Below are 57,671 nucleotides of genomic sequence, written 5' to 3'. Positions count from 1 at the left end.
GCCGGTTAAGTTTCCTGAGCCGAAAAGGGCGAATGATTCGGATTCTTTTTTTGCTATGGCGATGTAGACCTTAGCGTGGATGAACTGATTATAGCGAATCTCTATCCACGGGCTATTGAGAAGGACCTCCATAGCCGTGGAATGGTAATCCTCAACCGGGGTTCGAGTAATTAAATAAGTAGGTATTTGACTATATTCAATTTTAGTTCGCAAATCTGCCAGAGAAAAGCGGTTTTCCTGCATCGCCGCTATAAATGGCGAAACTATATAGAGGCATCTTAACGGGGCATTGCGAATAAACAGCCTTTCGAGAAATCTTTCCACCGCCCGTTCAGTAATGAGTTCGACATGCCTCTTTATTAATATATTCTTAGCGATAGCCATCGCAGAGAGAAAACAGCCCCGTTTTAGGTACCCAATTTATCACAATATTCAGATCAGGGTTGGCCAGTAATCAAAGTTTACCTGTTCTTAAAATTTATATATACCCTAAATCGCTTAAAAAGCTAAGATGAAACGGGTTGGCCGGATTGAGGTAAGAAATTCCCGAAACCGCAATTTTGCCGAGCCCAATATATTACCGGATAAAGGATTGCAATACCGCTATCATGCATTTTCTAAATCAATGATGATCTGGTGCAGTAAGGCGCAACATTTCTCATGGCTTCTCTCAGCTAGGGCAGAACCCAATGAGGTCAGGAATGTTAGATAATAAATTCCTATATTACTTATGCCATGAACGAGTTATCTTGGTCAATGAATATAAACCTGAGCCTTGAGTACCTAAGGAATTGACTGGTGTGATCTTGGAATACCTAAATGCTCTTCTTGAAACCCAAAATTATTTTAAAAGTTTCCTCTGCAACCTATACCTCAATCGATAATCCCCATCATATACCTTATCACCATCCGTTCGAAATTTTAACCGGTAATCCCGGTCATAAACTTTCCCATCATCAACTCGGTATTGCAGTTTATAATCCCGGTCGTAAATTTTCTTGCCATCAATGCTATATTGCTGACGGTAATCCCGATCATAGACTTTATCTCCCCGGATACGGTATTGGAGCCGGTAATTGTCGTCATAGACGTCTATATCTTCGGCCCAAGCCGCAGGGCAACTCAAAGACATAAGAACCAGCATAATCAAAATCAATCTGGTCATATGAGCAATCATATTTAATTGGTTATCAATCAAGCCAAACATTTTTACCACCTTACCCGTCATCTCAAAATAGAATTGCGTCTCCCGGAAGCCCGGCGCATTGGCCTTTCATTATTGCCGGTTCTCCGACCATTCTCTTTCTTGAAAAGGCTCAATTGTAAAATATCCTGCTCGAACTCCAGACCGGCCCCAACCATAGTTTCGGATTCAAGGCGAATATCCCAACCCAGGGAAACAGATTTTCTTTTGTCCATATTAGCCCCAGCCGCGCCTGCCAGAAATTCCGTGATTGAATTGGGAGAAAGAGGAGGATACTCCTTTGATATATCATCGGCTGTCTCCAGAGCATCCATGACATAACTGGTGACTAATTTATGGTAGAGGAGTTGGAATTTATCATGTTGCCCCAAAAATTCGACCCCTGCTATATTGCCGTCAATAAACACCGCCAGGCCCAATTGCTTGTCCACAGGAGAAAAGTTTTTCAGATAATCTTTGTTAGTATCTTTTTTGGCTTCAAAGAGGTCGGATAAGGCTCCAGTGGGAGAAGGTGGCACATGACTTCTTTCAAATTTGAGACTGATTTCCTCCCAAATCTCTCCCTGGTCGGAAGCGAAAGAACCAGACTCACGCACCCGGTTATGTACCGACTGAGTTTTTTTCTTCCGCAAATCAGCACTCATAGTCCTGTTAGCGCTGCTGAATTCCCGGCTTTTATACGACCACCGACCCTGTTCAATACAAGATACCGGGATTAAAGTCTCTGAGTTAGGAGCCAATAAAATCGTCACGTTCAAGACCCGGTTCTGTTTAGCACCTACCAGTTCCTCACCATCCAGTAATAAAATTTTCTGGCTGGAATTATTGACTACTTTTAATTCGGGAACCTGGCCAGTTTCATCGATTTCAGTGATGACCAAGTTTCTCTGGGCCAGAGCTTCATCCAGGGTGATAAATTCCAAATTAGCCGACTGGTCAGCCAACAAGGGGAATACCGCCATATTTTTATAGAACTGCTCCGGGCCTACTGATATATCGGCTAAAAATGTCGCCAAATTATTTTCCATGTCTCGATACCTCCTAATCTTTTCAAGATAACAAAGTCTCAATAATTAGCCCTAATCTCCAATTCAGTTCCCTGATAGAACTCTCCATAGTGTTTTAAGGCGCATTCTGGGCAGAAGGCATGGGTAAAGAGCACGTCTTGATAATCCTCCTGATATTCGCTTCTCTCATGCCAATTGCCTTTTTCATCCCTGATTTTATGGCAGAAACAGCAAGTGGGGAGGATGACCGTGGATTTTTCTGACCGCAGACAATCTGTTGAATATGTGATTATCGTTTCCTTTTCCGATGTCGATGAATAGATATCTAGTAGCCAACATACTAATATTGCTAATGCGCCAATTATGCCATATATGACAATCTCCATATCCTTTAGCCTTTCTCCTATCTATGTCTTCTTGTTTTTAATCCGCAGTCAGCCAATAGCCCTTGAATTTTTCAGACTATCAACCCCTTTCTCATTGTCGATGAATAGATTATACTTAATGGAAAAGTCAACCGTTGACTTTATGCTGGGGTATGCTAAAAAATAATTATGAATGAGAAGAGAAAACCAACCTATCCGGCAGCATTGAATATGGCCAAGTTGATATATACCCTGGCTACTCAAGGTCGTTCCCTCAACCTGGAAGACATCCTGAGAATTCTTGACATCTCCGAAAGGACGGTCAGGCGGTATCTAAAGGCCATTAATGAATTTCTCACTAACCGTCAGGGGGAGCCTCTGATTAAGGTCATTAAGACAGGCGGTATTGAACGCTGGCGCTTAAATGAAACCATGCCTTTGGAAGCCACACCCTATCAATTGATGTCCCTCTACCTGGGCTCAATTCTCATGTCCTCTTTAGACCAAACAGTGGTTCGGGATGGATTGATGGATATGTTTTCTGACCTTGAAGGGACAATTCCTCTGGCGCAACGGGCTCTTTTGAAAAATTATCAGAAGAAATTTTACACCACTGGGTTTGGCAGCAGGCGTTATGAAGACATGGATGACCATATTGATATGGTTCTTCGGGGTCTGTTAAACCAGTATAAATTGGAATTACATTACCGGTCGCAAAAAGGCGAAAGGGACTATCTGGTGCAACCCTATACCCTGGTGATGCACCGGGATGCCCTTTATCTCAATGCCTGGGTGGATAGCTATGGGGAGATCCGGACATTTAGAGTTGATAATATTTTACAGGCCAAATTGACCAAAGATTATTTTGATTATCCAATTGATTATTCGCCTGAATTATTCTATGAAAAATCCTTTGGGGTGTATAAGGGGGATGATGGAAGTAGGATTACCGTGGTGATTGAATTCCCCGAAACCCTCTATGATTATGTGGCTAATCGCTCATGGATCGCCAATCAGGAAATTAGCCCCGTCCAGAATGGTAAATTTCAAATGAAGGTCGTGGTCAGCAATCTCTTTGAAATCTTTCATTGGGTCATGGGTATTGGCAGTGAAGCGAAAGTTATTGGTCCGGAAGAATTAATTGAGATGGTCAAGGGAGAGGCGCAGAAAATTCTTGGAAGTTATAATAAGATGGTCTATGAATCCATATAGAGAATTGTGTTCCTGACTCTGATGAAATTTTATCAGATATTCCAACTGGGAAAATTAGGATATTAAAAACCGTACCGAGTATGTTTTTGGGACCCTCCCCAGGGCCTTTCCTGTGTGAGACTCTGTGTGAGACTTTACCTCCAAAATCTGCCAAACAGTGAAAAACCTGCTAAAGTATGGAAAATATAGAATGAGCAATTTCAGTAAGTTGCCAATAATTGAGGAGTTTGTGAAGCTCAAGGGTTCGTATTCCTAATCCGTGTGCCGCCCGTTCGAGTCGGGCCGGGGGCACCAAGAATATCAAGGGGTTAGCAACTTATCGTTGCAAACCCCTTGACCATTTTTAGCAAAGTTTCCCAAAAGTTTCCCATCGATTTTCAGGCAGGATTGGCAGCCAGATTGTTTGGCAGGTTGACTGATTCCTGGAGGTGACCGGGAGAGAGATGGGCATAGCGCATGGTCGTCTTGATGTTGAGTGGCCCAGGAGCTCTTGGATCCTTTTGCTCCGGCTAAATTCTAAAAAATATTTTTAGGTTATTGTATAAAAAAGAAGTCAAGGTAGGATTTTAAAAAGAGAACATTAAATTACAAAACAGAGGAAGCTCTCTCCCAAAGAGCTTTTGCAGCCGCCCTTATATCTTTTGCTGCGTAAATACCTCTGCCGACGATTGCGGAACAACTATAAGGTGAAGCAGCTTTAAATGCTTCTGAGATATCTCCTCCCTGGCCTTTCCCTATCCCAGGAAACATAATTCGTGGATTTGGAACCACTTCTCCGATAAGCCCAGCATATTCTTTTATTTTGTCTATTTTTGTACCAGGCACCACAAAGGTATCCACTCCAAGGTGTGCTGCATCCCGATAAATCTTCTCGGGAGCATTATCAGCGATATAGCCTCCTTCTGAAGCCAGAAAACCGGGGTGGGTCATTTCTCCCCCGACAATTGGAAGAAGATTGGCCCTTCTACACCCTGCAACAGTAGCTTGTAAGGTCTTGATGCCGGCAAAGGGAAATATAATTAACCCATTTATCCCTGACTTCTTAAAACTTTCGAGAATATCCCCTCCAGAAAGCTCTGGGATGTCAGTTCCATATTTCTGGTGATCATATATTATGGGTAAATCGGTTAAGCGGCGTATTTCCTGGATAACCTTCTTAGCCCCTTCCAAGGCAAGCATTTTCACGCCTATCTTGTATGCTTGGATGAAATCTAACGAGCACGTTTCTTTAACTAGAGTTATTAATTCCCTTAAATCGCTCACGTCGCAGGCAGGAATAATCCCGTATTTATTTTGTAAGATATCCATCTTGTCCCTCAAATAACGGACAAAAGCCAATGTAATACTTTATAAGAAACATAAGCACTTATTAAATACCAAAAAGGGTTCAGTGCATGCACATAGGAAAAATCAACAGATGTTTCGAATGCTCCACCAGATATATTGAATTTTAAAATGTGACGAGGACCAGACTCTAAAACTTCCCATCTTTGAACTTTAGCTCCAGATGCTGCTGTGATTTTATATATTCCTACAACATCTTCAAAGCCTTTCCTGCCACAAAATTTGCCTACATCAAGAAATGATAGTATTTTCAATAAGATATTGTCGATGTAAAACCTTAATACCGAAATCTCTGGCAATGCTATAAACATATCTATAGAAGTGGATTTTAAGTCTTGAACATTATGATATAAAGCGACGACAGCAAAATCATCATAAGTTGAAGTAAATTCTTCTGTATCAAACTTGCAATGAACAATTAGTGGATTGGGGAGAGGGTCTTGATAGCATTTGGCGATTTGTGAAATTTCAATAGTTTTAGTTTGGTCACCTGCCCATAACAGTGCTGAATTATTAGCTTCTGATCGAAAATTAGAAATATAAAGTTGGGGAGGAAGGGCTATAATTTCGTCAAAAGTTGTATCTGATGACTTGTAGTCAAATATCTTAATTTTTAATTCATGCTCTCCTTGCCTTTTATCACTTAACGTTATATTCCATTGGACCTGGGTATACAAAGCTATGCCTTTTATGATTTAAAAGTTAACAGCCATCGCAATAATTCCCAAATTTTTAGACTCCTTAGGAATCATTTCGTAAGATGGAGGCAATTCAAAAGCGTAGCTGAGACTAATTTTTGAGTTCAGAAATTTATCCTTTGCAAGTTCATCGGATCGAATGGTATAAGCAACCGCGTGATTTACCGAGGCGCCGTTTTGTTTCAAGGCATTAGCAGCAAGCAAAACTTCATTGCCAGTCGTGCAATGATCTGAAACGATGATGGCCCGAAGGCCTCTTAGTCCCTTTTCAGGGAATCTGGCCTTGATCTTCTCGAAAGCGATTTCCTTGCGAAGCCTCACTGATAAATTGGGGAGTCTCGTTTTGATCGATAGTGCCACCGATAAGCGAATTGCCCCTACAGTCCCTCCTGATGCTTTTTCGATAAAGGCAAGAAAATCTATTGAGTTCTCTTCTTTAATCACGTTAATCATACCAGCATAGATGTCTAAAAGCATCTCAGCCTGATATGGTTCATTTAACAAATAATCCAAATCAAAATAATAATCGTCTTTCTTGCCACTACGTAAACCGTGACTGCTGGATTTAATCACCCCGGGCTTCAGGAAAAACTCGCGAGCAATCCATAATTTCTCCCGTTCAATGGCCCTTTGGGTCTTTGGGTTAATAGATCGCTTGCTCATTGGCTTTCTCCTTTCTTAACGCGGCCAGGGTTAAGGGAAATCTTGTGAAAATACTCATAAAGGCATCTTGTCAACTCGCCTAACTTGTTCGTGATTGTGTGGTTAGCTGGATCATCGGACAAAATTGTTTGAAGTGCCTCGCCCAAAGAAATAGTAAAAGTTTTTAATATATCCTCATTAAAATCGAATGAAGCATCCGTGGCCAGGTTCTCCCAAACGTCTCCAGTTATTCTCTTGGCCAAATATATAGCCAGGAAGAGCGCGTTATCAGGACTTAAAGACTGATTGGGAAGGTCCAAGTCCACAATTTCCCTGCGAAGGTCCCGAAGGGCTTCTACTTCCCCCTTAGCCATACGCCCAACAATATCCAAAAGGTCTTCCCGGCTTTTTTCCATCTTATTGGCTGTTAACCCGAGCTGGTCCTTAACTCAAATCGTTATTTAAATGATCTTTAAAATAATAATCAAAAAATTCGATGATAAGTATAGTTAAGCTCGATACCTTCATAATCGACATGATCATGGTATCATTTCGAGTAATAACTTGTTATTTTAATCACTAAGTGAAATCAAATGCAAGGTATTAATCTAGAAAATTAAAAAGCTGCCACTTTTTCCAGATACTGCCTATTTGCTATCTCCACCTCGCGTTCGGTTATCCCTCTGCGTCGTAATTCAGGTCGGATTTTTTGCAAAGTTTCTTGAATGACTGTCTGACCAGAAACCTCTAAGTAGTTCTCTCCCTTCTTAAATACGATCCTGTTGGCCAAGCAGGCGACTCTGAGTTGGGAAAGCGGATTTTGGACGCCGGAACCTTTGATCCTCTCTACACTATTTCTGATTTTCTGAAGACTCACGCCTCTATCCCTTAGTGCTTTAATAATAATTATACAAACCAAGTCCTGAAGAGTATAGCGACGCGTTTGCCCTGACTTGCGGACAGGAAGAGCGCCTGGCTTTACAAGCTTCTGCTTTTCCCACCAACGTAGTTGCCGAGCCGAGACTCCAGTCATGGCACTTACTTTATTTGTTGAAAACCCATTGTAATTAATTGTAATTTTCCATATTTGACATAATTTATTATATTATGTCAAATATTTTCACAAAAATAGTAATTTGTCAATGAAAAAAAAGTCTTATGAGAATTTATTTTTATAATAGGCAGGAGTTTAATATGAAGTAGCGATACTCTTACGGCAATAGGAGGTCAGGCCGGAGGCATCAAAGATATCAGGGGGTTGGCAACTATTTGGTTGCAGGCCCATAGATATCTTTGATAAAGTTTCCCAATAATTTTAGCCGGGATTTGTAGCCAGGTTGTTCAGCAAGTTGACGGATTCCTGGAGGTGGCCGGGGGAGAGGTGGGCATAGCGCATGTTCATCTTGATGTCGGAGTGGCCCAGGAGTTCCTGGACCGTCTTCAGGCCGGCGCCGCGCATGATCAGATGGGAGGCGAAGGTGTGGCGGAGGTCGTGGAAGCGGAAATTTTCAATCCCTGCCTTACGGCAGGCGGTGGCAAAGGATCTTTTCACGGAATTGAACCGGCGGCCTTCCCCGTCACAGAACACATAGGGAGATTTTAGTTGGTTCTGGTGCCGCAACTGTTGAAAAATTTCCACCAGCCGGCCGCTGATGGGAATATGCCGGGGATTGCCACTCTTGGTTCTGATAAGATGAATTAAACCATGGTTGATCTGCTCCCACTTGAGGCTGAGCAACTCTTCTTTGCGCATCCCGGTCAGCAGGGCGGTTTCCACAATGGGGCGCAGGTGGGGCGGGCAAACGGCCAGCAAGGCCTCGATCTCGGCCTCTGACAGAAAGCGGAGGCTGTGGTTGTTTTCTTTGAACATCAATTTCTGGCCTTTTTTAAACGGCGTGCCTTCCAGCATCCCCCACTCGACTGCCTTGTTCAGCATATGCTTCAGCACCGCCATTTCCCGGTTGACCCGGGCATCGGAGCGGGTCTCACCTCGCCAGGTGGGAGTGGCCTTGCGGGTGTTGCGGTGTTTTTCCAGATCCAGGTAGGTTATCTGGGAGAGACGCGTGGAGCCGAAGGCCTCAGTCAAGGTCTGGACAATCTGTTTCTTGAAATTGTGAAATGACTTTTGCTGGCGATAGATCTCCAGATAATGATCGGCCAACTCATTAAAGTTGAGCTGACTTCCCTTTTTCTTTTCGAAGATGTCCTCGTATTGATCAGCGTCAACTATTTTTTCCTGTCAACGACAATTATTTTTCCCGTTACCCCACCAGTGAAAAACTGCTAACCTCCTTGGTGTTTTTTAGATAATGGATAATGCCTGTTAGAGGGAGGAGGCGGTCCTGCAAGCCGCAGGCCGGACCAGAGCGGATTCGGCCTTTTTCTTAAAGCGTTTCTTGATCCGGCGCCCCTGGGGATCGTAGTAATCCACTTTCCAGGAGATTCCTTGTTCAGTGGTAACCTTGCGGACAGTGGCCATTGCTCTATCCTATTGAGGGAGCTTCTCTGAGGAACAATAGTTTCTTCCATGCCGGATGCTTACGTTCCTTGAGCCAGTCGTGGATCTCTCCAGGATCAAACCGGACCAGCCCCCCGAGTTTGACAAAAGGTATGTCGCCTCGCCTGACCCAAGAGTAAATGGTGGGCTTGGGAACACCCAGGTGATCCGATAACTCTGCTGGTCTCAGTAACTTTGGAAGAGTGACATTGCTATTCTCCATATTTAGTCCATCCTTTTCCAGAAATCTTTTTCCCAAGAATTTGGGTGCAGGACAATCCCTGAGAGGGATAATTCCTCTTTATCTGGGAAGGATGATACCCCTATGCGGCATAATAGTCAAGCTTAAATTACCGTATCAGTGTATTTTTTGAAAGTTTCTATGGGGAAAGATTAGAGATTCAGATATCTGCTAATTAAGATGAGAATCAGGGCCAAAAACAAGGTTATTGGCAAAAACTTGCCTTTGCCTTAAAAGAGAGATTCCTTGTGACTGAAAGAGCAAACTTTCCAATTTAAGCAAGTTCACTGGGCGCAGAATTACCTGGGCGCGATTCTGTCCTTTTATTGGGTCCAGTATTTTGATCCTGGCTTCCTTAGCGGCACTGTCTTCGGTGGGGTATAGGATGACGGCGCTTTTTACTCCGTTAAACCGGCTCAAAGCATAGATTGTTAACTGGTAAAGCATTTCCCGAGGCAGCGGCTTTTCCCATAAGTCCCGATATTTCGCATCTATAATAGCCACAAGCTGGTGGCGGTTGAAAATGAGATAGTCTGGCCTCAAGTCGGGGGGCCTGCGCCGGAGGGGATTGAATAAGGGGTCATACGCCATCATACCCTTGAGGCGGTATTCATCCACGACAGTCAGGCCATTAAGATTATCCCGTAAAAACTTGGACATTAGTTCCTGAAAGAAACGGTTCATATCAAACAAGAAGCCGGGTGCTTGCGTAGACGATGATGAGCCGTCCAAGGTTATCCCCAATCCATCCAAAAGAAGTTCGATGATCCCCCTGGCGGGTCGGTAAGCCTTAGTCATCCGGTCATCCATTCGTCGCACCAGTCGGACTGTTTCCCTGTCCAACTTAATTGGAATGATAGAGTCCTGCATGAAACTCACCAGACGTCGTAGCAAGGTTCTAAGAATACGATCTTCAGTGAGTTGAACACTGAGAAGCAGCCCCGACAGGATAAACCGATTCAAAAGTGTATTTTCCAATCTGGGATGGTGACGACAAGGTAGACGTGCCTGGCTCAATCCTCCTTGGCGCATGAGGGACTGGAAATCAATCTTTCCTCGAGGACTTTGTAAGTCGGTATGCACGGCCTCATAGCGACGGTGAAGACCACGGGAGAACAATTCCGCGACTTCGGCTGCAAGTTGATGAATCAGTAGGTCTTGGAAGGTTCGAGGGGCATAGCCGTGGGCCAATGGTAAGAACAGAGTGAGCCTTCGGAAATTATAGGCGTAACGAAGCAGGGTTAAAAGTGGCTTGACTGCCAGCTTTGGTAAGATGTTTAGGCTTATCTGGCCGAGTTTAAGGCTGCCAACGTAGGAAGTGGCACGAATAGAAAGTCCGTGCCGCAATTCCAAAATTTCTAGCTTGCCGGACTGTGTAAGCTCTGCAGCAATTCTTTTTGTAGTCGGCTCCTCAAACCCTATACCGGCTAAGGGGCTTCCGGGAATGGGCTCCAGAGTCTGCCATTCCTGGATAGAAACCGACAGCTCACTCACTCCGGGGTGCCCTCAACGGAATCATCCTCATCTCTGTCCCCGGTCTCCGTATCGCTCGGGGTCTCGGCAGCAGTAGCTTCCATGGATGTGACCACCTCTGGGCTTAGGAGTGCCTGAATAAGTTCATCCCTTCGGGTAGGTTCGAATAGTTCATGCCGGATGCGCTGTTGTTGCTCATCAACCAGTCCCGCACCCAGAATTTTGGCTAAAGTGGAGAAGTCCTCGTAACAGTATTCTTCTATTAGAGGAATTATGTCATCTTGCAAGATGCGGGTAAAGAGAGTGAAACTCGACACCGCTCGGCCTTGGTCCAAAAGATAGGAATGGCCGATTTGGAGATTACGTGCGTCCCGGCCTATATGCTCGCAAAGGCGCTGATTTAAGGCATTGAGCCAGGGTCCCAAAGGAATGTCCGCGACCAATGCCCCTTCCAAAACAGAGCTGTCGGGCATGAGTTCCACAAAGCCAAACCGCCGCCGTAGTGCCTTGTCCAGGAGAGCAATGGAGCGGTCAGCAGTGTTCATGGTGCCGATCACGAAAACATTATTCGGTACAGTAAAAGGCTGTCTCGAAAGTGGAAGAAAGATGGTTTTACCTCGTTTATCTTTTTCAAGAACAGTCAGGAGTTCCCCAAAAATTCGCGGAATATCGCCTCGGTTGATTTCATCGATGATTAAGTAAAACTTGCGATCCGATTGGTTACGAGCATCTTCACACAATTTCTTGAAAATGCCATCTTGGAGTTCAAAAGCTAAAGAACCATTTATCGCCTGAGGGCGATAGCCCTCCCAAAAGTCTTCATACCCATAAGCGGGATGAAAAGTACACATCCGGACAATGTCGTCATGGATCGATTTTCGCTGCCCATCGGTGAGTTGATCATAAGTGGCTCCAAAGCTAGCAAAAGACGCTAAGGTTAAGGTAGTTTTCACTGCCCAGTAGGTCTTGCCTGTGCCTGGGGGTCCGTAGAGGATTACCTGACCCTTCCGTTCGAGTATATCTTGGATGCGTCCGGGTATGCCTGCAAGAATTAATGGCGAAGGACGAGGGTAAGGCCTTGGAGGGGGAACCAACGGTCCAAGAAACCTGCTTTCAATTTCAATTAGATTTTCAGATTTTTTTAACTCATATACTGTGGTCCTGAGTCCCTCCTGAACGGGAGATGAATACTCACCATGCCAAAGCCATTCTACTGGGTGTCGATGGGGGGCATCCGTTTGGGATTCAAAAACGTAAGGCCCGGTGATCCGGCCCAAGCCCAAAACGCGCATTCCATCAGATGCTACCACTATGTCCCCTTCGCCAAGGCCTGCGACGAAATTGAAAATCTGCTGGGCATCACGTCCTTGAGCACGAGGGTCTCTGCCGGGGTAATGTGTGTTCAAAAGGGTACGTATCTTTTCTTTGGATGCTTGGTTGTACTCGATATCAGCAAGGGCGCCTATCTCCAACCACCCCACTGCAACACAGCTTTGGTCCTGCATTAGCTCCCAGATGCTCCCCTGGGGGTCGAGCCGTGTACCTATGCGCCAATAACGATAGGGGCGTCCGTTCCTGGCATTGAGAACCGAGGTTAAATGATTTATGGGAAAATTAAGTTCGCGAGCTATACGCTCGTATTGCCCTGCACAGGTGTATCTTCCCATGTCGGCTGCCGGCTTTTGTAGCAGTTTGATCAGGTGGAAGCGTTGATAGCTTGGCACATGGAAATCATCAAGTTTCTCGGGGAAGAGCAAACTAAAATATTTGTGCCCCCAGGCGGTGTCGTTCACTGGGTGAGCCAGGCGGTTCATATCATCCTGCAAGGTCGCATATTCAGCGTCAGTGGCGAATGCAGGGAGTTTCTCCAAAAGTCCCACACCCGCAAGTAGCTGGTCTCGATGTTTCCTGGCGATGGTGATTGCCTCGTCTAAAGAAAGCTCCCGTTGGCTGCGGGGGCTGCCAGTCGTCCATGCCCCGGTTTCCCTGCGCCTGTAGATACCGAATTTAAGAGCGCTACCCCCAGCGATGCTTCCAAAATGAGCCGTGAATTCCTCATCATTTTTGAATTCTAACCAGTAAACCAGGCTATCACGATTGCTGTGGTCATGAAGCTTTTCCAAGAGTTCCTCGCCTTCCCACCGGGAGATAACCTCAGGACCGAACTTTTGGCGAAATACCGCATAATACTCATCCAACTGAGACTTTGAAAGTAATTCCCCTGCGGCGTCCAGTTTTTGATGGACCTCTCTTAGCTCGCGAGCCAATCTCTCTGACAATATCATGTTGTTTACCGTTAGCTTTCTTAAAATCGCTGTAAATTCAATTCATTCATAGTAAGTGAGAACAATTTGCCTATTCATATTTATATTTCGATTTAAAATTTTCAAAATTAATTATCATCTTTTGATAAGTTGGCTCAGTAGAAGTAATGAGAATAGGAAATTTGTCATTAAGAATTTTTCTATAAATTGCAATTATCTTTAAACAACAATCTAAAAACCAGATTAAGTTATTGCGAAAATTAGTCTCTTTATGGTCAAAGAAGTGAACTTTTATCTCCTTATTCTCTTCATTTTTAATATCTTCAGGAAATACTATAGACCCAGAGAAATAATTAATATTTGGATGAGCACAATAGTTATTTAACAAATCCATGTTTTTTTAATTTCATCTCTATATGGGATATCTAAGGGATATTTAGCTCTACGAAATTTATCTGAAAAATCTTTCCAATTATCATTCTTTAACGCCCATACTGTCGCAAGTGATGTGTCTTTGAAAATTCTATAAGCAAATATGGCACTTTCTAGGCCAACGCGAAAGAGTAACATGCCATCATAAGACATTCTTCTGAGAAATAAAAAGAATGCATTCCTCATTTGCCTATGGCTAATAATAAGAAAAATCCCAATAAGGTAAAAAGCATCTTTGCTCGTCAAATCTGGTAATGCATTTAAATGTTTCTGGAGGTCATGTGTTTGCTTGTCAATATCGTCAAACAAAGAAACTGCCTCAGGAACATTTAGAAGAGTAATATTGAAATTATAATCGGATGTCGAAATATAATGGAAATAATCAGACATATATTTTAGTCTCTATAATTTGAAGTCTATTTTTTTATTCCTCTATCGTCTGAAAACATTAGAGGCAAAGTTAGACCAAACCGTTCTTCTTCATATTACTCCCTGCACGTCCCTCATATAACGGCTCCCGCACCCAGCTAGTCCAGGACCAGATCACCCGACCGATGATAATGGTCGGAATTCTTGCTTTTTCAATAGCGATGGGGTCGTACTCGGGGTTATCCGACACCAGCACCCAGAGATCTTTAGTCTGCTGTACCCGCTTCAGGGCGCATCCTCCCTCGCTGTCCAAGCGTACGGCAAAAATGGCCTTTGGTGTTATCTGGATCTCCGTGGGATCGATGATGACGATGGAGCCCCGGTGGATGGTGGGTTCCATTGATTCGGAGTCGTGACGCAAACGCACGGCCCGCAGGTTGTGGTGTTGGCGGGCCCCGATCTCAGGTTTATAGACCCACACCAGATCTTCCACATAATCCCCGGGAATGGCGCCGGCATACCCCGCAGCAATGCGCCCCTCGACCATAGGGACGGCCAGGTAATATTCCGGCCGTAAGCCCTCCGGAACCTCGGGCTCGGTCCCAGCCAGAGAGATGATGGGCTGGACCGGCCGGAAAGCCGGGGGTTCTTCCCCGGTCAGCAACCAGTCGATGGATTTACCGAAAATCTCCTGGATCACCATGAGGCTGTCCACCGAGGGACGGGACTCTCCCGATTTCCAACGGCTAATGGCCCGTTGCACTCCCACCATGTCATTGAAGACTTTCTGGTCCTTGATGCCCTTCTCTGCCATCAGCTTTTTAACCTGCCGCAGAAAGATCTCTTTGGAAAACATCTTCTTAGCCATAATTTCCACTCTCGGCAATTTTATCGCTTGACAATAGCCACATGCGTTTAATATCATTTCTCTGGAATTAATTACCACCGGAGATTATCAGTAAAACACAAAATTCCAGGTTGCCCCTGAACAAATTCAATCGGTTAGATACGAAAAATCACCACCCTGTAGTGTCGGCATATAATATTATATATATATAATATCTTTATATATTGACAATCTAAGCTACCATGCTATAGTGGCGTCATGTACTTGCGGACGACCACTCGAAAACGGGGCGATAAGATTTATCAGTCCCTCCACATCGTCGAATCTTACCGGACTAAAGAGGGCAAAGTTCGGCAGCGGATTCTGGTTAACTTCGGCTCGGCTTCGCAATACTCCTCTGAACAAATCCAAGAAATTATCGCAGGATTGAAAATATTCTTTAAACTCGAAGAAGCAAAGCCGCAAGAGAGCATCCCTCCTACGGGTAGCCTGGATTTCGGCTCCATTTATACCATCTTCCGCCTCTGGGAGGAGATGGACTGGACCCAGGTTTTCAAAAAATTCCTCCAGGGTAGGCAGTTCGAGTTCGATGTCATTGCCAACCTCAAAGTTATGGTAGCCAAGCGTCTCTTAGATCCCATGGCCAAACTCCACCTCTTGGATTGGCTCGAGGGGGTGCACCTTCCCGGTATCGACCGGGAGCAGGTTGATTATAATCACTTGTTACGCTCTTTGGACTTTCTCATTGAACACAAAGCAGAATTGGAGCCCAAACTGGCCTGGCCGATCCTGACCCTCTTCGACGCACCCCTGGACTTGGTTTTTTACGACCTGACCTCGTGCTATTGTGAGATTGAGCGAGCGGATAAGGTCCGAAATCCCTCCTCCCAATCAGATAAACCGACGTTGCAAAATTACGGCTATGATCGGGACCATTCCGGTTGCCCTCAGGTAGTGCTGGGACTGGTCATGACCAAAGATGGTATTCCTCTCTGTCATCAGGTGTTTCCTGGAGAAACCACGGATAAAGCGACCTTCCAGAAAGTTATTCTCGTTGGGCAATGATAGTGCTTGCCACACTTGCCGCCGCCTGTAAAGCCTCATCTCGCAAGTGAGCATAGCGCCGAGTCATGGCCGGTGTTGTATGGGTAACTAGTTTTTGTGGACTGATCACTGCTTTACCAATGCAACCCCCAAGGGAGGTATAAGAGCTTCAGCCGCCGCATCGTCCCCTCCCGCTCCAGGGTCAACAGTCCCGACAACAGCCGGAAGACGCCGCCGGTGGCCGTGGTCTGCCGGGAGGCGAGGAAACTCAGTTCCCAGAGCCGGTATTCCGGGGTTTCCTCCCACCGATAGATGCCCCACAAGAGTCTGCCCTGACGGTACTCATTCTGCCGGTCCTGAGTCCAGAGATACAGCCAGGGACCGAAGAGGCGGTCCCATCCCTCCGATTGCATCGGTAGGATAACGGGTGCATGGAAATGCCGAAAGTCCGAACGTTCACTATCATAGAATAGCGGCCACAACCGGTGTTTTTCTGACCAATTCCCCTGGCCGTCTATTTCGGCCAGATAGGTGCTAAAAATCAGATAGCGGTGGATTCTCTCCCATCTCTGGCCGTCATCCTCAGTGATGCGGTCATAGAGCAGCCAGAAAAGTTTCATCTGATCTCTGGAGCGCTCGATCTTACGGTAATAAAAAGGAAAGTAATTGCGCAGATAAAAATTGTCCCCATCGCCCTGTTGGTATAAGGGCCAGGGGGCATCCCACTGTTCAAAATTACCTTTGTCCTGATGGTAATGGGTAAAAAAGGGAAAGAGAATACTTTTGCGATAACCCATCGGCGAGGTGTCCCAGACGTAGAAAGGCAAGGCCATGTTCACCGTGCGCGGGTTTTCGGTATCTAACTGCAGGCGCTGGTAATGAATCAGGGGCCACAGGGCATAGTACTTTTCATAAACGCCGGGTTTGATGATCTTTCCGCCCAGGGGCCAGAAGGTGCAGGCCTGCTCGCCACCGGTGGAATAAGAAAACAGCGGCCAGAGAAAACGGTAGTGACGAGCCTCGCCTTCGGTAGAGGTAGAATACAACGGCCAGAGGAAGAAGGCCCCGGAGTCCCGGTGGAAGCGCTCTTTATAAGTGCCAAAGAGCGGAAAGATACCGCCGTAAGCCTCGCCGCCGGAGGTGCGGCCGCCGTAAAAGGGAAAAAATTGCCAGGTGGAGGCGCCTTCGGGCAGCTCCTCGGTCCAGGCGCTGAAGGGGATGATACTGAATCGGGAATCGCCGCCGCTGGTCTTATAGTGCCCGAGGGGGTACAAAAATTCCGTTTCAGTGCCGCCGTCGCCGTTGCGCCAGATATAAAACAAGGGGGCCACAGTAGTAAGAGTGCTGCCGCCGTCCCGCTGGCGCGAATAGATCGGTCCCAACAGCTCCATGCGGCTGCGGCCCACAGCCGGCTCCTCGCTGTAGAAGAGCAGCGGCGACAGGTTTAAACGCCGCCCGCCCTGGGGGGTACCGGTGCAGCCAGCCAGGAGCACTCCGACAACGGCGGCCAAGAGGATAATCTTCTGTCCGTAGCGGGAAAAGAGCGACATGTTAAGGCCGCGGTCGGATCGGGATCCCGAAAACCTGCATATTATCGGTCAGCTTTAGAGATCAGGCGCTAGCGCAGGACGGTGGAGCCGACCACGCCCATCATGGTCACGGGCGACTGCTCCTTAATGCCCTCCATGGCCTGGTTGACGTTTTTCACCGCTTTCTTGGCATCATCATAGAGCGACTTATCGTTTACCAGTTTACCGAGAGTACCTTCGGCGGCATCGATCTTGTGAGCCACCCGGTTTAGCCGGGTGATGGCCTGGTTGGCCTGCTCATACAGGCCTTTATCATTCACCAGCTTGGCGATGGTGCCGTCTCCCCTGGCAAGCTTATCCGAAAAGGCCGTGAGATTTTTCGCCGCTGACTGCACCTCCCGGACGACGCCCTGCACCTCACGATAGAGCCCGTCGTCTTTCAGGAGTTTGCCCAGCGTACCTTCGCCCCGTTCCAGTCCCCGGGCTACCTGGCTGAGAGATTTACTGGCCTGGTTAAAGTTCTCCAGAATCTCTTTCAGGGAAGTCTCACCCTCGGTGGTGCCGATGACCCGTTGCAAGGTCTGGCTGACGGCCCGGACATCATTCAGGATTGGACGAAAATCATCCAAGAGAGCAGGGACTTTGCTCAACAGTTGATCAAATTCCACCGCCGACTCAGTCCGGCTGATCACTCCACCGGCCGGTAGGGCTGGATTGTCAGGAGAGCCCAATTCCAGCTCGATGTATTTCTCCCCTAGCATCCCTTTAGTGCGGATGCGGGCTTGGGCGTCTTGACGCAGGTCCAGCCCCGGTCTGAGCAGTAAATCCACCAGAGCCCGGCCGTCGCTCAGGTGGATGGCTTTGATCCGCCCGACCTCAACTCCGGCGATCTCTACCCGGCCGTTTTCGGCCAGACCGGAGACAGAGGTAAAACGGGCCTGGAGAGGAAACTGCTCCCCCCAGGTGACAAAGCTGAATTTTCCGACTCGCAGACTCATATACCCGAGCAGGAGCAATGCAGCCAATACAAAAACACCAACTTTGGCTTCAACCCCCCAGCTTTTGGCGCGGTTCATCAGTTGTCTCTCCTTTTGCCAGACGCCGGCGACTAGTGATAAACAGAAACCGATAGTTAAGCTATCCGCAGCAGATACGTGCTTTTCCTGCTTTTATGCCTCACTGTAGTTCTTGATCTTTGCTCCAAGAGGAAACGCTGCACGCTTAGGTCAAAACGTCCGCCGGATCACAGGTGGCTTCGATGCCAAAGAGGGTCCGCCGCAAGTGATGATTCTGCAACAGTTCGGCACCCGAACCGGTCAGCGTGATCTCCCCTTCTTCAATGAGAAAGGCCAGGTCAGCAACATTGAGTATACGGCGGACATGCTGCCCCGAAATAAACAGGGTCATGCCCTGCCGCCGCAGGACGCGGAAGGCATCGCAGAATATTTTAACATATTTGGGAGAAAGACCCAAGAAAGGATCATCCAAAAGCAGCAGCCGAGCCCCGGCCATGAGACCGCGGGCCAGCACCAGCATCCGCTGCTGGCCGCCGCTCAGGCTGCCAGCAGGTATCCGCAACTTCAGATGGAGTTCCGGGAATAACTCATAAACCAATGCTAAACGTTCGGGAATCAACGTCCGATTGAGATAACCACCGATTTCTAAATTTTCCAAAACGCTCATATCGGGAAATACATTTGTTCCTTCAGGGACGTAGACCACTCCGCGGCGCACTACTTCCCAGACCGGCAATTGGGTCAGGTCTTCTCCGACAAGGTAAATTTTGCCGCTGACCGGGCGCAATAAGCCCCCCACGGCCTTCAATATTGTGGTTTTACCGGCGCCGTTGGGTCCGACCACGGCGACTACCTGTTGCGGCCAGAGACGTAGCGACACATCCTTAATGATGCAGGTGTGGTTATACGAGGTGCAGAGGTGCTCAATCGCCAGCAGCGGTTCGCCCGAAGTTTCCGATTTCAACTCTCAGCCTCCTGAGATTTGAGGAGCCGGCGGGTGCCGAGATAGGCGCCGACTACTTCCGGATGGCGGATGACTACTGGGGGCGGTCCTTCCATGATCTTTTCCCCCCGATCCAGAACCACCAGCCGATCCGAAACCTCCAGGGTAAGATTAAGGAAATGGTCAATAATGATCAGGGTTACGCCCTTTTGTCTCAGTCTGGTCACTAATTTTGCCACCTGGCTGACCATCTTCGGACTCAGGCCGGCAGCTACCTCATCCAGCAATAAGATCTGGGGCTGCGTTGCCAAAGCCCGTGCCACCTCCAGGCGGCGCTGTTCCGACAGGGTCAGTTCTTTCCCGAGTGTATCGGCTTTGTGCGGTAACCCCACCATCTCCAAAAATTTCAAGGCCCGACTCCTGGTTATGCTCCGTCTCCGTCCGGTTTTGCCAAACCAGGCACCGATGGCAACATTTTCCCAAGCGGTCATCTCGGGAAACGGCTTCGGAATTTGAAAGGTTCGGGCGATTCCGGCCCAACAGCGTCGATGAGGCGGCCAGGAGCTGATATTCTGCCCTCGAAACAGGATACTTCCTGCCGCAGGTTTTATCTGACCGGCAATAGCACTCATCAGAGTCGTTTTGCCTGCCCCGTTGGGGCCGACAATGCCGATAATCTCCTGCTGCTTTACTTTGAGATCGATGTCACACAGCACCCGCCGACCTCCCCGGATAATTTCCAGGTGCCGCAATTCTAGGAGTTCTTGGGAAGCCTGCTGAACCATGAAGCCAACCCGCGCGGGAAAAAGAAGATTGTCAAGATAATAACCAGCCCATAAATCGCTGCATGCCCTTGAGGTAACCAAGGCTGCAAAACCAACTGGTCCAACGGATAAAGCGTCAACGCCCCTATAATCGGGCCTAGAACTGCATAGCGTCCGCCAAATAAACTGAGCACCAACGGAAAGGCGGCCAACTGCAGGTTGAAAACCATGGCCGGTTCAATCAATCCTACCAGATGGGCATACACCCCGCCGCAGACGCCGGTGATATAAGAACTCAGGCATAGGGTCAGGCATCGATACCCAAAGACATTGACCCCTAAGACTTCCGCCGCCTCTTCATCCCCCCGGATGGCCCGCAGACCCCAGCCCCATTTTGACCGCATCGCCCGCCAGTGGAGAAGTCCGACCGCCGCCATGAGAAAAAAGAGAAAACAATATTGGGATTGCAGGTTGTCGCCCACCGGGATCACCAGAGAACCGATACTAAGGCTGGGAAGGCGACTGATGCCGACAATGCCTAAGGAACCCGAGGTCAGGGTTTCCCAGTTATCGATAACCACCCGCGGGATTTCCATTGCCGCCAGAGAGGCCAGGGCAAAATAGGCCCCGCGCAGTCTCTGAAAGGCTAAACTCCAAAGGCAGCCATACACCATGCCCAATGCCCCACCGGCCATGATTGCCGGATATGTCGGCCAATGTCCCCAGTTTTCCAGCAGCACCGCCCCATAAGCGCCCAAACCGAAAAAAGCGGCGTGCCCCAAGGAAAGGAGACCACTCAAGGCAAAGATATTCCACGCCAGAGCCAGGGTGGCATAAAAACAGGCAAGCCCGAATACGAGCAGGTACAAATCCGCCCCGGGCAGGAATAGCGGCCCGCCAAAGAACAGCATGACCGCCGCTGATATCAGGATCTTAACCACGATATGACGAGACATTACTTTTTGGTCGGCTTTCAGACAGTAGTAGGCATCATAAACCAAGGGCCACATTCATATGAAATTAGTAAGCAGTGGGCAGTTTAACTCGCAGTTTTTTTGGCAAAAAGTCCCTGCGGCCGCAGAAGCAGAATGAGAATCAGGACGGCGGCACTGATCATCTCCCGCCAACTGGCACCTGCCAATAAGGTGGCCAAAGATTCTGCCAGACCCAAAAGCCAACCGCTCAACAAAAGGCTGCGCGTCCGGCCTACCCCGGCTGCGATAGTGATAATGATGGCAATGAGGGTCGCCTCCATGCCGCCGGCGGGATACAAATACATGTTGGTGGCAAACAACGGACCGGCCAAGCCGATCAGCCCGCCGCCCACGGCGAAGGCAATGACCTGCATTTGCCCGACTCTGATCCCGGCCAACGCCGCCCCTTCCCGGTCCTGAATGGTCGCCCGCAGGGCCTTGCCGAGAAAAGTCCGGTGCAGGAAGAGATGTATGACCGCGACAGCCCCCAGTGAACAGAAAAATAGCAGCACCTGATTGGCAGTTATCAGAACGGACCAGCCCGGCAGGTCCAAAATGATCGATTGCTCCAGCATAATTAAGCGGAAGTCAGCGGAAAAGAACGCCAGAAACAGGTTCTGCAGGATAATGGCCAGACCGAACGTGACCACCAGGGAATTCATCTCAAAAGGTTGCGGCAGCCGCCGGAGCAGCCATTGCAGCCCTAATGCTGCGGTCGGCAACAACAGCATGCACAGCGGCAAAGTCCAGTAAAAAGGCACAGCAAGAAATTTCCACAGGGCGTAGGCCAGGTAGCCGCTCAGCAGGATCAGTTCTCCGTGGGCCAGATTAAAGGCATGGGTAACCCCAAAGATCAGGGAGAAACCCATAGCCAATAGAACGTAAAAAGAGCCCAAAGAAATGCCGGAAATCACAGCCTGTTGCCAGACGCTCATGGTTGTCTATCTTCTCTGCTTTACTTATAACGTATACTGCCAGCAGTGGCCCGTCCGGTTGGATAGACCACCTGGAGCTGCCCTTTTTGAACCTGCACAATTACCTGGTTGTAGTCCAAGGGATCGCCCTGATTATCGAAGCGTAGGCGCTCCATGGGCAGGAGGAGATCTAAATTCCGTAAGGCCCGGCTGATGGCAGCGCCGTTCAGACCTTCCGGTTTAAGAACGGCCTGCTCAACAGCCGCCAAGAGCGCCCGGGCGGCGGTATAACCGTGCATGGTAGTAGTATTAGGCATCTGTCCGAATCGCTGGCTGAACCCTCGCACAAAATCCTGAGAAACTTTTTCGGTCCCCGGTTGGGTAATGCCTGGGTTCCAGGCGCACATACCCATAAGACCCTCGCCGCTCCGGCCCATTTCTCGAATAAATTTCTCGTAAGCCACTCCCCAGGGGGCAATGAAGGCCTGAATGGAAGTCTGCTGTTCGCCCAGCTGACGGACTAACAATAAATTATCCTGGAAGAAACCGCCCGAAATTACTACTTCGGCCTTTTGCTGCTTCACCTTTAACAGAAAAACGGAGAAATCCGGTGCCCCAGGGCGAAATTTTTCGCAAACCACGGTTTGGATACCATATTTGCCGAGACTTTCTTTGACTCCTTGAGCAAACTCGGTGGATCCGGGGGTTGCCATATAGAGGATGGCCACTCTTTTCGGCTTCAGCTCTTCGCCTAAGAACCGACATAAGGGCTGAATGACGCCACTGATGCAGGAGACGCGAAAGAAAAAGGGATTGGGTTTGGCAGTTAAGGACTTCTGCAGACTGGCGGCGGCTACGTAAGGCACACTGCAACGGGCTGCCAGAGAACTGATGGGGCTCACCAGCGAGTCTACATAACCGCCCAGCAGGCCCACGACTTTCTCACGGTAGAGCAGGTCTTGGGTCTGATTCAAGGCCACATCGGGGCGGCTCTGATCGTCCCGGCTGAGAAGCTCCACCCGACGACCCTGCACCCCTCCCCTGGCGTTTACCTCCTCCACGGCGTAGGTTATGCCTTGATGAATCTCTAAGCCATGCAGGGCGAAACTTCCGGTCAAGGGATTGATCTCGCCGAGGCGGATCACCTCTGCCCGAACCGGATAGCTCCCGAAACAGCAGGCGCTCAGAATCACGAGCAGACTGAGAAAAATTGTATAGCTTAACGACCCGGTAGCCCTAAACCTCACGTCACGCCTCATATTCCACCTTTCGGCCAGACTCTCCCATCCACCACCCCTGGCGCCTTTCCTCTATCCAAAATACCTTAATCTGTTAATAATAAACTTAAAATTTGCTGATAAGCAACCATTTTACCCTGATAGGGAAATTTTTTGAGAAAATTTTCCCAATCCCCCTTTCTCCCTCGCTATTCTTGCTCCCCATCCGAATATACCAGGCGGTTCTGCTCAAAATTCATCTATCCCTAAGATAATGCTTGAGATTATCTGATTTTTATGATAGGGCTGAAGGCATGGATAAGATTGTTATTGCCGGCGGCGTTCCATTGCGGGGCGAAGTATTGATCAGCGGCGCCAAGAACGCCGCCTTGCCTATCCTGGCCGCCACCTTGCTGGCCCCAGGCCGTCATACTTTGCTAAACGTGCCGAACCTGGCCGATATTCGCACCGCCAAAAAACTGCTGGGCAATTTAGGAGTGCATTTTCAAGACCTTTCTGGGGGTCTGGAAGTTGACGCCAGTGAACTCACCTCCTGGGAGGCTCCCTATGATTTAGTCAAGACCATGCGGGCCGCAGTCCTCGTATTGGGTCCGTTGGTCGCTCGAGTGGGCCGAGCCCGCATCTCCCTCCCTGGCGGTTGCGCCATTGGCGCCCGTCCCATCAACCTGCATCTCAAGGGATTGGAGGAGATGGGTGTCAAGATAACCCTCCAGCATGGCTATGTGGAGGCCACAGTAAAACGCCTGGAGGGTGCCCGGATCATCCTTGATTTTCCCACCGTCACCGGAACGGAAAACCTGCTCATGGCAGCGGTGTTGGCCCGCGGTAAAACGGTCATTAAAAACGCCGCCCAGGAACCCGAAATTGCGGACCTGGCCCAATTCCTTCAGGCCATGGGCGCTGATATCCAAGGGATCGGTTCCGACGTGCTTACTGTTCAGGGCGTTAAATACCTCCGGCCGGCCAGTTATCGCATTATGCCGGACCGTATTGAAGCCGGCACCTACCTGGCTGCAGCCGCCATTACCAGGGGTGAAGTGGTCATCCGCCAGGCCCCGGTGGAACACCTGACTGCCGTTCTGGATAAGTTCGCCGAAGCCGGATTGCGAATAAGCGTTGATCATGACTCTATCAAAGTCTCCTCTGGGGGGCATCTGATCGGCGTGGATGTCAAAACCCTGCCCTACCCCGGGTTTCCCACGGATATGCAGGCCCAGTTCATGACCGTGATGACCTTGGCGCGAGGTGTAAGTGTCATCACTGAAACCATATTTGAGAAACGTTTCATGCATGTCAGCGAGCTCAAACGGTTGGGCGCCGATATCGTCGTTTCCGGCAATCAGGCGGTGGTCCGGGGCGTAAAATCTTTGCAGGGTGCACCAGTTATGGCAACCGACCTGCGGGCCAGCGCCTCGTTAATCCTGGCCGGCCTCGGCGCTAGGGGCCAGACCGAGGTGCATCGGGTTTATCACCTGGACCGGGGCTATGAAAGGATAGAAACAAAACTGTCAGCTCTGGGGGCGAACATCTGGCGGGAAAAAGCTTGAGTAATCTCTGGCCGCTACCTAAATAGTTTTTTCCGCCGCCGGTCTTCTTGAAAGAAGCGGTTATAATAAGCGAAGCAGAAAAATGCTTCGTTCATTATCACTGCCGGAGCCTCCTCAAGGCTCTAGATAATAAAAGAAGCTAGTTTGCATAAACCCCGCTTTCCTCGGGATGATCATCTCCATGCTATATTACTCAGCGCTCTCCAAAGGAGGCATCAACTCGGTGAAATAATGGATCACAGGAAATCGGCGGGAGGTTTCAGGGGCCGCTTGAGAACTTGAGCGGGCCTTAAAAAAGACAAAACGAACCCCGTAATTCCTGGCAGCCTGCAAGACCTCACGGTTGTCGTCTACCAACATGGTACGCCCGGGCTCAAATTGCAGCTTGGCCTCTAATCTTTGCCAAAACCGGCGATCCTCTTTGGGGGCGCCGAGATCAAAGGAAGATAATACGGCGTCGAAGCAACCGAGCAACCCTACCTGATTCATTTTCAGCTCCAGGGTCTTGTAATGGGCATTGGTGACCAGAATCACCCGTTTATGAAGGCGGCGCACATACCGCAGGAAAGGCTCGCTGTCCGGATGCACCTCAATCAGGTGCCGGATGCCCTCCTTCAGGGCCGGGATATCCAGGTCAAGTTCGCGAGACCAGAAATCAATGTCAGTCCAGTTCAGGGTTCCTTCCTGCCGTTGGTAGCGGGCAAATACTTCCTGTCGGGCCGCAGCCAGTTCCAACCCCTGGCGGCAAGCGTATTCCCGGGGAACCAGAGTTTCCCAAAAATAATCGTCGAAATGCTTATCCAACAGGGTGCCATCCATATCCAGCAGCACCCAATCCACTTCCTGCCAGTTAAACACGTGCACGTAGATACCTCATTGGCAAAAACCGGTTTTGACCTTGTTCACTCCAGGCGAAAGTTTAGCAGACTTGGAAACCCTCTGCCACACATTTATCTGATAAAAAAGAGACGGAAAATTAGTTTTGATTATTAGTCTAACAAGCTGATAAAATACTACTCATTATTTATACATTGACAATATTAGGAATATTATCTTAGGTAATATGGCAATCTTGTGAAGTACTTTGACATCTAGTAGAATTGAATTGTATTTTAAACCGGTTATTGCATCCTACGGACTATGAACCAGAGAAGTAAGAAAAATCCCGAACCCAAATCCGAGCTGATATTTCCTTATCAGAATCAGACCTCTTGTCCTTGCGCTTTCCCGCGCGAATTGTATAGTTTACTTTTTGATGTCATTAATGACGCCGTCGTGGTCATTGACGCTGAAAATCTGACATTCGTGGCGGCGAATGAGAAGTTTTCGGAGATGACTGGTTTTGCCAATCACGAAATCTCTAATCTATCTCTAGGACTGCTTTTTACCGGCAAGCCGCCGTACTCCCTCGCTGAAGCCCAGGAATATATCGCCAAAGCTCTGCAGGAAGGTCCGCAACTCTTCGAGTGGTTGGCACAGGACCGACATGGACGCCAGCATTGGGTAGAATTAAATCTGACTTCGGCCACCATCAGCCGGAAAAGATATCTGATTGCCACCGTACGCGATATCTCAGCCCGGAAGGCATTGGAGCAAACGGCCCGACAGAGCGAGAATGCACACAAGGCGCTTTTCCAGGCCCTGCAAGACGTAGCCTTGCTGCTAGATTCGCAAGGCACCATTATCGCCGCCAATGACGCCGCCGCCCAGCGTGCGGGGCGGCCGTTAGCAGAGATCGTGGGTCTGAATGTTTATGCGTTACTCCCTGAGAAGGTGCGCGAGACCAGGAGGGCCAAGGTTGCAGAGGTCTTTCAGACCGGTAGAATCAACCGCTTCGAAGATGAATCACGTGGCCGGATTTTTTATCATACCGTCTACCCCATCTTTAATGACGAGGGCAAGGTTGTTCGGGTGGGCATTTATGTTCTGGACATCACCGATGACCGCCAGACCCGAAAAGAATTGGAAAAGACCCAGGCACGCCTGGAGCACTTGTTGTATCATAGCCCTGCGGCCCTTTATAGCTGCATCTTGCAGGATCGATGTGTATTAACCTACCTCAGCAGGAATATAGTTAACTTAATCGGCTATACCACAGAAGAAGTCTTGTCCGAACCGGATTTTTGGGAACAACACGTCCATCCTGAAGATCGTCCCCTCCTGCTCCTGAAAAACTCTTTCCAACAGGGGGTAGGGCCTCAGGTCATCGAATACCGGTTCCGCCACCGGGATGGAACGTTTCGCTGGTTGCACGATAACTTCAACCTGGTACTAAACCGGCAGGACCAGCCGCTTGAGTATATCGGCTCTCTGATTGATGTGACGACAACCAGGCAGATACAGGAGGAGTTGGAGCTCAGCGAGAAACGCTACCGCGCCATTGTGGAGAGTCAGAGTGAGATCATCTGTCGATTTCGACCCGATACCACCCTGACCTACGTTAATGAGGCCTTTTGTCGCTTCGTTGGCAAGGATTCTAAAGATTTTGTGGGTCGCTCCCTCCCGCCCTTCCTCACTGCCGAAGATCAACCGCGGGTCAAAGACCTGATCAGTTCTCTCACCCCCACAGATTCGGTGAGAGAAATCGAATATCCAATCAACCTGCCCGATGGCCAGACTTACTGGTTATCATGGATAAGCCATGCCTTTTTCGATGATCAGGGGAGGATCATCGAACTTCAGGGGGTTGGGCGGGATATCACCAAGCGCAAAGAAGCCGAAGAGGCCTTGCGACAGAGCGAGCGCCGGTTCCGCATGTATACCGAGGGCTCTTTGGTAGGGGTCTACCTTATCCAGGATAACCGTTTTATTTATGTCAATCCGGTTTTTGCCCGGACCTTCGGCTATACCCCGGTGGAACTCCTGAACGTGATCTCTCCACTCGATTTGGTACATGAGGATGACCGCGACCTGATAAGACAACAGATCGCCAACCGTCTCAAGGGTCAGCCCCCAGAGGCATATGTCATTAAAGGTCTCCACAAAAATGGCTCGCTAGTCTATTGCGAATTATTGGGCCAGTTAGTGGAGCATCAGGGGCGACCGGCAATTTTGGGCAGCCTGGTCAATGTTACCCGGCGACAGCAGGCCGAAGCGACGCTCCGTGAGAGCGAAAAACACCACCGTTTTCTGGTAGAGACCATGAACGATGGTTTAGGGGTGCTGGATGAGCGAGGTGGTATCACCTATGCTAATCCGAAAATCTGTGAACTCTTAAGATATTCTGCTGAAGAACTGGTCGGTCGCAATGTTTTGGAGCTTCTTGATCAGACGAATCAAGACATTTTACGGGCGGAGCTTGCCAAGCGTCGGGCCGGTGATAAATCACCATATGAGATAGAGTGGCAAAGGAAAGACGGTAGTGCATTTTCCTCTATCGTATCCCCCCAACCCATATTTGATTCCCAGGGTGAGTTTAAAGGTAGCGTCGGTATCGTCACCGACATCTCGGCCCGGCGCGAGGCCGAAATTGCTGCCCTGCGCCGGGAAGAATATTTCCGCCTGCTCACCGAGAACATCTCCGATGTGATCGGCCTGCTCACCTCGGAGGGTGTCTGCCGCTATCTGAATCCGAGCGTTACCCGACTGCTTGACTATCCGGTGGCAGAACTTATCGGCAAGAACGCCTTCGAGCTGGTGCATCCGGAAGAACGCCAGCCGCTAAAAAACTTTTTTTCACAAATGTTGCGACAGACGGGCCAGACCTTTACTACCGAAGTACAGCTCCGACGTCGGGATGGCTCCTGGCGGGTTTGGGAAGTCAAAGGAAAAAACCTGCTGCACGAACCGGCGGTGGGCGGCGTTGTCATCAACGCCCAGGATATTACCGAACGGAAACATTTAGAAGCTGCCCTCAGGCAATCGGACAGCAGGTTGCGGATGCTGGCCTCGCAAATCTTCCGCGCCCAGGAAACCGAACGCCGTCGGCTATCCCTCGAACTGCACGATGAATTAGGACAGAGCCTCACAGCCCTTAAACTGCAACTAAAATCTGTTGCCGATAAGCTCCGCAAAGATCAAGCCAGGTTGAAACGGGAGTGCACCAGTATGGCGGCGTACATCAATGAAGTGGTGGAGAATGTTCGGCGCCTGGCCCATGATCTCAGCCCTTCACTCCTGGAAAATGTCGGTTTAGCGGCGGCGCTCCGGCATCTTCTGGACGGATACCGTCGGTTTTATCAGATTACCGAAAATCTTCAGGAACTAGACGGGATCGATGTTTCTCTCTCCTCCCAGGCGCAGATTCATTTATATCGTATCTTTCAGGAACTGTTCACCAATATTGAAAAGCACGCCCAGGCAACGGCTGTGACCGTACACATTGACCGCACGCCAGACAGGTTGACCGTCTCGGTGGCCGATAACGGTCAGGGGTTCGAACTCGGGTCGACCCTGAATCGATCATCTCTGGATGTAGGTTTAGGTCTATCGTCCATTAACGAACGGGTGCATATATTAGGAGGCGCCTTAGACATCTCCAGTGGCTTGGAATTTGGCACTCACGTTGTTTTTACAGTGCCTCTACAACAAAAAACTCTCTCATGAAAGGATTTCTGATGAAGCCTTACACCTTAATTATTGCCGATGATCATGTCATGTTCCGGCAAGGCATTAGAAAAATTATTAATGCCAATCCGGCCTTAAAAATTATCGGCGAGGCCAGCAACGGCGTCGAATTGTTAGAGATGTTGAAGCAGACCGTCCCAGATTTAATCCTGCTCGATATCTCCATGCCCCAGATACAGGGTCTGGAGGCTGCCAAGGAAATTAAAAAACGGTATCCAAAGCTGAAAATCTTGATCCTCACCATGCACAAAAGTAATGAATATCTCAATTATGCTCTGAGCGTCGGCGCCGATGGCTACCTCTTAAAAGAAGACGCCGACACAGAGCTTTTTTCTGCCATCGATACCATCCGCCAACAAGGAACGTATATCTCTCCCCTGCTTTCACCCCAGCTAAAGGACTTGCTCCTCCGCAAATATCGGGAAGACCGCTCTCAATTTCCCGAAGATCCCCTGACTAAAAGGGAAAAAGAAATTCTCCGCCTCATTGCCGAAGGCAAATCGAGCAAAGAAATCGGCGCAGTGCTCTTTATCAGCTCCCGCACCGTTGAACACCATCGGGCTAACATGATGCGCAAGCTCGGATGTCGGAAGATAGCCGAATTAGTGCGCTATGCCATTCAGAAAGGCTACACCTCCGATCAAGTGCTGCTCTTGTAGTAGTCATCCGAGGTGGGGAGCTGCCAGACGGAGTCTGCCGCTCTTTTGCTACCGGCGTGCCAGATTCCCTCGATTGCCACGTTGCCTGCTAGAACTGGGCGGGAAGTGCGGTAGCCTGTTCTTGCCCGAAAGTAGACATTTTTATCTAGGTAAGAAATCTTACCTATAAAATTAGGTTTTTATGACAACTTTTTTAGCTTAATAAATAGTTTAAAATTTATTTGATGAATTAGTTTATTACGACCGATATTCAGGTTAGTGAAACGCAGCATTAGTCAGTGTGATACGCCTTTGCATGCCAACCTAATAACTACGCAAGGACAGCTCTATGGCCCATCTTCATAAGAAAGTCAAAAAAGACCTGACGTATTATTATATCCGGGAATCCCAACGCATCAAAGGCAGACCGACCATAGTCAATCAGGTCTGCTTAGGCACCGCCGATAATGTCCGGTCCCTCTTCGAGGTCAGAGAAGGCAATCTTCCCGAAGGCTTTTCACCCAAAGAATATGGTTCAGTTTTTCTCATCCACGCCTTAGATTTGAAGATAGATCTGGTTGGCATCATCGACGAAATCCTTCCGCCCGGCAAAAAGATTCGCGGTCCCTCGTTGGGCGAGATTATTTTCTATGCCGCCATGAACCGCGCCATTGCCCCTACAAGCAAAAGGAAGTTGGCAGCCTGGTTCGAGCAGACGGATATCCAACGGATCAGGCCGGTTCGCCTTATTTCCCTGAGCTCTCAAAACTTTTGGAACCATTGGGACCGCATCCGCACTGCGGAGTTGGAAAAGATCAAAAACCGTTTTTTTAAAAAGGTGATTGCCTCGGTGTCAGTGGAAGAAAATGCTCATCTGTTGATGGAAACCGGTCTGCTGTTCCCGTCGGCAGGCCAGAATGCCTTTATCGGTCGCAGCCCGGTAAGCTCCGTTCGGTTTAACAAAACGCCCAAGCATCAGGTAAAAATTGCCCTGTTGACTAATCGCCGGGGGATTCCTTTATATTATCAGACCATTGATGAAGGTGAACCGGTCATCAAACACTTCGGGCCGATGGTGGATAATCTGCTTGCCAAGGTTTCTTTCCTTGGCACCTCTTTTCAAGACCTTACCGTCCTCATCGGTGCCAACCTTAATGCCGCTCCTCTGTGTGAGAAGATTGCCGACAAGGACCACGTTCGCTTTATTGCTGTCGTATCGCCGGACGCCTACCCGGAACTGCTCAGCGTCTCTACCCGCGCCTATCAAGTTCTTCCCTGCAAACATAACCTTCGTCTCCGGTCCCTGGGCGAAGAACACCTCAGCATCCTTTATTTCGGTCCCAGCCGAGCGGAAAAAGAGCAGGCCTTCATACTTTTTGACCCGGCCTTGTATAGAAAAATGCGGCGGGAGTTGCGGGACAGGCTACAAAAGCTCCGACAGGACTTGATCATTTGGCAACGCGAACTTCGGTCGCAGCCCCTGGAGAGCTTCATACGGGAAATCAAAGGCCGCTTTGTCTCTCGCTGCAAAGATCTATCCCTGGACTTTGAGGTCATGAAATTGACCTTTGGCCGGGAAGATGGCAGATCTTTTGTCCAGTCGCAGCTTAACCGCCGCCAGTGTGCCGCTATGCTGCAAAAAATGGGCAAAATGGTTGTCCGCACCGACCGGCTCGATTGGCAGGCCCAAGAGGTCTGCGGTCTGGCCGTGGGTCGCGGTCTTTTGGGAGAGAGTTTCAACCGTCCGCAGACCCTCTTTCAATCTGCTCTGACCCCCCAATACCACTGGACTGAGTCCAAGATCCCTATTCATGTCTTTGTCTGCATGGCGGCCCTGACCTATCAGGGCATATTGGACAGCCGACTGGATAAGGCGGGTCTCCTGCTCAATGCCAAAGAAGCCATTGAAGAGATGCGCTCCCTCAGAACAGCCATCTTTCTGCTCTCTGAAGAAGCCAAGCCGGAGCGACTCTTTGAAAAACCCTCCGAACTCCATGTGCAGATTGCCAGAGCCCTCGGCTATGAAATAGGCGGAGGGGAAATCAAGCCTCTGGAAGGGTAAGTTCTTCTGACTCTTCCTGATACTACGTAGTACTTCAGCAGTCTGAGAATGGATCAAGGAATGGTGGGCGGTGCTCCCCCAACACTGCAACACCGGCAGGTCCATCCGAAGCTTCCAGAGTATCAGCCCTTTCGGGGGGCGCGGCAAAAGGCCAGCAGACCATGCAAAGCTTGCCCCTTCCCCTCGTCAAACCGGACGTACGGGTCTCCGTATCCGGCTTTCCGATGATCTTTCAAAAGAGTTGACGGCATTGATTTTACAGGAAGCGAATATTTGATATGGGGCTATCCTGCCACACCCAGGGGGAAACGGCCTGCAAGGCGGCAGGGATCGAAGATTTTACCTTTCACGACCTGCGTCATACGGCTATCAATAACTGGCGCCAGGAAGGCCATGACTACTTTCGGATTATGGCGGTAAGCGGCCACAAGACCATGAGCGTCTTCAAACGATACAACACCGTGGGGAGGGATGAACTCAGGCGACTCGTGGATGAGAAAATTTGACGCTTGGACACCTATATGGACACCAAGGCAAAAAAGAGGGGTTAACTAAATGAGCTAACCCCTTGATATTCTTGGCGCGCCCAGAGAGATTCGAACTCCCGACACACGGATTCGTAGTCCGTTGCTCTGTCCAGCTGAGCTATGGGCGCTCTTTGTTGTCTTAATACACCGTACAATCTTAAATTAAATATTCATTATACACTTCCAAAAAGATTTGGCCAACGAATTTTTCTTTTTCGGTGCCAAAACCTACAATTTTTGGTTTCCTTGAACGAAGGGAAGAGTGTCTTCCTCTTCCCTCGTTGGGCCGTGACTACTTCCTCACCGCTTATTATGAACTTTTATACTTAATTACCGCCTGGCAATCGCTGCTCCCATCATCTTACGGCGGACCAGGGCCAGTTGGGTTTGCAGGGGGATCTCCATCGGGCAGAGGACATCGCAGGCCATCAGACCGATGCAGCCGAACACACCCTCATCGGTACCGACTACTTCGAAGACCTGGGACGGGGTGCGCTTATCCCGCGGGTCGATGAGGAAGCGGGCAATACGGTTAATGCCCGCAGCTCCTAAAAAATCCTCCCGGATATTGGCCGTAGCACAGGCGGCAATACAACAGCCGCATTCTATACAGCGCTCGGCCTCGTAAATATCCAAGGCGGTGGGATTATCCATGCGCTCTTCCTGGGCCTTGGGATTAAACTTCTGGTCGGCGTGAATCCAGGATTCCGTACGCATACCCATATGACGGAACCAGACGCCGGTATCCACCGAGAGATCTCCCACCAACTTGAAGACCGGCAGGGGCATAAGCGTAATATTCTCCGGCAAGTCGATGGTAAGGGTCTTGCAGGCCAGGCGGGGTCTGCCGTTGATCAGCATGGCGCACGAACCGCAGATGGCGGCTCGGCAGACAAAGTCAAATATCAGGGATGGGTCCTGCTCCTCCCGTAATCGGTTGAGGGCTATAAAGACCGTCATGTTCGGCGTTTCATCCAATTGATAATCCTGCATCCGAGGCTTAATATCCGGCGTGGCGGGGTTATAGCGGAAGATGCTGAAGTTGAGGGTGCGATTCTCCATGAAGGACACCTCCTAATCGCCTAGTTGAGTCGCGCCGGAGGCTTCGCCATAGCCGCGATCCCCGGGAGGAAGTTCGATTATAGTGACGGGTTCGTAGTTCAATTCCGGCATCTGGGCGCCCGGCCGCCAGTAGGCCAGGGTTCGTTTCAGCCAGTTGGCGTCGTCCCGTTTGGGATAGTCTTCCCGATAATGTGAGCCCCGGCTTTCTGTCCGCTGCAAGGCACCATCGGCTATGCAAAGGGCCAACCGGAGCATACCCGGCAGACGCAAGGCGGCGCCAACTTCAGGGTTGGGACCCAGGCCGTTGGAACGCAACCGGAGCTGTTGGCAACGCCCATAGAGCTCTGATAGTTTTTCCACTGCCGCTTTCAGGTCTCCTTCGTTCCGGAAGATGCCCACCTTATTAGAGAGAGTTTCTTCCATCTGTTTGCGCAGATCGTAGACGTATTCCGATCCCTTGGACGCCAGGAGATCCTTCACCCGCTGTTCCTGCTGCTTGACAAAATCGCTCACTAGGGTCGGCGGGAAGTCCACTACGGCCTCTTTGACGTAATCGGCTACCCGATCGCCCACCACCATGCCCATCACCAGGGTCTCAGCCAAGGAGTTACCGCCCAAGCGGTTGAAACCGTGCATATCCCAACAGGCAGATTCCCCGGCGGCAAATAGACCCTTGAGACCATAGGCATCTCCATCGATGTTGGTACGCACGCCGCCCATTGAGTAATGCTGGGTGGGAACCACCGGAATCAGCGACTCGGCGCAGTCGATACCCAGGAAGTTGGAGCAGATGGTAGAAACCTCCCTAAGATTGGTGCACAGATGCTCCCGGCCTAGATGGCGGATGTCGAGCCACAGGTGCGGGCCGTAAGGGCTTTCCACCCCAAACCCCTGATTGATGTGATACATCATCCGGCGGCTGACCACGTCCCGGCTGGCCAGTTCTTTTTTCACCGGTTCATAGTCGGGCATGAATCGATGGAGATTTTTGTCCAGGAGAAAACCGCCGTCACCCCGGCAGCCTTCGGTGACCAGAATGTTGGTAGGAACGATGCCGGTGGGGTGAAACTGCACCGCCTCCATATTGCCCAGGGGTACCACGCCGGTAGCCAGGGCAATGGCCATGCCGGAACCCTCATTAATAACGGCGTTGGTAGAGGTACCGTAGATGCGGCCGTAGCCGCCGGTGGCAATAACGGTGGCCTTGGCCAGATAGGCCCGGAACTCACCGGTGCGCAGACAGCGGGCCACGGCGCCGTAACATTTTTCGCCATCATGGATCAGGACAACCGCCTCCAGGCGGTCATGCACGGTGACGCCCAATTTTAAGACCATGGAATCCATGGCATACTGCAAAACGTGGCCGGTACCGTCGGCCGCATAACAGGTCCGCCATTTGGCCGTACCGCCGAAGGCCCTTTGGGCGATGAGTCCTTCTTTCTCGGGCAGGTCCTCAATCTCCCGGCCATCGGGCAGTATCTTTTTACCGGCTTTGACCCGGGTCCAGGGGACCCCCCAGGCAGCCAACTGGCGGACGGCGATGGGGGCCAGATTGACAAAGCGGCGGGCCACATCTTGCTCGCAGCCCCAATCCGAGCCTTTGACGGTGTCTTCAAAATGCAGATCGGTATTATCACCGTAGCCCATAGCGACATTGGCCAAAGAGGCCTGCATACCGCCCTGGGCTGCAGTGCTGTGAGAACGGCGCGGCGGCACCAGACTCAAAATAGTGCATTCATGACCGTGGGAGGCTGCTTCCACCGCCACCCGTTCACCGGCGAGACCGGCGCCAATAACCAGAACCTCAGTAATGTGCGCGTCTTGCCACTTCATTGGGCGCCTCCCGCAGAAATAAAGAGTAGAAAGACAAACAAGGCGAAGACTCCTAAAGTGGAAAAGGCAATGGCGGTGTAGACCAGATATTTGAAAATCGGTCTACGCGGCCACCAGCCCCATTTGATAAAGATGCGATACACACCCAGAAAGGCATGAATTTCGGCAATGCCGATAAGGATCAGATAGAAAATAAAACCGCCGGACTGCACCCGGGCGGCACTGCGGGCGGCTTGGATGGGCCAGGTGGTAAGAACCCCGGCAATATGAATGGTGGCCAGAATGAGAACAGCAGCGCCGGTGACAATCTGCACCAGCCAATACCAGGTTTCGTCGTGTTGGACCAGTTTGGCATGACGCCAGACGATCTGCGCCTCCTGTATCCGCCAGGGTGCCTTGCGCATCGCCAGGATGCCATGGGCAATAATTGCGGCACATACCAAAACAATCGCCACATGGGAGATGTAATACTCGTCCATCTGGGCCGACTTGTGATCAAAGGCCGCAGCTCCGAAGAGAATGTTGGACACCGCCAGGATGTGCATCTGCACAAAAAGGGCCAGGAATAGACCGGTGATCAATTCCAGCAGCTCTATCCAGGCCTCCGAGCGGGGGTTCTTGGTAAGGGTTTTTTGGACTAACACGGTTTCTCCTTTACATATGCTTAGAGCGTGATACCCACCTCCCGACGCCCGCCGCCGTACCGACCGGGGGAAATTCGTCGGATGTTAACAAGAAAATTAAATTTCTGGTTTCCTGTTTTCAATTGTTTATCTATCCCCTCAGGATGGGCCTGCCGGTACCGCACCGTAGTGCCGTTGGGCGGAAAAGCCAAGCGTATGGCGCCTTCCGGAGTTCTCCGGCACCAACTTTAATGGTTGGCGGGCCACTTACAGGTCATGGAAATTACAAAAATCACAGGTATAAAAATTTAATGAAATGTGACAATAAGTCAAGACTTATTTGTGTTTTCGGAAGCTGGCAGGCATTACAGAACGTATAACAGGCGGAATGGCTGGCGTGAACCTTCGGAGTCGGACCTGGGGTTTTTAAGAGCTAGCCCTTGTCTGCTGCAAACCTCGAAATCAGGTTGGAAAGCCTCTGTTAAAAAGAGAACCTATCCGGCCGGGGGCTACGCCAGATCTTAGAAGATCCCTAATTCTTTACCTAATGTTTTATAATACTTGGGAAATTCCGGCTGAAAATTCTGATAGAAGGTTACCGGATAGCGGGCCCCGATTTTATCGCCGGCCTCATGCAGCCCTTGCAGCAAAATTTCAAGGTCCTTACCGGGCAGCGCAAAGACCATTTCGTCATCCTGGGTCATGGAAAAAATCCGATCCCCCATACCAGGAATCACCACCCGAGGTTTGCCGGTCTTAAAGGGAGCAATGAGGTAATCGGCGCACTCCACCTTGCCGCCGAACTGACCCGGCGTCCGTTCCCCGGCAATGTAACTATAAGCCTGGGCCAACCGCATCACTTGGGCCGGATTGCCATAGAGTACGACGGTGTCGGGAACGTTCGGGCTTTTTGCCAGCGGCGTTAACAGTAGGGCCTCGAACTCCCCGTTGGCCAGACGGTGCATACCACCGGTTTCACTCAGGGCCTTTTCCGGAGAGCTGATGAAATGAACATCGCAAAATAGCCGGGCCAACGTAGCACTCTGGTCCGGGACATCGGTAAAACCGAATAGAATCATAGCCGGAACGCAGATCAGGTCTTCTTGAGTCAAGCCGACGGTCCAACCGTAAACCCGAGCCATGGTAACTCCCTGGCAGATGGTCACCCGTTTACCCAACGCCACCGAGGGTTGTCTCGTCTTTTCGGGCAAAGCGGCTTTTTCACGGAGAAAATTCACGGCCACCGGCAGGGTCTTCAACCGCAGGTCATTTCTGATAAATTCCGCCGCTTGCAAGAAATTCATCGCCGCCATCTCCCCCTCCGGTTCTTGTTTTAATGGTATACCGTTAAGGCCCTGGTTTCAGATAAGAAGCTAGCTTTTTTACTTCTCTGCTGCGGGTCATTTTTTAACCGCAATGGCCTCGATTTCAATGGCAGCCCCTTTGGGCAGGGCGGCCACCTGAATAGTTGATCTGGCCGGAGGGTTTTCCGGAAAATACTCGGCATAGACCCGGTTCATTTCGGCAAAATCCCCCATATCGGTAAGAAATACTGTGGTCTTGACAATATCCTGCAAAGTCAGGCCAGCTTCTTCCAGGAGAGTTTTGATATTTTCCATTATTTGTATGGTCTGGACGACGATGTCGCCCTGCAGCAGTTCACCGGCCGGATTCAAAGCTAACTGCCCCGACAAGAAAAGGAAATGGCCGGCCTGGACTCCGGGGCTGTAGGGGCCCACCGCGGGAGGGAGTTTGGTGCTGCGAATGATTTTACGTTCTTTACTCATGGATACCGCCTTTCGGGAAGATTTCGGACTGACCGCCGGCTTATCGAGATCAGGCCCGGTTGCTTGACCGGGTGTGTTATTCTGCGAAAGAGTATAGTAATTGCTGTCAACAGCCGAGTGCGCGGGGTACACTATATTTACCCAGAACAGCATTTGGGGGGAGAAAATGAGAAACACTGCGAGTATGAGGAAGGCTGGCATCAAGTCCCCCGCTCTAATCTTCTCCACTCCGGCCCGAAGAATGGAGACTCTCTTGTAATCAGCCTTCCGGCTGAGCTGTTACATTTCTAGACAGTCCAGGGCCCGTAAAGCCAAGGCTTCGGAATTGGCCAGCATCTGGTGACATTCCTCCAGTGATAATCCCGCACCCTGGGCGATCTGGTAGGCCTTCTCCCGGGTGATATAGTTGCCTGGACTATGGGAATCGGTGTTGAGGACAAGTCTGGCCCCCACCTGCCGAGCTATGGCTGCCACATGCCCATTGGCCAGGGAATGTCCGGCGCGGGCGGAGAGCTCCAACATGATGCCGCGTCTGGCGGCTAGTTCGGCGTCTTCCCGACTGATGAGACCGGGATGGGCCAGGATATCGATGTCAGCCTCCAAACCCGCCCGGTTAGTCCCCGGCTCCACCGGTTCGACAATAGTTTCTCCATGTACTACCACCAGGACCGCTCCCATGGCTCGGACCTGATTCACTAACGAACCGATCTGGGAAGGCGGCACATGGGTGAATTCCACTCCGGGAATCAGCTTCGTCTGATTCACCCGGTTGAGTTCGATCGCCGCCCGCCGGAGACGCTCTATTACGAAATCGAAGTTGGAGGCGTCCACATGGTCGGTAATGCCCAGATACCGATAGCCGAGGACGGTAACCCGGCGCACTGCTTCGGCCGGCAACAATTCACCATCGCTATAAAGGGAATGAGTATGGAGATCAATCATTTTGCGGTCACATTTTATACTTGGTAAAATCCTCGGGATCCAGACTTTCCAGGATCTCCGTCCACTTTTTACCTTCTTCCGTGGTGATTTCTTCTTTGGCGCCCAAATCCACCCGCCGTGACTTCTGGATGACCAAGTCCTCTACGAAAATCGGCGCCTTGGCCCTCAGGGCCAGGGCGATGGCGTCACTCGGTCTGGCATCGATCCTGATTTCCTTGTCTTCGGTCTGCAGGTAAATGAGGGCAAAATACGTGTTGTCCCTGAGATCGCAGACTTCTATACGGGTTATTTGACTATCCATCAGGTCGATAATATTCTTGAGCAGATCGTGGGTCATCGGACGAGAAAACTTGATATTTTCCAGTTCGCTGGCAATAGCCGTGGCCTCCAGCAATCCGATCCAGATCGGCACGGCCTGATCGGAATTGATGTCCTTCAAGATCATGATGGGCGAATTGCTCATAGGATCGATCGTCAATCCGGCTACGGTCACTTCTCTTAACATGGCATCCTCCTGTGGAATTGCCGGGAGGCATAACGAAAAAGGATTAGGCACTCAATTATGGCTGACACCGGTGGCCTCCCAAGGAATGGAGGTTGGCTTTTTCAATCCGCACCCAAACCATCCGACCGATTAGGTCTTGGGGACCGTCAAAATTCACCACCTGATTGCTACGCAACCGCCCGCAAAGTTGTTGGTTCTGTTGTTTGCTCAATCCTTCCACCAATACTTCCTTAAACTGTCCCACTAGCCGCTGGTTGCTAGCCAGGGAAAGTTCTTCTTGCAAGATCCTGAGCCGAGCCAGACGTTCCGCCTTTACTGGCTCCGGAATCTGATCAACCAAGGCAGCCGCCGCAGTCTGCGGTCTGGGTGAATATTTGAAATAGAAAGCCGCATCAAAGGCGACCTCCCGCATCAGCGCCAGAGTATCAGCGAAGTCGGCCTCGGTTTCGCCCGGGAACCCAACGATCAGATCAGTAGTCAGGGAGATTCCGGGACAAATCTGCCGTAACCGGTTGACTTTATGTAGATATTCCTCCCTAGTGTAACCTCGGTGCATCCGCGCCAGAATATGGTTTGAACCCGCCTGTACCGGTAGATGAATGTGATCGCATAAAGGCGGCAATTCTGCAAAACAGCATATCAAATCATCGGACAAGTCCCGGGGATGAGAAGTGGTGAAACGCAGCCGGACTAGCCCCGGCAGTTTGGCCAGACGTCGGAGTAGTCCTGGAAAGCTTAGTCCGTCGGCCAAGCCCTTGCCGTAAGAGTTGACATTCTGCCCCAGCAGGGTAACTTCCTGACCGCCCTGGCGTAAGAAATCCTGCACCTCATTGATAACCTCGGCTGCCGGACGGCTGCGCTCCGGCCCTCTGACATACGGCACGACACAATACGTACAATAATTGTTGCACCCCTGCATGATGGTTACCAACTTCTTTGGGGCACCCGGCTTTACCTGGCCGGAAATATAGGGCAGATCCGCTGAAAACGACGTATCAACCACCGCCTTTCCGGACTCCAGGCGTTGGTGCAGGAGATGCGGCAGGCGATAGATACCCTGAGCGCCGAAAACCAGGTCTAAATGCGGCGCTCGCTGCAGCAGACGTTCGCCTTCCTGTTGAGCCACACAGCCACCGACCCCCAAAAGCATCTGGGGACGTCTGTTTTTTAACCCCTTTAACCGTCCCACCAGACTCAAGACCTTTTCTTCGGATTTGCGCCTGATAGAGCAGGTATTGATCAGGTACAGGTCGGCTTCCTCCGGCCTGTCGGTCAGATCATAATCCCGCCCCAGGATCAGGGCGATCTGCTCAGAATCATAGACGTTCATCTGGCAACCGTAGGTTTTGATATATAGGTTCTTTTTCGGTCTATTCATTGCCTTTATTAAATAAAATCTTGGGCCTCTTGTCAACGTCCCGAGCCTTGACTGCCGGGTAAAAAGCGAAAACCGGAGAACATCCCGCCTGTTGGCTGACGCCGCTTTCTTCTCTTTTTGTGAGTCCAATGCCGGTGGCACAGGCTTTCTAGCCTGTGTAAGGGTTATTTTCTGACTATCTTGGAACTTGGAACTCGAAACTTGAAACATTTTTCCAGATTGCGCAGTATTATCCATGTATTATCAATAAATTAGGTGTTATTGAAGAAACACCCTCAAGTAATATCGCATCTCTTGACAAATCCTGCGAATAATGTATTTAATTATATCTTTAGATTACAGGTTTGAGATGGACGTCCCGCAGTCCCCGGCTCTAAGATCTGGATATAACCTGTGAGCAGCCCAAGCGTAATTCATTGATCTGGTAGTGATTAGCCCCATCTGCCTTGCTGCTGTTAGCCGACTGCGGAAAGCCCTCATTATGGCAATCAATCGAGACAAAGGTAACGGTATATAAGTTATGAAGCGAACGTATCAACCTCATAATCTCAAGCGAGCAAGAACCTTTGGCTTTTTAACCCGGATGAGCACCCGGGGCGGTCGCCTGGTTATCAAACGGCGCCGTGCCAAAGGAAGAAAACGGCTGAGTGCCTAATAGTATCTCTATTTAGGTCGCGATCTACCCAGAAGAATCATCCATTACGATTGACGACGCAATCATTACGGGGCCAGGCCAGCTTTTGCAAAGCCGACCGACTGCTGAAACGGGCTGAGTTTCAGCGAGTCAAACAAGTCGGATCGAGGCGACGTTCTCCTCATTTCGTTATTTCACTGGCGGATAATGATCTTCAGAGGCCCCGCCTTGGGGTGGTGGTGACCAAACGGTTAGGCAAGGCCGTACAACGGAACCGGGTCAAACGGCTGCTGCGGGAATTTTTTAGACGCCATAAAGGGATTTTGCCCCCCCAAGATATTGTCATCATTGCGAAGCCAGGTGCTCCCGGCTTGACGTCTGCTGAGGTTGCAGCGGAGTTGGGACCTGTGCTCCTGCTGTCCGGAGTCAAAGATGAAATTGGCAGTTAGCTCCCTCATCTGGCTCCTGAGGGGCTACCAGCTTTTTATTTCGCCATTTTTGCCTCATTCCTGCCGCTTCTACCCCAGTTGTTCCGAATACGCCTGCCAGGCCCTCGAGAAATACGGTTTCGGCAAAGGTATCCTGCTCAGTTGCCGACGGGTTTTGAAATGCCATCCCCTACATCCGGGTGGTCTGGACCCCCTGCCATGAATATGTCTTGCGGGATTGCTAGTCCTGAGAATTAAGGTGGCTACAGGGGAGTTTGATGTCTTCCGACCGGCCAGGACATGCAGGGGGATAGGGTTCAGCCGTCAGGATGGCCTTCGACCCGATAATTCATTCTAACCTTATCATAGACCTATGCCTGGTTTGGGAAACGGTCATTTCGGTTTGGCCTCGGGATGACCCCCAAGGGAGGAACAATATATGGAAAAGCGAGCGCTCCTAGCTCTGGTCATAAGTTTCGTCATTTTTATCGGTTTCGGGTATATTCAACAGAAATTCTATCCGCCCTCCCCTCAGAAACCGGCGACTCAACCGGTTGAACAGCCGGTTGAGCAACCCGCGGCGCCCAAACCTGCTATCAGTCCATCGCCCGTAGCGACGCCGACAACGCCGTCAACTCCGCCCACCGGCGTTCAAAAGGCTCGGGATATAGTCGTTGATACCCCTCTCTATCAGGCAATATTTACTGAACAGGGCGCCAGGCTGAAGAGCTTCCGGCTCAAAAAATACTGGGGGCACTTGCCGTTTCAAAAAATTGCCGATTTCAACCTGTGGTTCTTTGGCATCGACATTCAGAGATATAAGCGGGTGGGAAATCAGATAACCGACCCGAAAGAATTGGTTCAGGCTACTACTCCTGACGCCCTTCCCCTGGCCCTGGCCTGGGAGACCAAGGCCGCCTCCGTAGGCGCCGCCGAGGTGTATCAGGCTGATCAAAAGGCAATCTCTCTTACCGACCAGGACAAGGCCAAACTCAGTTTTACCTGCGTCAGGCCCAACGGTTTAACCCTGGTCAAGACCTTTACCTTCGAGCAGAACAGCTACCGGCTGGATCTGACAGCCACGGTTAAGAATCAAAGTTCCAACCCCCTTGAAGGCGACCTGGCACTAAGCCTAACTGATGACTTCAGTGAGGTAAAAGATGCCGGTTTCACCGGCTTCGCTTGGTCGGCAAAGAAGAGTCGGGACACGGTCGCTAGTGGCAGCCTGAAAGAATCCAAGATGATCGGCCAACTTGATTGGGGTTCTTTGGAAAGCAGCTATTTTATGATGGCCGTCGTCCCGCCGCCGTCGGATTTTAAGTTCACTGCCACAGTTCAAGACGTTGCCAGTAAAATAATGACGGCCACCTTCCGGACCCAGGTGGCCTCATTACCCCCCGGTCAGGAGATTTCTTTGCCCTATACGCTTTATTTCGGTCCGAAGGATTTAGACATCTTAAAATCGCTCGGATTAGGGTTGGAACAGACGGTAGACTTCGGCTGGTTCCAAATTCTGGCCTTGCCCCTCCTCTATGTCCTGCAATTCTTCTTTAAATATCTCCATAACTATGGCTGGGCCATTATTGTTATGACCTTTCTGATCCGGGTGCTTTTTCTCTATCCAAACCATAAAAGCTACCAGTCCATGAAGGACATGCAGAAATTGCAGCCTAAAATCGCCAAGTTGCGGGAGAAGTATAAAGACGATCGAGAGGCCTTGAACAAGGAACTTATGGGATTGTATCGGACCTATAAGGTCAATCCCATGGGTGGCTGTCTCCCCATGATTTTGCAACTGCCGGTGTTCATCGCACTTTATAATATCTTAGGATACGCCATCGAACTGCGCCATGCCCCCTTCATTTCAACGTTGCCTTTCACCGATATCGTCTGGCTGGCAGATCTCTCGGCCAAAGATCCTCTGTTGATCACCCCGATTATTATGGGAGCAACGATGTTCATTCAGCAAAAGATGACCCCTTCTCCTGGAGACCCCACCCAGGCCAAATTAATGTTGATGATGCCTATCATCTTCACCTTTATGTTCCTTAACTTTGCATCCGGTCTGGTGTTGTATTGGCTGCTTAATAATGTCCTGTCCATCATCCAGCAATATTACACCAATAAGTATATGCCTTAACCAAGGTGGAGGCCTGAATGAATTTTCTGGAATTCGAAGGGAAAGATCCCGAAGACGCCATTGCACAGGCTGCGGCGCATTTTAAGGTGGCACAGGAAAAATTAGAGATAGAGATCATTTCATTGGGCTCATCCGGCCTCTTTGGATTGTTGGGAGGGAAAAAGGCAAAAATTCGCGCTGCGATTAAAGGGGAGGTACGGGAAGAACCCGAAAAAACGGAAAAAGAATCGGCGGTCGGCGAGGTTGCCGAGCCAATGGAAGAAGGCGAGAAAGAAGTCGATCTCGTCCCCCGGGCTCAGGAGATTCTCAGCCAACTGCTCGAAAAAATGGGCGAGACCTGTACCATCAGCGGTTTTCAAGAACTCAATCAGGTTAATCTCATCGTTGAAGGTGAGGATGCCGGGCTGCTCATCGGCAAGCAGGGTCAGACTCTGGAAGCTCTGCAATACCTAGTGACCAAAATTCTGTCTAAATCTACCAAAAGAAAACCGCGCGTCATCATTGATATCGAATCCTACCGGGAGCGACATAAACAAGTCCTTGTTGATCTGGCCCAGAAATATGGCGAAAAGGCCAAACGGCTCGGCAAGCCGGTGACTCTGAATCCGATGAACGCCTATGACCGGCGGATCATCCATCTAACCCTGCAGTCGGACCGTGACCTTAAAACCAAGAGCCGGGGGGAAGGACTTTATAAAAAAATCATCATCTATCCGGTAAAAAAGAGACGAAATGCCGAGGTCTTGAACGAAGACGAGTGAAGCGCCACACCATCGCCGCCATTTCAACGCCGCCGGGAGAGGGCGGCATCGGCATCGTGCGCCTGAGCGGTCCTGACTCTCGGGCAATTGCCGATCGCATTTTTCGGCCTGCCAGACCGCATACCCCGACTTGGCCGGCCCGCCGTCTCATTCTGGGACAGATCGTCTCGCCAGAGGACGGTCAGGCGGTAGATGAAGTGCTGTTGGCCTTCATGCCCCGTCCCCACAGCTATACGAGAGAAGACGTCATCGAAATACAATGCCACTCCGGCTATGCCGTGCTGCAACGCATCCTGCAACTAACCCTGCAGGCGGGTGCCCGGCTGGCCGATCCGGGCGAGTTTACCCTACGTGCCTTCCTCTCCGGCCGTCTCGATCTCACTCAGGCCGAAGCTGTCTTGGAAGTTATTCAGGCCAGGAGTGACGCCAGTCTTAGAGTGGCCGCCGCTCATCTTGCCGGCGGTCTGGGTCGCCACCTCACCCGGCTGCGTGATGACCTGCTGGACCTGTTGGCCCTGGTGGAGGCTGACCTGGATTTCGGAGAAGAAGTACCCGAGATTGATCTGGCGGCTCTCGTTCATCAGTTGGAAGCACTTGAATCCGAAATAACTGCCCTCTGTCAATCCTATGCCCAGGGTCGGATGCTGCGCCAGGGACTCCAGGTGGTCCTCGCCGGACGTCCCAATGTCGGCAAATCCAGTCTATTAAACCGACTCCTGCAGACCGACCGGGCTATCGTCACTGATATCCCAGGCACCACGCGAGATGTCATCGCCGAAAATCTGGTCATCCAGGGACTGCCTGTCTGCCTGCTGGACACTGCCGGTCTGCGCCCGGCGCAAAATCTGGTGGAGGAAATAGGTATTCAACGAACTCAGGAACACCTGCAGCAGGCCGACCTGGTGCTCTACCTGCTGGACGCCAGCCAACCCTGGCAGGTGGAGGATGAACCCCAACTGCAAGCCTTAAGAGATCAATCGATCCTAGTCGTCCTGAATAAAATCGATCTGCCGCGGGTATTACAGCCAGCGGCAATCCCATCAGCCTGGCCTCATCACCTAATAGAAATCTCCGCACTCACCGGCGAAGGCATACCCGCCCTCAAAGAGGCCATTTTTCAGGCCGGGATGGGAGGCGCCAGCCCTCTGGACGGTCAGATCGTCACTCAGGCCAGGCATTGCCGACACCTGGAACATTGCCGCCACCATCTCCAAGGGGCCTGGAAGATCATCCAAACTGCTCAGCCAAGGGAGCTGTTGGCTCTGGAATTGCGTTCGGCATTGCAGGAACTCAGCGCCATCTTAGGTCTGGAGGTCGACGACGAGGTCTTGGACCGCGTCTTTGCCCGCTTCTGCCTGGGGAAATAACCGCGGTTTTCAGTTTCCGGTTGCCCAAATATAGATGCGGCACGGACTGGAACCCTATGCCACTGGCAAGCCATTTTAATGTAAAGAGATACTGTTATGGAGGGGCGAATCTCGTGTTCGTCCCTATGTAAGGAAGCCCTCTTGCCCCTCACCTTTGATTACGGCATGCATCCTTGAACCGGAAAACCGGTTATACTACTGCTGCTCCTCAAGATCTCCTGATCGTTGGCCTGGAAGCCCTGGGTCTATCGACATCGCCGGAGACCATCCGACAATTTCTCGTTTACTGCGATGAACTGCTGCGCTGGAACGCCCGGGTGAATCTGACCGGACTGAAAACCGCCTCAGACGTGGTGGTGAAGCATTTTTTGGATTCCCTGGCTGTCTGGCCCTGGGTGCGCGATCTAACCAGTCTGGCTGATATCGGTACCGGTGCCGGTTTTCCCGGACTGGCACTCAAACTGGCCCTACCTCACCTTCACCTGACACTGCTGGAGCCCACCGGTAAGAAAAGCACTTTCCTCCGGTATCTAACAATTCACTTGAATCTAGCGAACGTGGAGGTGCGGCAGGTCTATCTAACCCCCAGCCTGGCCCGCCAATGGGGGCCGCAGTTTCACGGGGTAATCACTCGGGCTGCATTTTCCCTGCCCCGCTTTCTGGCCTTGGCTGCTCCCCTGACACAATCCGGGGGGCGGCTGCTATCCCTCAAAGGTCCTCAACTGGACGAGGAACAGTGGCACGAGGCAATGGCCCTAACGTCTCAGTATAACTGCCGGGAACCCAGACAACAGCGCTACGTCCTGCCCCTGGGGCAGGAATCTCGGCTACTGGTCATCTGGGATAAGATTTGAAAAAATTATTGACAGGCCCACCCCCATAGCAGAAATTATGAGGCATGAACTCTAGCGAATCTGAACGCCCCTGGCATGGCGGTGATTTGAACCTGGCCCGAATCCGTTTCGGTCATCAGCAACTTATTGATTTTAGCGCTAACATGAACCCCCTCGGACCTCCTCCCTCGGTCTGGCGGGCCTTGACTGAACATCTGCCGGATATCGTGCATTACCCGGACCCTTACGCCCGTGAACTTTGCCAGGCCCTGGCCGAACATCTTAATATTTCGCCTGCCAACCTAATCCTGGGCAACGGCTCCGTCGAATTGATTTATCTCCTGCCGCGCCTCGCCAGCTTTAAGCGAGCTGCATTGCCAGCCCCAGGGTTTAGTGAATACGATTATGCCGTCCGCCTGACATCTACTCAATGCACCTACCTGTATCAGACTCCTCCGGATTATTCCTGGGATCTAGACCGGTTAAAAATTGCGGTGGCTGAGGGCGGCCTGATCTTCCTGTGCAATCCCAACAATCCTACCGGCGCTCTCCTTTCAAGAGACGCCCTGAACGACCTTCTGGAGGTCCTGCCATCCTCAGCCCTGTTGATAATGGACGAAGCCTTCATTGATTTCGTCGACCGGGCGGAGGAGATTACGCTGATTCCCCAGGCAATCAAAGATCCCCGAATCCTCGTGCTGGGTTCCCTGACCAAATTTTTTTCCCTGCCGGGTTTGCGTCTCGGCTATCTGGTCGGTAGCCCCGACCTCATCAACCGGCTGGCGTCCTTGCTACCCCCTTGGAATATCAATATGCTGGCCCAGGTTGCCGGAGTCGCCAGCCTCCAGGATAAAGAATTTATTGTCCGGTCCCGAACCTTTATGACCCAGACCCGGCAGCAGTTATACGAGTTGCTGGCTGACATTCCCGGACTCAACCCACTACCGCCCACGGCAAATTTTATCTTCTGTCATCTGAGTCCGGAGCTGCCCAACGCTCCAAAGGTGGTGGAACTAATGGGGCAGAGAGGTTTCCTCTTACGGGATTGTTCCAATTATCGAGGGTTGGACGACCACTGCCTGCGCCTGGCAGTGCGGCGGCAGGAGGATAATCTGGCCATGGCTGCGGCCTTGCGTGAGGTCATGGCGCGTGGGATGTAAGCTGATTTTGGCTTATCTCCTGGATCTGGCCTTGGGCGACCCTCCCTCCTGGCCGCATCCGGTGCGCTGGCTGGGCCGACTCATTGTTCACTTGGAAGATCCACTGCGGCGGACCTTCGCCAATCCGCGGTTGGCGGGCGTTGTTCTGGCTATCTGTGTAGTCGGCGCGGCCGCCGGAGGAACGATTATTGCGCTTCAGCTCGTCTCTTCCCAGCCTCCCAGCATCAGGTTGGCAGTTGAGGTCTGGCTGATTTACGGGGCTCTATCCCTCCAGGACTTGGTCAACCATGCCCGGGCAGTGCACCGGCCTTTATGTCAAGGCGATCTGCCTGGGGCAAGAGAGGCTTTGGCCAAGATCGTCGGCCGGGAGACGGGGCAACTTTCTGAAGCTGGAGTTATTCGCGCTACGGTGGAAACCATCGCGGAAAACACCGTTGACGGCGTCCTCTCACCTCTATTCTATACCACTTTGGGCGGCCCGGTCCTGGTGTGGATCTTCAAGGCTGTCAGCACCCTGGATTCCATGGTGGGATATAAAAACGTGCGGTATCGTGAATACGGCTGGGCCGGAGCCCGGTTGGATGATATCTTTAACTGGCTGCCCGCCCGCCTCAGCGGTGGTTTTATCACTGTAGCAGCCCGGCTGGCCGGCCTGGATTGGCGTCAGACCTGGAAAATTTTTCGGCGCGATGGCCGTCTCCACGCCAGCCCCAACGCTGGTTGGCCCGAGGCTGCGATGAGCGGAGCGCTGGGTCTTCGCTTGGGCGGCCCGAACGTTTATCACGGCAGACTGGTGGATAAGCCTTGGTTAGGAGAAGCCTGCCGGGAACCTGATCGGGAAGACATTCTCAAGGCCATACGCCTGCTCTACATCACCGGCGCCCTCGCCGTCCTTTGCTTAACCTTGGTTTCAACGGCGATAAAATGGTATTGACTTGAACCAATCGTTTTCTTACAATGGAAACTCCTTTTATGATATAATTGCAATTTAGCTAACTTGTAGCATTTCAGTTGTTTGGGGCGAATAGAAGACCCGTCCCTACGGGTGAGCCTGCCGGTGTTGCAGTGTTGTAAAGCGAGAAAGCGGAGCGCATCCCGCCTACCGGGATTCTCCGAAAATAAGTTTTGCACCGGCTAGAAAGCCTGTGCTACCGGAAAATGATTTTCAAGGTGCGCCGGTGACTCACAGGTAATGGCAAATATCAAGAAATCGAGGTTTCTAAATGTTAGGTGGGCACCGCCCACCCTACCTTGCCGTATTCTCTCAGATGGCTGAAATATTACGATAATTTTTAATAATCGAATTACTAATCAAAATACATCAGTTTACGAAAGAGCGTTAGCATTCTCGTAGTGGAATGTTTATTCAATCTAAACGCTTCTACTCCAATCTGATTGCCGAAAGCTTGATACCTGCTTATTAAAGATCCATGAGTCTTCCAAGTCGGCCGCTGCCGGTCAAGCCTCTGGTCAGTCTGATTTTTTCGCAACCGGCTCTGGAGACTGCAGTCTTCCGTGATCTGGCTGCTTTTTTAGGGCCCCCAGATATGGTCAGCGCCTGGCTGCATTTTCATCAGACCGGATATTATGCCCCTGAGATGGGTCTCAATCTGCAGCGCCGTTTGGCAGTCTTCCTGCATCTGGCAGATCCCTCAGATCTCTGCCACTGGAAGGCCTGCACTAATGACCTGGAACGCCGGTTCTCTCTGAGCGGCCGTAGATTAGTGAACCTGGACCCAGGCTACCTGAGCCGGGAGCGATTGGTCCTGGCTACTGGAAAAAACTATACCCATCGCCTTTATTTGGGGCAGGGCTTTTATGGTGAGGTAACCCTGATCTACCAAAAAGGCTCCTGGCGGGCGCTGCCCTGGACCTATCCGGATTATGCCAGCGAACCGCTGCGAGGGTTTTTCACTCAGGCCCGGCAGAAGTACCTCTGGCAACTGCGTCAATTGGCCAGAAAGGTGGAGGTGGAAGAGAAAGCTCCCGAAAACCTCCCATGAGAGTCTTCGAACTATGATTAAAAGTATGACAGCCTTTGGGCGGGGAGAGGCAGAGGGTGCTGGGGCCAGGATTGTCGCAGAGCTACGTACCCTCAATCATAGGTTTTTAGACCTGCACCTGCGGCTGCCGCGTTCTCTCAACCCACTCGAAGACCGGCTGCGGAAGCTGGTTTCGGAAAACATTACCCGCGGACGGCTGGAGCTCAGCGTCTCCCTGGAATATCTCGGCCAGAGTCCCCGTACCCTGGTTTTGGATCGTACTCTTCTGCAGGAGGCGGCCTCGGTGCTGGCCGAAATTCAAAACACACTTTCTCTTCCCCAACCCTGGAGTTGGGAGCAGCTCCTAAGTTTTCCAGAAGTAGTCTCGCTCCAGGAGCGGACCCCGGCTGACTATGAGGCCCTCTGGTCGGTGTTGGCCTGCGCCACCCAGCAGGCCTTGGACATCGTGAACACCATGCGCCGCCAGGAAGGGGAGTATCTCAAAAGAGAGCTGATCCAGCGATTGACCAGCATCGAGCAGCAGGTGGAAGTTATCAGCCAGCGGGCAGCCATGATCCCTCAACTCTATCGGGATCGGCTGACAGCCAGACTGGCCCAACTCCTGCCCGAAGGCAACTCGGTAGACCCTCAGCGACTGGCTCAGGAAGTGGCTCTGCTGGCCGACCGGTCCGATATCGCCGAGGAGCTTGCCCGCCTTCTCTGTCATATCCAACAGTTTCAGCTCACCCTTGAGGCAGAGGCTTCGATAGGGCGTAAACTGGATTTTCTGTTGCAAGAGATGAATCGAGAGATTAACACCATAGGCTCCAAAGCAGGTGAGGCGCTCATCTCCAGGGCAGTAATCGAAATCAAGAGCGAATCGGAGCGCCTACGGGAACAGGTACAAAATCTGGAATAAAATGCTCATTCAAACCATCACTGAGGTGGTGGGCGTTAGTGCTAATCTCTGGCCTTCTGTGCTATTCATATAAAATGGCATGGTCTGGGGATCACAACAAAATATGAAAACAGCAGCGTGGCAACTGCTCACAATAATGTTTTTGCGGCTCACCGCCCACTGTTTTCATACAAATTTCTTCTCATCGACCATATTAAACAGCAGCGGCGGCCATGGACCGCCCTATCCCATTCTCGATATTTTATCGGCAATTTACTCATAGGGCGGGCCGCGCCCGCCGTCTTTAAGAGCACTGTTTCCATACATGTTCTTGCGGGAGTTCAGCGGCAATGGTTCAAAAAGATTCGTCTCTCATTAATATCGGCTTTGGCAATACCGTGGTCGTCACCCGCATCGTGGCCATTGTCACCCCAAACTCGGCTCCTATGAAACGTTTACGGGAGGAGGCCAAAAATGAGCAGCGTCTCATTGATGCCACTCATGGCCGGAAGACGCGGGCCATTGTCATTACCGACAGCAATCACGTCATTCTTTCGGCAGTGCAGCCCGAGACCCTGGCCCAGCGATTTTTTGGGGAAAACACTTCCTCCCGAGGCAACAAGGAGTTGTAGATGGCCGGTCAGATCTTCGTTGTCTCCGGTGCCTCCGGTTCCGGCAAGACCTCTTTAGTGCGGGCCTTGCAAGAAAGCGATGCTAAATTAGGGTTTTCCGTTTCCTATACCACCCGCAAACCCCGGTCGGGGGAAGTACATGGCGAAGATTATTTCTTTGTTAAGTTAGATGAATTTCAACAATTAATCCAGGACGGCCTCCTTATCGAATATGTCAAACAGTTCGGCAATTACTACGGCACCTCTCGCCCCTGGATCGAAGAGGCCCTCAAAGGCGGACAGGATCTGCTTTTCGACGTGGAAATTCATGGAGCTAAGGCGCTCAAGAACCATTTCCCCCAGGGAAAGTATATTTTTATCCTCCCCCCGTCACTGACCGAACTAGAGCGAAGGCTGCGTCAACGGGGCAGTCTTCCCGAAACCGAGCTTCGCCAGCGTCTGGCACGCGTCCGGCAAGAAGTGAAGCAGATCACCTGGTATGATTATCTCATCATCAACGATGATTTTAATGAAGCTGTCTTACAGTTGCAGGCCGTGATCATCGCCGCCCGTTCCGAGACATCGCAGGTCTGGCCAGCCATCCGGCATGCCTGGGACTAATTTTCCATCCCCCTAGATATCCCTAAAACTCCTACCAGACCAGCAAACCAGCCGCGAGTCCTGCTGATCACCACATTGTGAAATAAAACTCCTTACCCCTTTAAAATTATCTTGCTATTTTTTAAGATATTGCACTATGATCGCAAATAAAATCGGGTGTAAAGTTTTCTCGGGACGAGTAATTCATATCAGATCCGGTTTGCCCTGTAATCCAATGAGTTATACCAATTGCGGTCCGACCTGCAACTGTGACCGTAACAATCTAATGCTGCAATTTTTTATCGAAAACCGGAAACAGTGTAATCGATCCTGGGAGTTGTCCGAAGAAGCCGGGAGGCGCCGATCATGTCATATGAATACCTGGTGGTAAAGTTTCCACAGCAAAGGCCGGTGTTGCTCAATGGCGAACCCATGGGCGAGACCAACGTGAAACTCGAGCTGGAGGGGGGCAGCTATGAAGTTACTTTGGGACCGCCGCCCGATTTCAAGCCGGAGAAACACCAGATTGATCTTCGCCATACCGCAGCCTCAAGACCCCTGAGGATCGAGTTTGAGGTTATCTAATGGCGGCGAAGCTCATACAACGTCTGGTCGGCCTCCTGCTGGTTCTTATCTGGTACACCGGCTGCGCTCATTATCCGCTTAACCAGCAGAGTTTCAGCTTTGATAAACAGGCGGGCTACCGTTTCGACAACCTCCAGCCGGGTCCCAGGAATACAGATTCTCTCTTCATCTGTCTGACGTTTTCCGGTGGCGGGACGCGTGCCGCGGCGTTGGCCTATGGTATTCTGGAAGAACTGCAGCAGACCCGCATCCGGGTCAATGGTGCAGAAAAGAGTCTTTTGGATGAGGTGGACTGTATTTCTTCGGTTTCCGGAGGTTCTTTTACTTCGGCCTACTACGGCCTGTTTCGGGAGAAACTGTTTGATCAGTTCCGCCCAAAGTTCCTGGAGCGCAATATCCAGGGAGCGCTGACGGCCAGGCTCCTGAATCCCTTCAATCTGCTGCGGATTGCCTCCCCCTGGTTCAGTAGAATTGATCTGGCAGTCGAATTATATGATCGTGATCTCTTTGAGGGAGCCGCTTTTTCCCGGCTGGAAGAAAACGGCCGCCCCTTTATCATCATCAATGCCACCAACTTGGGGCCGGGTCGGCGTTTTGACCATACCCAGGATTACTTTGACGCCCTCGGCTCACGTCTGGATGATTATCAGGTATCCCGTGCCGTGGCGGCTTCTTCCGCCTTTCCATTCCTGTTAAGTCCTATCAGCCTGAAGAACTATCCGACGGCAGAAGGATATGAACCCCCGTGGTGGTATAAGGGGGCTCTGGCGCCTGAGGATATGTTCAGCCGCCGCTATGCCGCCGCCAAGAACCTGAACGTTTATTTAGATAAACATAATGAGTATATCCACCTGATGGATGGCGGGCTGTCCGATAATATCGGCGTAAGGGCGATTCTTGAGGCCTACGATCATGGTTTCATCCGAAAAAGGATCAATCAGGGTCTGATCAAAGAATTAGTGCTGATCGTCGTCAACGCCCGCACCGAGAGCGAAGACCGGATAAGCCGGAAGAGCATCCCCCCGGGGATCCTTACGGTGGCGGAAAAAACCGCCACGATTGCCATGGATAATTTCAGCTTTGAGAGCACCGATCGCACCCGTTCAACCCTGTCCGAACGGGTGCAGACTCAAGTAGATCTGGAAGAGTGCCGTCGCCTGCTGGCGGAGCACTGCCCCAAAGCGCCCAGACCGGAACCATTCAAAGCCGACATCGATCCATACGTAGTGGAGATCAATTTCGAAGCCGCATCCTTGCTTCCCGGAGAAGACCCGCGCTATTACCTGGATTTGCCCACTTCCTTCAAATTGACCAAGGAACAGGTGGAAAAATTGACCGCCATCGGGCCCAAACTCCTGCGGGCCTCGCCGTATTACCAGTGTCTACTCAAGGTACTCCAGGCGGAAGCCCAAGGCCTCCCCCGGCCGGCCGACTGTCCCATCGGTGCCGGAATCAGATAATGCCGTCAGACAAGAGGTACTAGGCCTAGGAAAAAGGAAAATGGTGCCTCTTTTTTGAAAACGTGTAAGCTGGTAGCAATCGGGACTTTCTTACTCATAATCTAAAAATGTCAAGATAATCATAGCCTTATCGATCCTCCCTCTTTTCCCTCGGTAACTTTGCCTCGCCTGTCAGGTCATTTCCTGCCCCCGGCGCTTGTTGAAATCCGCCCGGCAAGGTTGATTTTCACTTCTCTGCGGTTCCGGTACATGCCTTGCTAAAGAGATAGGTGTCATACATATGGGGGATTCGAACGCAACTAATTTTCATGGCCTGTAAGTCACCCGCAAACCATGAAAATCATCTGCCGGTGTTACAGGCTTCCAGGCTGTGCAGAAGTTAATTTTTGACTCACAGCCGGGAACCGGAAACCTTATTTTCTGACCAATCCTCCTTTACTCCCAAGAGAAGGTAATGATGGAACAGTGTGGAACCCTTTTGATCGCCGAACACGGCTGTGAACTCTCGGATTGTTTGCATCCCTGGTTGATCGAAAACGGCCACCAATGCCTTAAGGTGGATAACATCAAAGATGTCCTCATGACCCTGCAGACCGAAAAGGTCAATGTGCTGGTGATGGACGTCTCTTTACCCGAGAGCCTGGGTTATGATGCCATTTCCATCATTAAAGGACTCTATCGCAGACTTCCCGTGATCGTTACGGCCGATGAGAATAACCCGGAACAGGAAAGTCGGATTCGACGCAAGGGAATTTTCTACTATCACGTGAAATCGTTTGGTGTGGATGAGCTTATGCTGGCTATTTCCAATGCCCTGATGCGGTCATATTCCGGAGGGAAAGTGGATGCATTTACAAGAAAAACTTGAATTTAAAAAGTTCATCATCCTGGCGGAGATGGAGCCCCCCAAGGGGACTGATGTATCATCGCTCGTGGCTAACGCTACGAACGTCAAAGGAAGAGTGGACGCCTTTGTCGCCCCCGAAATGAACAATGCGGTGATGAAAATGAGTTCTCTGGGCACCGCTTTACTATTGCAAAGCAAGGGCTTTGAAACGGTCATGCAGGTCTGTTGCCGGGATCGCAACCGGCTGGCCTTGCAGGCTGATCTATTAGCCGCTCAGGCCCTGGGGATTCCCAATGTCATGGCAGTCACGGGCGAAGACATCAGCTATGGGGACCATCATCGGGCCCGCGCCGTCAACGACCTCGATCTGCTGGAACTGCTGGCCGCTATCCAAACCTTGCAATCCGGGCGGGATCTGGCCGGCATCGAGCTTCAGGGTGCACCACGGTTTCTAGTCGGTGCCTCCCTCAATGTCGGCAAAAGCGGCGGGGCTCTGGAGGCGGAATTGGCGGAGTTAGATAAAAAAATGGCTGTCGGAGCGCAGTTTTTTATCACTTCGCCGATCTTTGCTCTAAAGGTCCTGGACCAGTTCCGCAAGCGCCTGGGCAACCGCCCGGCCAAAATCATTCCCACCGTCATGCTGCTGAAGTCGGTGGGCATGGCCCGCTACATTGATCGTCATCTTGAGCAGATCCACATTCCGGCCGGACTCATCGAGCGTATTCATAAGGCCCCGGATCGGGTACGGGAGTGTATCATGATTGCCGCTGAGTTGATTGCCGGTTTAAAGGACGAGGGCTACAGCGGAGTCCAGATTTCTACCCTCGGCTGGGAAGACCGGCTGCCAGCCATTCTAGCTGCGGCTCGAGCCTGATGTCGCGGTTACGACATATATATATGGGATAAAACTATGATAGCCGAACAAATCAGCTTGAGCAAAAAACCGGGCGAGAAGGGAAACAACGATCTCCGAGGTGCGGTCATGGTTGTGGGCGGCGGTATCGCCGGCGTCCAGGCCGCTCTAGATCTGGCCAATACCGGCTTTTTCGTCTATCTGGTGGAGCATTCTGCCGCCATCGGCGGGGTTATGGCGCAACTGGACAAGACTTTCCCCACCAATGACTGCTCCATGTGCATCCTGTCGCCCAAACTGGTGGAATGCGGACGGCATCTGAATATCCACCTGCTCACCCTGGCGGACGTGACCGCACTGGAGGGTGAACCCGGACACTTTACTGTTACCGTCCGCCAGAGACCCCGTTACATCGATATGGACCGGTGCATTGCCTGTGGGGTGTGCGCCGAAAAATGTCCCTATAAAGCGGCTGATGAGTTCAATGAAGGGCTCAATCAGCGCAAAGCCGCCTACGTCAAATACCCTCAGGCGGTGCCTCTCAAATACGCCATTGATCCCGACCGCTGCATCTATTTTAAGCCGGATAAGAAAGGAAAGATCGGCCGCTGCGGCGCCTGTGAAAAATTCTGTCCGGCCGGGGCGGTGAACTTTCTGGATGTGGACCAGGAACAGCAGATCAATGTGGGAGCCATCATATTGGCCCCGGGTTTTAAAGCCTTTGATCCGCATCTCTATGAAAGCTATGGCTATGGCAGATACAAAAACGTCATTACCAGCCTGGAGTTCGAGCGCATCTTGAGCGCTTCGGGGCCCTATGAGGGGCACCTGGTGCGCCCTTCGGATCATCAACCGCCCAGGAAAATCGCCTGGCTGCAGTGCGTCGGCTCCCGGGATACGCGTCCCGGCGCCCATGGGTATTGCTCCGGCGTCTGTTGCATGTACGCCATTAAAGAAGCAGTTATTGCCAAGGAGCATGCCGGCGCCGATTTGGAGACGGCGATCTTCTTTATGGATATGCGTACCTATGGCAAGGACTTCGAGCGTTATTACCAGCGGGCCCGTAACGAAGCCGGAGTGAGGTTCATCCGCTCCCGCATCCACAGTCTCACTTTAACGGATGAGGCCTCCCAAGCTCTCAGGCTGGAATGGGTGCAGGAGAACGGCGATAAGGCCAGCGAAGTCTTTGACCTGGTAGTCCTCTCCGTCGGACTGGAAATAGGCGATAACTTGCGGGGCTTGGCAGAAAAACTAGGGGTGGCACTGGACGCCGACGGCTTTGTGGAAACCGGCTCCTTTACCCCGGTGGCGACCTCTCAGCCCGGCATTTACGTCTGTGGAGCCATGTCCGGCCCTAAAGACATTCCCTATGCGGTCATGGAGGCCTCGGCGGCCTCGGCAGCCTCAGCTTCATTGTTATCGCCGGCCCGTGGGACCCTGGTTCAGGAAAAAGTATATCCACCTGAAGCCCCAGTGGAAGATCAGGAGCCTCGTATCGGAGTCTTTGTATGTCACTGCGGGATTAATATTGCCGGAGTAGTGGATGTCCCAGCGGTGCGCGAGTATGCCCGAACTTTACCGCACGTGGCTTATGTGGCTGATAATCTGTTCACCTGCAGTGAAGATACCCAGAAGCTGATCGTAGAAGCGATCAAAGAGAATAACCTGAATCGGGTGGTTGTCGCCGCCTGCACTCCCCGAACCCATGAACCGCTGTTCCAGGAAACCATTCGGTCCGCAGGGTTAAATCCTTATCTGTTCGAGTTTGCCAACATCCGGGATCAGGATTCCTGGGTGCATCAACAGGAACCCGAGCGGGCCACCGAAAAGGCCAAAGATCTGGTGCGCATGGCAACTGCCAAGGCGGCGCTCCTGGAGCCGCTCCAGCCGGTCCATCTCGATATCAGTCAAAACGCCCTGGTCATCGGCGGCGGCCTGGCCGGGATGACCGCCGCCCTCAATCTGGCGGAGCAGGGACTGTTTACCTACCTGATAGAGCAGAAAGACGAGTTGGGCGGCCATGCC

Annotated in this window: 55 protein-coding genes, 1 tRNA gene and 1 pseudogene (2 of these 57 cut by a window edge); 25 read left to right on the top strand and 32 right to left on the bottom strand. The window is 51.1% G+C overall.

The window, feature by feature from the left end; translation table 11 throughout:
- From DESAC_RS04435 to DESAC_RS04425, 3 genes are all read right to left on the bottom strand, one after another.
- Positions 1–384: the 5' portion of a phospholipase D-like domain-containing protein gene (locus DESAC_RS04435; protein ID WP_013705881.1), read on the bottom strand. 156 nt of this gene lie to the left of the window's left edge; only the first 384 of its 540 coding nucleotides appear in the window; the start codon lies at positions 382–384; the stop codon falls past the left edge of the window.
- 457 nt (positions 385–841) lie between these two features.
- Positions 842–1,165 (bottom strand): hypothetical protein, encoded by a 324-nt coding sequence (locus DESAC_RS04430; protein WP_148231178.1) that lies wholly within the window; start codon positions 1,163–1,165, stop codon positions 842–844.
- Between the two features lie 59 nt (positions 1,166–1,224).
- Positions 1,225–2,232, bottom strand: coding sequence for an ARPP-1 family domain-containing protein (locus tag DESAC_RS04425; RefSeq protein ID WP_013705879.1), 1,008 nt, complete (start codon positions 2,230–2,232; stop codon positions 1,225–1,227).
- Positions 2,233–2,807: 575 nt separating this feature from the next.
- On the opposite strand from DESAC_RS04425, the gene DESAC_RS04420 reads away from it, so the two are divergent.
- Positions 2,808–3,788, top strand: a complete 981-nt coding sequence (locus DESAC_RS04420; protein WP_237671371.1) for a helix-turn-helix transcriptional regulator — start codon at positions 2,808–2,810, stop codon at positions 3,786–3,788.
- Between the two features lie 585 nt (positions 3,789–4,373).
- Here DESAC_RS04420 and DESAC_RS04415 read toward each other — a convergent pair.
- The 12 genes from DESAC_RS04415 to DESAC_RS04360 form a co-directional block, all read right to left on the bottom strand.
- A complete protein-coding gene (locus tag DESAC_RS04415) occupies positions 4,374–5,096 on the bottom strand; it encodes an orotidine 5'-phosphate decarboxylase / HUMPS family protein (protein ID WP_013705877.1) in 723 nt (240 codons plus the stop codon).
- Between the two features lie 8 nt (positions 5,097–5,104).
- Entirely contained in the window at positions 5,105–5,809 is a 705-nt protein-coding gene (locus DESAC_RS04410) for a hypothetical protein (RefSeq protein ID WP_013705876.1), read from the bottom strand.
- 18 nt (positions 5,810–5,827) lie between these two features.
- Positions 5,828–6,493, bottom strand: coding sequence for a type I phosphoribosyltransferase (locus tag DESAC_RS04405; RefSeq protein WP_013705875.1), 666 nt, complete (start codon positions 6,491–6,493; stop codon positions 5,828–5,830).
- The gene (locus DESAC_RS04400) at positions 6,490–6,888 is read right to left on the bottom strand and encodes a hypothetical protein (protein WP_013705874.1); all 399 of its coding nucleotides are present in this window, start codon (positions 6,886–6,888) and stop codon (positions 6,490–6,492) included. Before DESAC_RS04400 ends, DESAC_RS04405 begins: the two co-directional genes overlap by 4 nt.
- A 200-nt stretch (positions 6,889–7,088) precedes the next feature.
- The gene (locus DESAC_RS16940; protein ID WP_373419367.1) at positions 7,089–7,544 is read right to left on the bottom strand and encodes a MerR family transcriptional regulator; all 456 of its coding nucleotides are present in this window, start codon (positions 7,542–7,544) and stop codon (positions 7,089–7,091) included.
- Between the two features lie 243 nt (positions 7,545–7,787).
- Positions 7,788–8,633, bottom strand: coding sequence for a tyrosine-type recombinase/integrase (locus DESAC_RS04390; protein WP_013705873.1), 846 nt, complete (start codon positions 8,631–8,633; stop codon positions 7,788–7,790).
- A 162-nt stretch (positions 8,634–8,795) separates the two neighbouring features.
- Positions 8,796–8,951 (bottom strand): hypothetical protein, encoded by a 156-nt coding sequence (locus DESAC_RS16215; RefSeq protein WP_013705872.1) that lies wholly within the window; start codon positions 8,949–8,951, stop codon positions 8,796–8,798.
- Between the two features lie 4 nt (positions 8,952–8,955).
- The gene (locus DESAC_RS16935) at positions 8,956–9,192 is read right to left on the bottom strand and encodes a helix-turn-helix domain-containing protein (RefSeq protein WP_013705871.1); all 237 of its coding nucleotides are present in this window, start codon (positions 9,190–9,192) and stop codon (positions 8,956–8,958) included.
- 189 nt (positions 9,193–9,381) lie between these two features.
- Positions 9,382–10,704: an McrC family protein gene (locus DESAC_RS04380; protein WP_013705870.1), complete on the bottom strand. Its 1,323-nt coding sequence runs from the start codon at positions 10,702–10,704 to the stop codon at positions 9,382–9,384.
- A complete protein-coding gene (locus DESAC_RS04375) occupies positions 10,701–12,968 on the bottom strand; it encodes a DUF8426 domain-containing protein (protein WP_013705869.1) in 2,268 nt (755 codons plus the stop codon). The genes DESAC_RS04380 and DESAC_RS04375 overlap by 4 nt, the downstream gene beginning before the upstream one ends.
- Before the next feature lie 360 nt (positions 12,969–13,328).
- Positions 13,329–13,769: a hypothetical protein gene (locus DESAC_RS04365; RefSeq protein ID WP_013705867.1), complete on the bottom strand. Its 441-nt coding sequence runs from the start codon at positions 13,767–13,769 to the stop codon at positions 13,329–13,331.
- Between the two features lie 70 nt (positions 13,770–13,839).
- Complete coding sequence (locus DESAC_RS04360) at positions 13,840–14,616, bottom strand: XRE family transcriptional regulator (RefSeq protein WP_013705866.1); 777 nt, start codon at positions 14,614–14,616, stop codon at positions 13,840–13,842.
- 237 nt (positions 14,617–14,853) lie between these two features.
- Here DESAC_RS04360 and DESAC_RS04355 point away from each other — a divergent pair.
- Positions 14,854–15,648, top strand: a pseudogene (locus DESAC_RS04355) (IS1634 family transposase); the annotation flags it as partial.
- A 125-nt stretch (positions 15,649–15,773) separates the two neighbouring features.
- On the opposite strand, the gene DESAC_RS04350 reads toward DESAC_RS04355, so the two are convergent.
- The 7 genes from DESAC_RS04350 to DESAC_RS04320 all read right to left on the bottom strand — a co-directional run bounded on the left by DESAC_RS04350 (position 15,774) and on the right by DESAC_RS04320 (position 23,038).
- Positions 15,774–17,189 carry a hypothetical protein gene (locus DESAC_RS04350; RefSeq protein WP_013705864.1) on the bottom strand — a complete coding sequence of 472 codons (1,416 nt, stop codon included), beginning with the start codon at positions 17,187–17,189 and terminating at the stop codon, positions 15,774–15,776.
- 68 nt (positions 17,190–17,257) lie between these two features.
- Positions 17,258–18,244: an MlaD family protein gene (locus DESAC_RS04345; RefSeq protein WP_013705863.1), complete on the bottom strand. Its 987-nt coding sequence runs from the start codon at positions 18,242–18,244 to the stop codon at positions 17,258–17,260.
- A gap of 145 nt (positions 18,245–18,389) precedes the next feature.
- Positions 18,390–19,148 carry an ABC transporter ATP-binding protein gene (locus DESAC_RS04340; protein WP_013705862.1) on the bottom strand — a complete coding sequence of 253 codons (759 nt, stop codon included), beginning with the start codon at positions 19,146–19,148 and terminating at the stop codon, positions 18,390–18,392.
- On the bottom strand, positions 19,145–19,912 hold the full coding sequence (locus tag DESAC_RS04335; protein WP_013705861.1) for an ABC transporter ATP-binding protein: 768 nt from the start codon (positions 19,910–19,912) through the stop codon (positions 19,145–19,147). Before DESAC_RS04335 ends, DESAC_RS04340 begins: the two co-directional genes overlap by 4 nt.
- Positions 19,882–20,892, bottom strand: coding sequence for a branched-chain amino acid ABC transporter permease (locus tag DESAC_RS04330; RefSeq protein WP_041283800.1), 1,011 nt, complete (start codon positions 20,890–20,892; stop codon positions 19,882–19,884). The genes DESAC_RS04335 and DESAC_RS04330 overlap by 31 nt, the downstream gene beginning before the upstream one ends.
- 38 nt (positions 20,893–20,930) lie before the next feature.
- Positions 20,931–21,800: a branched-chain amino acid ABC transporter permease gene (locus tag DESAC_RS04325; protein ID WP_013705859.1), complete on the bottom strand. Its 870-nt coding sequence runs from the start codon at positions 21,798–21,800 to the stop codon at positions 20,931–20,933.
- A 20-nt stretch (positions 21,801–21,820) separates the two neighbouring features.
- Positions 21,821–23,038 (bottom strand): ABC transporter substrate-binding protein, encoded by a 1,218-nt coding sequence (locus DESAC_RS04320; protein WP_013705858.1) that lies wholly within the window; start codon positions 23,036–23,038, stop codon positions 21,821–21,823.
- A 272-nt stretch (positions 23,039–23,310) separates the two neighbouring features.
- Between DESAC_RS04320 and murA the strand changes: the two genes are divergently transcribed.
- Positions 23,311–24,564: a UDP-N-acetylglucosamine 1-carboxyvinyltransferase gene (gene murA, locus DESAC_RS04315; protein WP_013705857.1), complete on the top strand. Its 1,254-nt coding sequence runs from the start codon at positions 23,311–23,313 to the stop codon at positions 24,562–24,564.
- A 189-nt stretch (positions 24,565–24,753) separates the two neighbouring features.
- On the opposite strand, the gene yrfG is transcribed toward murA, so the two are convergent.
- Positions 24,754–25,428, bottom strand: coding sequence for a GMP/IMP nucleotidase (yrfG, locus tag DESAC_RS04310; RefSeq protein WP_013705856.1), 675 nt, complete (start codon positions 25,426–25,428; stop codon positions 24,754–24,756).
- A 276-nt stretch (positions 25,429–25,704) separates the two neighbouring features.
- On the opposite strand from yrfG, the gene DESAC_RS04305 reads away from it, so the two are divergent.
- The 4 genes from DESAC_RS04305 (at position 25,705) to DESAC_RS04290 (ending at position 32,336) form a co-directional block, all read left to right on the top strand.
- A complete protein-coding gene (locus DESAC_RS04305; RefSeq protein WP_013705855.1) occupies positions 25,705–29,109 on the top strand; it encodes a PAS domain-containing sensor histidine kinase in 3,405 nt (1,134 codons plus the stop codon).
- An 11-nt stretch (positions 29,110–29,120) separates the two neighbouring features.
- Positions 29,121–29,789, top strand: a complete 669-nt coding sequence (locus tag DESAC_RS04300; RefSeq protein WP_013705854.1) for a response regulator — start codon at positions 29,121–29,123, stop codon at positions 29,787–29,789.
- A gap of 328 nt (positions 29,790–30,117) precedes the next feature.
- Positions 30,118–31,830 carry an IS1634 family transposase gene (locus tag DESAC_RS04295; RefSeq protein WP_013705853.1) on the top strand — a complete coding sequence of 571 codons (1,713 nt, stop codon included), beginning with the start codon at positions 30,118–30,120 and terminating at the stop codon, positions 31,828–31,830.
- A gap of 278 nt (positions 31,831–32,108) precedes the next feature.
- Complete coding sequence (locus DESAC_RS04290; RefSeq protein ID WP_041283798.1) at positions 32,109–32,336, top strand: tyrosine-type recombinase/integrase; 228 nt, start codon at positions 32,109–32,111, stop codon at positions 32,334–32,336.
- 72 nt (positions 32,337–32,408) lie between these two features.
- On the opposite strand, the gene DESAC_RS04285 is transcribed toward DESAC_RS04290, so the two are convergent.
- The 9 genes from DESAC_RS04285 to miaB all read right to left on the bottom strand — a co-directional run bounded on the left by DESAC_RS04285 (position 32,409) and on the right by miaB (position 40,487).
- Positions 32,409–32,485: transfer RNA gene (locus tag DESAC_RS04285), tRNA-Arg, on the bottom strand.
- Between the two features lie 202 nt (positions 32,486–32,687).
- A complete protein-coding gene (locus tag DESAC_RS04280) occupies positions 32,688–33,419 on the bottom strand; it encodes a fumarate reductase iron-sulfur subunit (protein ID WP_013705852.1) in 732 nt (243 codons plus the stop codon).
- A gap of 12 nt (positions 33,420–33,431) precedes the next feature.
- On the bottom strand, positions 33,432–35,252 hold the full coding sequence (locus DESAC_RS04275) for a fumarate reductase flavoprotein subunit (protein ID WP_013705851.1): 1,821 nt from the start codon (positions 35,250–35,252) through the stop codon (positions 33,432–33,434).
- Positions 35,249–35,896, bottom strand: coding sequence for a succinate dehydrogenase/fumarate reductase transmembrane subunit (locus DESAC_RS04270; RefSeq protein WP_013705850.1), 648 nt, complete (start codon positions 35,894–35,896; stop codon positions 35,249–35,251). Before DESAC_RS04270 ends, DESAC_RS04275 begins: the two co-directional genes overlap by 4 nt.
- Before the next feature lie 500 nt (positions 35,897–36,396).
- Positions 36,397–37,179, bottom strand: a complete 783-nt coding sequence (locus DESAC_RS04265; protein WP_237671370.1) for a DUF169 domain-containing protein — start codon at positions 37,177–37,179, stop codon at positions 36,397–36,399.
- Between the two features lie 96 nt (positions 37,180–37,275).
- The gene (locus DESAC_RS04260) at positions 37,276–37,662 is read right to left on the bottom strand and encodes a RidA family protein (RefSeq protein ID WP_041283797.1); all 387 of its coding nucleotides are present in this window, start codon (positions 37,660–37,662) and stop codon (positions 37,276–37,278) included.
- Positions 37,663–37,941: 279 nt separating this feature from the next.
- Entirely contained in the window at positions 37,942–38,604 is a 663-nt protein-coding gene (locus DESAC_RS04255; RefSeq protein ID WP_013705847.1) for a histidinol phosphate phosphatase domain-containing protein, read from the bottom strand.
- 7 nt (positions 38,605–38,611) lie between these two features.
- Positions 38,612–39,109, bottom strand: a complete 498-nt coding sequence (locus DESAC_RS04250) for a bifunctional nuclease family protein (RefSeq protein ID WP_013705846.1) — start codon at positions 39,107–39,109, stop codon at positions 38,612–38,614.
- A gap of 55 nt (positions 39,110–39,164) precedes the next feature.
- A complete protein-coding gene (gene miaB, locus DESAC_RS04245) occupies positions 39,165–40,487 on the bottom strand; it encodes a tRNA (N6-isopentenyl adenosine(37)-C2)-methylthiotransferase MiaB (RefSeq protein ID WP_013705845.1) in 1,323 nt (440 codons plus the stop codon).
- Positions 40,488–41,007: 520 nt separating this feature from the next.
- Here miaB and rpmH point away from each other — a divergent pair.
- The 18 genes from rpmH to DESAC_RS04160 form a co-directional block, all read left to right on the top strand.
- The gene (gene rpmH, locus DESAC_RS15660; protein ID WP_013705844.1) at positions 41,008–41,142 is read left to right on the top strand and encodes a 50S ribosomal protein L34; all 135 of its coding nucleotides are present in this window, start codon (positions 41,008–41,010) and stop codon (positions 41,140–41,142) included.
- Between the two features lie 50 nt (positions 41,143–41,192).
- On the top strand, positions 41,193–41,570 hold the full coding sequence (gene rnpA / locus DESAC_RS04240; RefSeq protein ID WP_013705843.1) for a ribonuclease P protein component: 378 nt from the start codon (positions 41,193–41,195) through the stop codon (positions 41,568–41,570).
- Entirely contained in the window at positions 41,554–41,772 is a 219-nt protein-coding gene (yidD, locus tag DESAC_RS04235; protein ID WP_013705842.1) for a membrane protein insertion efficiency factor YidD, read from the top strand. The genes rnpA and yidD overlap by 17 nt, the downstream gene beginning before the upstream one ends.
- Before the next feature lie 216 nt (positions 41,773–41,988).
- Complete coding sequence (gene yidC / locus DESAC_RS04230) at positions 41,989–43,689, top strand: membrane protein insertase YidC (RefSeq protein WP_013705841.1); 1,701 nt, start codon at positions 41,989–41,991, stop codon at positions 43,687–43,689.
- A 17-nt stretch (positions 43,690–43,706) separates the two neighbouring features.
- Positions 43,707–44,450, top strand: coding sequence for an RNA-binding cell elongation regulator Jag/EloR (jag, locus tag DESAC_RS04225; protein ID WP_013705840.1), 744 nt, complete (start codon positions 43,707–43,709; stop codon positions 44,448–44,450).
- Positions 44,447–45,817, top strand: a complete 1,371-nt coding sequence (gene mnmE, locus DESAC_RS04220; protein ID WP_013705839.1) for a tRNA uridine-5-carboxymethylaminomethyl(34) synthesis GTPase MnmE — start codon at positions 44,447–44,449, stop codon at positions 45,815–45,817. Before jag ends, mnmE begins: the two co-directional genes overlap by 4 nt.
- Before the next feature lie 173 nt (positions 45,818–45,990).
- Entirely contained in the window at positions 45,991–46,671 is a 681-nt protein-coding gene (rsmG, locus tag DESAC_RS04215; protein WP_013705838.1) for a 16S rRNA (guanine(527)-N(7))-methyltransferase RsmG, read from the top strand.
- 44 nt (positions 46,672–46,715) lie between these two features.
- On the top strand, positions 46,716–47,810 hold the full coding sequence (gene cobD / locus DESAC_RS04210) for a threonine-phosphate decarboxylase CobD (protein ID WP_013705837.1): 1,095 nt from the start codon (positions 46,716–46,718) through the stop codon (positions 47,808–47,810).
- Entirely contained in the window at positions 47,800–48,744 is a 945-nt protein-coding gene (gene cbiB / locus DESAC_RS04205) for an adenosylcobinamide-phosphate synthase CbiB (RefSeq protein ID WP_013705836.1), read from the top strand. The genes cobD and cbiB overlap by 11 nt, the downstream gene beginning before the upstream one ends.
- A 496-nt stretch (positions 48,745–49,240) precedes the next feature.
- Positions 49,241–49,813 (top strand): DUF4416 family protein, encoded by a 573-nt coding sequence (locus tag DESAC_RS04200; protein ID WP_013705835.1) that lies wholly within the window; start codon positions 49,241–49,243, stop codon positions 49,811–49,813.
- Positions 49,814–49,826: 13 nt separating this feature from the next.
- Complete coding sequence (locus DESAC_RS04195; RefSeq protein WP_013705834.1) at positions 49,827–50,711, top strand: YicC/YloC family endoribonuclease; 885 nt, start codon at positions 49,827–49,829, stop codon at positions 50,709–50,711.
- A 329-nt stretch (positions 50,712–51,040) separates the two neighbouring features.
- A complete protein-coding gene (locus tag DESAC_RS04190; protein ID WP_013705833.1) occupies positions 51,041–51,322 on the top strand; it encodes a DUF370 domain-containing protein in 282 nt (93 codons plus the stop codon).
- On the top strand, positions 51,323–51,922 hold the full coding sequence (gene gmk, locus DESAC_RS04185; RefSeq protein ID WP_013705832.1) for a guanylate kinase: 600 nt from the start codon (positions 51,323–51,325) through the stop codon (positions 51,920–51,922). It begins immediately after the preceding gene.
- A gap of 345 nt (positions 51,923–52,267) precedes the next feature.
- Positions 52,268–52,486, top strand: coding sequence for a PEGA domain-containing protein (locus DESAC_RS04180; RefSeq protein ID WP_013705831.1), 219 nt, complete (start codon positions 52,268–52,270; stop codon positions 52,484–52,486).
- On the top strand, positions 52,486–53,946 hold the full coding sequence (locus DESAC_RS04175) for a patatin-like phospholipase family protein (RefSeq protein ID WP_013705830.1): 1,461 nt from the start codon (positions 52,486–52,488) through the stop codon (positions 53,944–53,946). Before DESAC_RS04180 ends, DESAC_RS04175 begins: the two co-directional genes overlap by 1 nt.
- Positions 53,947–54,400: 454 nt before the next feature.
- On the top strand, positions 54,401–54,814 hold the full coding sequence (locus DESAC_RS04170) for a response regulator (protein ID WP_083800194.1): 414 nt from the start codon (positions 54,401–54,403) through the stop codon (positions 54,812–54,814).
- Positions 54,792–55,667: a methylenetetrahydrofolate reductase gene (locus DESAC_RS04165; RefSeq protein ID WP_013705828.1), complete on the top strand. Its 876-nt coding sequence runs from the start codon at positions 54,792–54,794 to the stop codon at positions 55,665–55,667. The genes DESAC_RS04170 and DESAC_RS04165 overlap by 23 nt, the downstream gene beginning before the upstream one ends.
- A 108-nt stretch (positions 55,668–55,775) precedes the next feature.
- Positions 55,776–57,671, top strand: the 5' portion of a protein-coding gene (locus tag DESAC_RS04160) for a CoB--CoM heterodisulfide reductase iron-sulfur subunit A family protein (RefSeq protein ID WP_041284204.1). Its footprint extends 1,161 nt past the window's final position; only the first 1,896 of its 3,057 coding nucleotides appear in the window; its start codon is at positions 55,776–55,778; its stop codon lies beyond the right edge, outside the window.

Source organism: Desulfobacca acetoxidans DSM 11109 (assembly GCF_000195295.1).
Lineage (GTDB): Bacteria > Desulfobacterota > Desulfobaccia > Desulfobaccales > Desulfobaccaceae > Desulfobacca > Desulfobacca acetoxidans.
The sequence above is the reverse complement of the archived record's forward strand: the minus strand, read 5'-3'. Positions and strand labels throughout refer to the sequence as shown.

Excerpts from the sequence above, each read along its gene's own strand:
- DESAC_RS04430 (WP_148231178.1), bottom strand. The coding sequence starts at position 1,165 with ATGACCAGATTGATTTTGATTATGCTGGTTCTTATGTCTTTGAGTTGC.
- DESAC_RS04425 (WP_013705879.1), bottom strand. The coding sequence starts at position 2,232 with ATGGAAAATAATTTGGCGACATTTTTAGCCGATATATCAGTAGGCCCG.
- DESAC_RS04420 (WP_237671371.1), top strand. The coding sequence starts at position 2,808 with ATGGCCAAGTTGATATATACCCTGGCTACTCAAGGTCGTTCCCTCAAC.
- DESAC_RS04415 (WP_013705877.1), bottom strand. The coding sequence starts at position 5,096 with ATGGATATCTTACAAAATAAATACGGGATTATTCCTGCCTGCGACGTG.
- DESAC_RS04405 (WP_013705875.1), bottom strand. The coding sequence starts at position 6,493 with ATGAGCAAGCGATCTATTAACCCAAAGACCCAAAGGGCCATTGAACGG.
- DESAC_RS04400 (WP_013705874.1), bottom strand. The coding sequence starts at position 6,888 with ATGGAAAAAAGCCGGGAAGACCTTTTGGATATTGTTGGGCGTATGGCT.
- DESAC_RS16215 (WP_013705872.1), bottom strand. The coding sequence starts at position 8,951 with ATGGCCACTGTCCGCAAGGTTACCACTGAACAAGGAATCTCCTGGAAA.
- DESAC_RS16935 (WP_013705871.1), bottom strand. The coding sequence starts at position 9,192 with ATGGAGAATAGCAATGTCACTCTTCCAAAGTTACTGAGACCAGCAGAG.
- DESAC_RS04375 (WP_013705869.1), bottom strand. The coding sequence starts at position 12,968 with ATGATATTGTCAGAGAGATTGGCTCGCGAGCTAAGAGAGGTCCATCAA.
- DESAC_RS04365 (WP_013705867.1), bottom strand. The coding sequence starts at position 13,769 with ATGTCTGATTATTTCCATTATATTTCGACATCCGATTATAATTTCAAT.
- DESAC_RS04360 (WP_013705866.1), bottom strand. The coding sequence starts at position 14,616 with ATGGCTAAGAAGATGTTTTCCAAAGAGATCTTTCTGCGGCAGGTTAAA.
- DESAC_RS04350 (WP_013705864.1), bottom strand. The coding sequence starts at position 17,189 with ATGTCGCTCTTTTCCCGCTACGGACAGAAGATTATCCTCTTGGCCGCC.
- DESAC_RS04345 (WP_013705863.1), bottom strand. The coding sequence starts at position 18,244 with ATGAACCGCGCCAAAAGCTGGGGGGTTGAAGCCAAAGTTGGTGTTTTT.
- DESAC_RS04335 (WP_013705861.1), bottom strand. The coding sequence starts at position 19,912 with ATGGTTCAGCAGGCTTCCCAAGAACTCCTAGAATTGCGGCACCTGGAA.
- DESAC_RS04325 (WP_013705859.1), bottom strand. The coding sequence starts at position 21,800 with ATGAGCGTCTGGCAACAGGCTGTGATTTCCGGCATTTCTTTGGGCTCT.
- DESAC_RS04320 (WP_013705858.1), bottom strand. The coding sequence starts at position 23,038 with ATGAGGCGTGACGTGAGGTTTAGGGCTACCGGGTCGTTAAGCTATACA.
- murA (WP_013705857.1), top strand. The coding sequence starts at position 23,311 with ATGGATAAGATTGTTATTGCCGGCGGCGTTCCATTGCGGGGCGAAGTA.
- DESAC_RS04305 (WP_013705855.1), top strand. The coding sequence starts at position 25,705 with ATGAACCAGAGAAGTAAGAAAAATCCCGAACCCAAATCCGAGCTGATA.
- DESAC_RS04300 (WP_013705854.1), top strand. The coding sequence starts at position 29,121 with ATGAAGCCTTACACCTTAATTATTGCCGATGATCATGTCATGTTCCGG.
- DESAC_RS04295 (WP_013705853.1), top strand. The coding sequence starts at position 30,118 with ATGGCCCATCTTCATAAGAAAGTCAAAAAAGACCTGACGTATTATTAT.
- DESAC_RS04290 (WP_041283798.1), top strand. The coding sequence starts at position 32,109 with ATGGGGCTATCCTGCCACACCCAGGGGGAAACGGCCTGCAAGGCGGCA.
- DESAC_RS04280 (WP_013705852.1), bottom strand. The coding sequence starts at position 33,419 with ATGGAGAATCGCACCCTCAACTTCAGCATCTTCCGCTATAACCCCGCC.
- DESAC_RS04275 (WP_013705851.1), bottom strand. The coding sequence starts at position 35,252 with ATGAAGTGGCAAGACGCGCACATTACTGAGGTTCTGGTTATTGGCGCC.
- DESAC_RS04265 (WP_237671370.1), bottom strand. The coding sequence starts at position 37,179 with ATGAATTTCTTGCAAGCGGCGGAATTTATCAGAAATGACCTGCGGTTG.
- DESAC_RS04260 (WP_041283797.1), bottom strand. The coding sequence starts at position 37,662 with ATGAGTAAAGAACGTAAAATCATTCGCAGCACCAAACTCCCTCCCGCG.
- DESAC_RS04255 (WP_013705847.1), bottom strand. The coding sequence starts at position 38,604 with ATGATTGATCTCCATACTCATTCCCTTTATAGCGATGGTGAATTGTTG.
- DESAC_RS04250 (WP_013705846.1), bottom strand. The coding sequence starts at position 39,109 with ATGTTAAGAGAAGTGACCGTAGCCGGATTGACGATCGATCCTATGAGC.
- miaB (WP_013705845.1), bottom strand. The coding sequence starts at position 40,487 with ATGAATAGACCGAAAAAGAACCTATATATCAAAACCTACGGTTGCCAG.
- rpmH (WP_013705844.1), top strand. The coding sequence starts at position 41,008 with ATGAAGCGAACGTATCAACCTCATAATCTCAAGCGAGCAAGAACCTTT.
- yidD (WP_013705842.1), top strand. The coding sequence starts at position 41,554 with ATGAAATTGGCAGTTAGCTCCCTCATCTGGCTCCTGAGGGGCTACCAG.
- yidC (WP_013705841.1), top strand. The coding sequence starts at position 41,989 with ATGGAAAAGCGAGCGCTCCTAGCTCTGGTCATAAGTTTCGTCATTTTT.
- jag (WP_013705840.1), top strand. The coding sequence starts at position 43,707 with ATGAATTTTCTGGAATTCGAAGGGAAAGATCCCGAAGACGCCATTGCA.
- cobD (WP_013705837.1), top strand. The coding sequence starts at position 46,716 with ATGAACTCTAGCGAATCTGAACGCCCCTGGCATGGCGGTGATTTGAAC.
- DESAC_RS04200 (WP_013705835.1), top strand. The coding sequence starts at position 49,241 with ATGAGTCTTCCAAGTCGGCCGCTGCCGGTCAAGCCTCTGGTCAGTCTG.
- DESAC_RS04195 (WP_013705834.1), top strand. The coding sequence starts at position 49,827 with ATGATTAAAAGTATGACAGCCTTTGGGCGGGGAGAGGCAGAGGGTGCT.
- DESAC_RS04190 (WP_013705833.1), top strand. The coding sequence starts at position 51,041 with ATGGTTCAAAAAGATTCGTCTCTCATTAATATCGGCTTTGGCAATACC.
- gmk (WP_013705832.1), top strand. The coding sequence starts at position 51,323 with ATGGCCGGTCAGATCTTCGTTGTCTCCGGTGCCTCCGGTTCCGGCAAG.
- DESAC_RS04180 (WP_013705831.1), top strand. The coding sequence starts at position 52,268 with ATGTCATATGAATACCTGGTGGTAAAGTTTCCACAGCAAAGGCCGGTG.
- DESAC_RS04175 (WP_013705830.1), top strand. The coding sequence starts at position 52,486 with ATGGCGGCGAAGCTCATACAACGTCTGGTCGGCCTCCTGCTGGTTCTT.
- DESAC_RS04170 (WP_083800194.1), top strand. The coding sequence starts at position 54,401 with ATGATGGAACAGTGTGGAACCCTTTTGATCGCCGAACACGGCTGTGAA.
- DESAC_RS04165 (WP_013705828.1), top strand. The coding sequence starts at position 54,792 with ATGCATTTACAAGAAAAACTTGAATTTAAAAAGTTCATCATCCTGGCG.